Here is a 45,886-nt window from a genome sequence, read left to right on the forward strand (position 1 = left end):
CGTGTCGCCAGCCAGGCGACGCTTGCCGGCTTCCAGGAACTCCTTGGACCAACCGTAATACATCGAGGCGGCGATGCCTTCGCGGCGGCAGAGCTCGGAGATGTTCTCCTCGCCCCGCAGCCCCTCCAGCACAATACGGATCTTCTCTTCCGCAGAGTAATGCCGACGGGTCTGGCGCCGGATGTCCTTCAACACTTGTTCAGCCGCCGGCTTACGCGGCCCGGATTTCTGCTTCATCTTCGCTCCTGGTGGCTACGATGAACCAGAAATCCTCCTTCCGGAAAACCCTTCAATCTGTCTCAAGAGTGCTGACGGCGAACACTGGCTGGGCGACCCTCGTCATGGCCGCGACAAACCCTGACTTGACAGGCCCTATTACCATCAATGGATCACCGGTGTCAGCTGTGTCGGGGAACATCGGCGACAACACCTTCCGCTACATTGCCGGCATATTCGGCGGAGTCTGGATTCCAATGTTTCTGTGCGACCTCGGCAAGGGAATGTTCGACGGCGCCAATCTCATACACAATTTCGAATTGCTCAATCCCGAGCGGCTATTCCTAAAGTACGCCAACCTTTTTCGCGACGTGGATACAGCGCGCGAAAGCTTCCTTGCAACAGAGACGTGGTGGGCCAGCTTCTGTCTGCTGCACGAGAACGAGATCTGCTGGAAAACCTGTTCATCGGCAACCGACTTGCCAAAAACAAAGCCTATCTAGCATCAGAACGTCAGCACGTGGATCTCAAGCAGATCAGGGCACCGATCATCGTGTTTGCCAGCCATGGCGACAACGTTACGCCACCCCAGCAGGCTCTGAATTGGATTACAGATGCTTACGAGAACGAAGAGGAAATCCGCGCCTGCGGCCAACACATTATCTATATGGTGCATAATGACGTCGGGCACCTCGGCATCTTCGTCTCGTCTAAAGTTGTCAATCGGGAGTTTAGGCAAGTCGCAACCACTCTTGAGGCGATCGAAGCGTTGATGCCCGGGCTCTACGAAATGTGCGTCACGGATATTCAGGAACATGATGGACGAAAAGACTACAGCGTTGAGCTAGTCCAACGCAGCTTCAAGGACATCCTGGCATTTAACGACAATTATCGCGACGAGCGTCCTTTCGGCGCGGTGGACCGCGCATCGCAACTTCAGGCACAGGTCTATCACCTGTTGCCCGCCCATTCGTCAGAGCTGCAGTCACGAAACTGACGGCCGAAGCCGGTCGAGCTGTTCATCCGCAGCGTTTGTCGCGAGCGCTACTCTCTTCGCAAAACCCGATGCTCGTCGGCCTCAAGTCCCGAGCTGAGCAGGTTCTTAGGTCTCGAGCAAAGGCCAGAGCGGATAATCCATTCTTGGTTGCGGAAGCGCTGTATGTGCAACATATCGAACGGACGATCATCTTCTGGCGCGACCTGCGCGACACGATCTATGAGCTGGTGTTCCACAGCATGTGGAATACTCCTTTGCAGGACTACTTTGGTAGTCGCTACGAGGTGAATACGAGGCAAACGACACTCGAAGAATTGCGGTCGCGCCCTGACGTTTGCTTTGCACTCAAGGCGATCGCGACCGGAGGCTTCATCGAAGCGGTCGTTCGTATGATGACGCTGCTTGTCAACGATCGCGGTGGTATTCGCCGCGATCGTCTGGACCGCTGGTCACGCGTTCTAACGCAGGACGAACCGTTCCGCTCTCTCGCGTCTGACCGCCTGAATGCAATCACTCGCCGGCAGACCATCATCGCGATCTTGGAGCCGGAACGAGCAATCGAGACGTTGCCATTGCTACTGGATGACTCTGAGGCACGACGCCGGGCCTATCTCGTCTCATGCTATATACCCGGCCCGGTTGCGGAAATGTCGCCAAGCACGACCGCCCTCTTACGGCGGTTCGCTCAAGTCCTTGACCAGCCTCCCGTCGCCGGCGATGTAACGGAAGATCCGTTGGCGGAAATGGGGCGCGAGTAACGCGCCGGTGGCTGGCGAGGGAAAGTATCCTCATTTTAATATCAGTTCTCGCCTTACACTCCCCTCTGATCGACGCCTGGCAGATATTTCGGAGGCCAGAACACAAGGTTACCAACTTACGTCGGCGCACATTACGCAAACGTATTTTCGGATCGAAGAACCCTAGATGGGATCATCATACCGTCATAATGGCGGACCCAATCTGGTCAGGGCCAACGACGACAGCTTAGAAGGCCGTGAAGTGGACCCCGGATTTTGGACCAGCGGCTTAGGTGGTGCGGATGCCGTTCCGTTTTGATAAACGGAGCGGACCATGAAGAAGACGAGACGGAAAATCGATGCGGCGCTGAAGGCGAAGATCGCCTTGGAGGCGCTGCGAGAACAATCAACGGTGACGGATCTGGCACAGCGCTACCAGGTGCATGTGAACCAGATTTATGCGTGGAAGAAGCAGCTTCAGGATCAAGCGGTTCGGGCGTTCGACGCGGGCGCTGGTCGGGATGGCGAGGCGGCTCACGAACTGGAGGTCGAGAAGCTCCACGCCAAGATCGGACAATTGACGGTCGAGCGAGATTTCTTAGCCAGGAGGTCCGGAAGATGAGCGCGCCGGATCGCCGAGGATTGCTTCAGCGCGATCATGAGAGTCTATCGATCCGCCGGCAATGCCAACTGCTGAGCGTTGCGCGATCGAGCATATATCGGCCGCCACGGCCGGCCAATGACAACGACGTTGAGCTGATGCGGCGGATCGACCAGCTGTTCACGGCCTGGCCGTTCCTGGGCTCGCGGCGAATGATGGCGATGCTCAATGGCGAAGGGTGTCGCATCAATCGCAAGCGCGTGCAGCGGTTGATGCGCCAGATGGGCATCGCGGCGCTTATGTGCCGATCGGCCAGGGCTTTCTATATCTGGTGGCGATCATCGATTGGGCGAGCCGTGCGGTGCTGGCCTGGCGCCTGTCGAACACGATGGACACATCGTTCTGCGTGTCTGCGCTCGAAGAGGCCTTGGCACGCTTCGGCCGGCCTGAGATCTTCAATACCGACCAGGGCAGCCAGTTCACCAGCGCCGCCTTCACCGGCACGCTGGCCGCCACTGGCGTCAGGATCTCGATGGACGGTCGCGGGCGCTGGATGGACAACGTGTTCATCGAGCGGCTGTGGCGCTCTCTCAAATACGAGGACATCTATCTCAAGGGTTATTCGGATGGCCACGAGGCCAAAGCCGGAATCGCCCGATGGATCGAGTTTTACAATTTCCAGCGCCCTCATCAGGCGCTGGAAAACCGCGCGCCGATGGCCGTCTGGCGGGCCGGCGTCACCGGCGCATTCGGCGAAGAGGCTGTGGATATGACGCTTCTCGCAAGCGAGAAGCTTGGACAACGCTGCGCGTTGCCCACATCCCCACAGCCACAACAGCAGCAAGCAAGAGTAGCGTAATGTTATTGGGAAGAACGAACGGCAGCAGTTCCACTTAAGAAGCCGGCCCCAGTGGTCCTCAGCATAGGGTCCACTTCAGCAGAGAGGTTTGTCGTCGGCGCCCGCTAGAGAGTCGTCCGTTAAGAAGGCGAATTGAGCGGGGCGGGACGGCCGAACGTGCGCCATAGCTGGAGCAGGATGAGGCACAAGAGTTCTCTGAGCCAGGCGAGGATGCGGCGGAAGTTGTGGCCGACGGCTGAGAGGATGACGTTAGCCGCATCGCCGGCGCGGCCTTTGAGGTAGCAGCGGCCGAGGTGACCATCGGCCTTCAGGTGTCCGATGATGGGTTCGATGGCGGAGCGGCGGCGCGGTTCGCGCTTGATGACACCGAAGACGCCGCGCGGTAAGCCCCCGGCGAGGGCCGTCTTCCCGGATTGCGTTCGAGCTGAGATGGTTCGCTCATTGATTTGCAAACAAATGAGCAAACGTTACGACGGTTACGGTTCTGTCCGGTCCAGAGCGGCGACGGCGGTGGACCACTGCCGAGAAGCTTCGGATTGTGGAGGAGAGTCTGGCGCACTGGGGCCAGTGTTGTCGAGGTTGCTCGACGACATGATGTTCACCGCAATCTGGTCACGGCCTGGCGGCGGCAGGCACGCACAGGTGTCCTCGCTTTCGAGCCTGGGCCGATGCAGCGGCAGGATGACGAGGTCCGTTTTGCGGCAGTCTCCATTGCGCCAGAACGGCAACCGTTGACGGCGCCCTCCGGGACCTGCGGTGCGATCGAGATCGAGTTCGCGGCCGGGGCTCGGATGCGGATCACGGGCGCGGTTGACGCGGCGGCGCTGAGCGCAGTCGTGGCGGCGCTGACCGATGGACGGCCACGATGATTCCGTTGCCTGCCGGCGTGCGGGTATGGCTCGCAACCGGCTATACCGACATGCGGAAGGGCTTTCCGTCGCTGGCATTGCAGGTCCAAGAGATCTTGCATCGCAACCCGCTGGGCGGCCACCTGTTTTGCTTCCGCGGTCGTCGCGGCAATCTCTTGAAGGTGATCTGGCATGATGGCCAGGGCGCCTGCCTGTTCACAAAACGCCTGGAGCGGGGTCGCTTCATCTGGCCGAGCCCGGCTGAGGGAGTGGTGACGATCTCGTCGGCGCAGCTCGGTTATCTCTTGTCCGGGATCGACTGGAGGCACCCACAAGAGACGTGGCGGCCGACATCGGTCGGATGAGGCTTTGCGCTTCCCGGATCGTGATGGATGTGATTCCATCATCGTCGTGACCACATCTGAATCGCTTCCCACCGATCTTGCCGCCGCGCATGCGATGATCATCGCGGAGCGCGCCGCGCGCCTTCAAGCGGAGGCGGTTGCTGCGAGCGCCAAAGCGGAAGCTGCCAATGCGAAGGCGGCCGAGGCACTGATCAGTTACCTCAAGCTCGAGATCGAGAAGCTGCGTCGCCAGATTTACGGCAGCCGCTCGGAACGCAAGGCGCGGCTCTTGGAGCAGATGGAGCTTCAGCTCGAAGAACTGGAAGCGGCGGCTATCGAAGACGGATTGGCGGCCGAGAGGGCGGCAGCCAAGGCGCAGACCGTGCAATCGTTCAAGCGCACGCGGCCGTCGCGCAAACCGCTCCCCGAGCATCTGCCGCGCGAACGCGTGGTGATCGCGGCGCCGGAGAGCTGTCCCTGCTGCGGGTCATTGAGGCTCTCGAAGCTGGGCGAGGACATCACCGAGACGCTGGAGGTCATTCCCCGGCAGTGGAAGGTGATCCAGACGGTACGCGAGAAGTTCTCGTGCCGGGACTGCGAGACGATCACCCAACCGCCGGCCCCCTTCCACGTGACGCCGCGCGGCTTTGCCGGGCCCAACCTCCTGGCCATGATCCTGTTTGAGAAGTTCGGCCAGCATCAGCCCTTGAACCGGCAGAGCGAGCGCTATGCCCGGGAGGGCATCGATCTGAGCCTGTCGACACTGGCCGACCAGGTCGGCGCCTGTGCGGCGGTCCTGCAGCCGCTCTATGGGCTAATCGAGCGCCACGCCCTGGCCGCCGAGCGGCTGCACGGCGACGACAGTGTGCTGCAGAAGCACACAGAAAGGATGATCGGAATGATCTGAAAATCTGTGTGCGCAAGCTGTGGCAGCGATGAGGGTTGGCCCCTCGGGATCGACTTTCAGGAGTAGGTCTCAAATCACTTCAAGCGGCTTCGCTTAAGAGGCGCGGTCGTGAGCGTTGAAGCTAACGATCGGGGATATTCACCGCAGTCTGACCGAACGCGGCATCGAGCGGGGGACCGCAAGCTACGTGCTATCAGGCGAAAGCCTCGATGTCCCCGTCATCGGACGTCTCGTCGATCGCGGTCTCGACGACGAGCTCAAGGGGACCGCTTATGCCGTCGTCGACGGCGTCGATGGCCGTACCCACTACATCAGGCTCCCCGATCTCGACGCCGCCGACAACAGCGCGCCGGGCTCAATCGTCGAGCTCCGCAAGTTCGACGACGCGAGAGGGCAGCGCCGCGCGGCGCTGGCCGTCCGCTCCGATCTGTCGATCGAAGCACAGGTGACGGCAAGTGGCGCGACATGGCTCGACCGGCAGGCGGTCGCGCGCGATCCAGTCGCACTTGGCCAGGCTGGCTTCGGCGCCGAGGTCCGCCCAAGCTATGGAACGACGGGCCGAGCAACTCATCGAGCACGGTCTCGCCGAGCGCCAGGCGCGTGGATTGGTGTTCGCGAAGAACCTTATTGGCACGCTGCGTCGCCGGGAGGTTGAAGCTTTGGGTGAGCAGCTCGCAGCGGAGACTGGCCGGCCGTTCAATCCGTCGGCCGCCGGCGAATATGTTGCTGGGACCTATAGACAGCGCTTCGCGCTCGCCTCCGGCCGCTTCGCGATGATCCGCGCGCAGCATGGCCGCGTCCTTCTGTTCGATCCGACCAATGCGAAATCGTCAGCCTACAACCCGTTGCTGGAAGTACGGCATGGCGAGTGGGAGGTGCGCGACGTCCAAAACATCGCCGACATCCTCGTCGACCCCGAGGGCAGCCTCGAGAAGCGGAACCACTGGGAGAAGACCAGTCACGCGCTGCTGGTCGGCGCCATTCTCCACGTCCTCTACGCCGAGACGGACAAGACGCTCGCCGGAGTCGCGGCCTTCCTGTCCGATCCCAAGCGGCCGATCGAATCGACGCTTGCCGCGATGATGCGGACGACGCATCTCGGCGAGGCCGGAGTCCATCCCGTCGTCGCGTCTGCGGCACGCGAGCTGTTGAACAAGTCCGGCAACGAGCGCTCTGGTGTCCTGAGCACCGCGATGTCGTTCCTCCGTCTCTACCGCGACCCCGTCGTCGCCGAGGTGACCAGGCGCTGCGACTGGCGGATCACCGACATCGTCGGGACAGAGCGAGCGACCACGCTTTACCTCGTGGTGCCGCCATCGGACATCAACCGCACCAAGCCGCTGATCCGGTTGATCCTCAACCAGATCGGCCGCCGATTGACCGAGGATATCCAGGCCAGGGCCCGCCGGCGCCGGCTCCTGCTGATGCTCGACGAATTCCCTGCACTCGGCCGGCTCGACTTCTTTGAGTCCGCGCTCGCCTTCATGGCCGGTTATGGCATCAAGAGCTTCCTGATCGCTCAGTCGCTGAACCAGATCGAGAAGGCCTATGGCCCAAACAACTCGATCCTCGACAATTGTCACATCCGGGTCAGCTTCGCGACCAACGACGAAAGGACCGCGAAGCGGGTGTCCGACGCATTGGGCATGGCGACCGCGCTGCCCTGATCGACGCGGATCGTCGCCGGATATCCCACTTCCTTGCAGGCCCTTTCGAGCATCGCCACGACGTCGCTGCCGCGGAAGGTGAACCGCGGCACCAGCGCCGGCGAGAAGCGGGAGAAGATATCGACGATCGTGAGCACGCGCAGTTTATGCCCGGTCGCCAGCTGATCATGAACAAAGTCCATCGCCCAGGTCTCGTTCGACCGCGTCGCTGGCCTGCGATCCTCGCGCAGCTTGGCCTTGACCCGCCGCTTCGGCGTTTTGTTGCGCAATTGCAGGCCCAATTCGCGATAGATGCGCCGCGTCTGGTTCTGGCCGTGGCGCCATCCCTCGCGGCGGAGCAGAACGTGGACACGGCGATAGCCGTAGCGAACGCGTGCATGACAGCATCTCCTTGTCGAGCGATAGATCCGCCACCAGCTTCTTCAGCTTGCCATTCTCCTCCTCGAGCTGCTTCAGCCGTCGCATCTCGGTCGGCAGCAGTCCGTCATACTTTTTCTTCCAATTGAAGTAGGTCGCCTGGCTAATCCCGGCCTTGCGGCAAATGTCCGCGACCGGGACCCCATCATGGCCCTGCTTGAGAATAAACGCCTTCTGGGCGTCCGAAAATCTTGAGGCTTTCATCGTTCTTCGCTCCTCCCCAGCCGGGGACTCGATGCGAAAAACTCTAGCGAAAAATGGTCCAGTTTGCCGGCCTCAGATCATTTGTACGCCAAGTGGCGCGGGTGGAGCAACGGACGATCGGCGGAGCTGGTCGGGGTTGCGCAGCCGATCGTCCGTTGCGGTGAGGTGGGCGGCGTAGGCCGCGGGAGTCAGGTATTTCAGCGACGAGTGTGGGCGCTGGAGATTGTAGTCGGCGACCCAATTGGCGATCTTGGCACGGGCGTCATCGAGATCGAAGAATAGGGTCTCGTTGAGCAACTCATCGCGCATCCGGCCGTTGAAACTCTCGATGAAGCCGTTCTGCATCGGCTTTCCCGGTGCGATGAAGTGCCAATCGATGACGACGGTGTCCTTGCACCAGGCGAGCATGGCGTTACAGGTGAACTCGGTGCCATGGTCGGACACGATCATTCCTGGCTTGCCGCGTCGCTCGACGATTGTCGTCAGTTCGCGGGCCACGCGCCGCCCCGAGATCGATGTATCCGGAACGGCGCCCAGGCATTCCTTGGTGACGTCATCGACGATGTTGAGAATGCGGAAGCGCCGAAGTCTGCACAGGGGCAACAGCGTCGCTTTTACAAATCTGCGCTCTCTTCCGATCTACCCGAACAGCAGACGTTTCAGCCGAAGTGCCGATTAGGGCGGAGGTTGCGCAGCCTCAGCCTGGAGACGCAACCTATTGCGAAAATTTGTGTGGGTTCGATCAGCACCCTTTCGATACAGCAAGTATTTTTTCTCTGCTCTACGCTGCGCTCCTACGACGGCTGAATACTTGTTGAACTGACCCTTTTCCTGCCTTTTCTATTCATCCCCGTCGCCGATCGCATTGCTGCGATTGACGCTCGACGGGGGAACGATCGTGGCGGGCACTTCACTCCATTCGGAAGCCTTCTCGCGTGGCGCGCGCATGCTGCGCACCGCGCTTGGCCCGGCAATTGCGACGTTCCTTGAAGACCCCTCGATCGTCGAGGTGATGCTCAACCCCGATGGTCGGCTCTGGATCGACAGGCTTTCGGGCGGCCTGGAGGATAGCGGACAGATGATGTCCGCGGCCGACGGCGAGCGGATCGTGCGCCTGGTCGCGCACCACGTCGGCGCGGAGGTCCATGCCGGTAGCCCTCGCGTCTCGGCCGAGCTTCCCGAGACGGGAGAGAGGTTCGAGGGGCTTCTCCCGCCTGTCGTTGCAGCGCCGGCTTTTGCGATCCGCAAGCCGGCCGTTGCGGTGTTCACACTCGATGACTACGTCGGCGCCGGCATTATGACCGGCGGTCAAGCGGCGGCGCTGCGGGCCGCCGTCGCCTCGCGCAAGAACATCCTGGTCGCGGGCGGCACTTCGACGGGTAAGACTACCCTCACGAACGCACTGCTCGCCGAAATCGCCGGCACCACCGATCGCGTGGTCCTGATCGAGGACACGCGCGAGCTGCAGTGTCGCGCTCCGAATCTTGTCGCGTTGCGCACCAAGGACGGTGTCGCGTCGCTGTCCGATCTGGTCCGGTCCTCCTTACGTTTACGTCCCGACCGCATTCCGATCGGGGAGGTGCGGGGCGGCGAAGCCTTGGAGCTCCTCAAAGCCTGGGGCACCGGTCACCCCGGTGGAATCGGAACGATTCACGCCGGCACGGCGCTCGGCGGGCTTCGCCGCCTCGAACAGCTGATCCAGGAAGCCGTCCTCACTGTTCCCAAGGCGTTGATCGCCGAGACCATCGATCTCGTCGCAGTGCTGCGCGGCCGCGGCAGCGAACGCCGCCTCGCTGAACTTGCTCTCGTCGCCGGCCTCGATCCCGTCACCGGCGATTACCGCGTCCAACCCGCCGGGGCGGGCGGCGAACCCTCGCTTTCCGGAGACCCGTCATGATCCAGTTTGCTTGCGCGACCGGTCGCGTTCGCCGTCTCGTCAACGACCTCGCGGCGATTGCTATCATCTCCGTCGCTTTCGCGCCCGCGGCCTACGCCTCTGGCTCCTCGATGCCGTGGGAGACGCCGCTCAATCAGATCCTGGAATCGGTGCAAGGTCCGGTCGCGAAAATCATCTCCGTCATCATCATCACCGTGACCGGCCTGACGCTTGCGTTCGGCGACACCGCCGGCGGCTTCCGCCGGCTGATCCAGATTGTCTTCGGACTGTCGATCGCCTTCGCCGCATCGAGCTTCTTCCTGTCCTTCTTCAGCTTCTCGGGTGGGGCGCTGGTCTGATGGCTGCACTTGTCGATCCAGAGGTGCCGGGTTTCTTCGCGCCGGTCCATCGCGCGCTCACGGACCCGATCCTGATGGGTGGCGCGCCGCGTACCGTCGCGATCGCCAACGGCACGTTGGCGGCCGCCATCGCGCTCGGCCTGCGCCTCTGGATCCCCGGCGCGCTGATCTGGGCCGTGGGCCACGCCGCGGCCGTCTGGGCAGCCAAGCGCGACCCGCAGTTCGTGGACGTCGTTCGACGCCACCTCCGCTATCCACCCTACCTCGGTGCATGAGGCTTCCATGCTGAACCTCGCCGAATATCGCAATCGGCCCGCCAGCCTTCCCGACTTCCTGCCCTGGGCCGCGTTGGTCGAACGCGGTGTGGTCCTCAACAAGGACGGATCGTTCCAACGGACGGCGCGCTTCCGTGGTCCGGATCTCGACAGCGCAACCTCTGCGGAGTTGGTCGGCGTGACGGCCCGGCTCAACAACGCATTGCGCCGCCTCGGCTCAGGCTGGGCGATCTTCGTCGAGGCCCAGCGCAGCGCCGCCCAGACCTATCCCTACAACGCCTTTCCCGATGCGGCATCCGCGCTGGTCGATCTGGAGCGGCGGGATGCTTTCGAGGAGGCCGGTGCCCATTTCGAGAGCCGCTATTTCCTGACCTTCGTCTGGCTCCCGCCGGCCGAGGACGCCTCGCGGATCGAGGGCTGGCTCTATGAGGGCCGCGCGCAGAACGGCGTCGATCCCTACGAACTGCTGCGCGGCTTCGTCGATCGGACTAACCGCGTCCTGCAACTGGTGGAAGGCTTCATGCCCGAGGTGGCGTGGCTGGATGACGGCGACACGCTCACCTACCTGCACTCGACCGTCTCAACGCGGCAACAGCGCGTCCGCGTCCCAGAGACGCCGATGCATCTCGACGCGCTGCTCGCGGACGAGCCGCTCGCCGGCGGCCTCGAGCCGCGCCTCGGCAGCCACCACCTTCGCACGCTCACCGTGGTCGGTTTTCCGACCGCGACCCATCCCGGAATCCTCGACGAGTTGAACCGGCTTGCGTTCCCTTACCGCTGGTCGACGCGCGCGATCCTCCTCGACAAGACCGAGGCGGTGAAGCTGCTGACCAGGATCCGTCGACAGTGGTTTGCCAAGCGAAAGTCGATCGCCGCCATCGTCAGGGAGGTGATGACGAATGAGACGTCGACACTGGTCGATAGTGATGCAGCCAACAAGGCCGTCGATGCCGATCTCGCCTTACAGGAACTGGGCACCGATGACGTCGGGCAGGCCTACGTCACCGCGACCGTCACTGTCTGGGATGAGGACCCCAGCCGCGCCACTGAGAAGCTTCGCCTCGTCGAGAAAGTCATCCAGGGACGCGACTTCACCTGCATGCCCGAAGGGGTGAATGCGCTCGAAGCCTGGCTCGGCTCACTGCCGGGGCACGCCTACGCCAACGTCCGCCAGCCACCGCTCTCAACATTGAACCTGGCCCACATGATTCCGCTTTCGGCGGTCTGGGCCGGGCCGGCGCGCGATGAGCATTTCCGCAGCGCACCGCTCTTCTTCGGCAAGACCGAAGGTTCGACGCCGTTCCGCTTCTCGCTGCATGTCGGCGACGTCGGCCATACCCTGATCGTCGGCCCGACCGGCGCCGGCAAGTCCGTGCTGCTGGCGCTGATGGCGATCCAGTTCCGCCGCTACCGCAAGAGCCAGATCTTTGCCTTCGATTTCGGTGGCTCGATCCGCACCGCGGCGCTTGCCATGGGCGGCGATTGGCACGACCTCGGTGGCAGTCTGTCGAACAATGCCGAGGACTCCGTCTCTCTTCAGCCGCTCGCACGCATCGGCGATGCGGCGGAGCGTGCCTGGGCTGCCGATTGGGTGACCGCGATCCTCGCCAAGGAAGGCGTTACCATCGATCCGACCGCGAAGGAGCATGTCTGGTCGGCTTTGACCTCACTGGCTTCCTCTCCTGTCGAGGAACGGACGATCACCGGACTGACAGTCCTGTTGCAGTCGACCGCGCTCAAACAGGCGCTGCAACCCTATTGCGTCGGCGGTCCCTCCGGCCGGCTGCTCGACGCCGAGGCCGAGCACCTCGGCTTCACGTCAGTCCAGGCTTTCGAAACCGAGGGCCTGATCGGTGCTGATGCTGCGCCCGCCGTCCTCACCTACCTCTTTCATCGTATCGAGGGCCGGCTCGACGGCCGGCCGACGCTCCTCATCATCGACGAGGGCTGGCTTGTGCTCGACGATCCGGCCTTCGCCCAGCAGCTGCGCGAATGGCTGAAGACGCTCCGGAAGAAGAACGCCTCTGTCGTCTTCGCCACGCAATCGCTCTCCGACATCGACGGCAGCAATATCGCGCCCGCGATCGTCGAAAGCTGCCCGACGCGGATCTTCCTGCCGAACGAGCGCGCCATTGAGCCGCAGCTTACGGCGATCTATCGGCGCTTCGGTCTCAACGATCGCCAGATCGAGATCATCGCGCGAGCGACGCCGAAGCGGGACTACTACTGCCAATCGCGGCGCGGCAATCGACTGTTTGAGCTCGGCCTCGGACCGATTGCGCTGGCCTTCTGCGCGGCATCCTCGAAGGCCGATCATGCCGCCATCGAACGGCTGCTCGCCGAGCACGGCCGCGAGAATTTTACGCCGGCCTTTCTCGCCGATCACGAGCTGCTGTGGGCCGCCGATCTCATCCCTGACCTGACAAACCTGGAGGTGTAATCATGACCGTCCGCAAGACCCGGCGCGCCAGCCTGATGGTCGCGACCGCCCTCTCACTCGCCCTGTCGCTTCAGCCGCTTGTGACGACACCGACCTCTGCGCAGTGGATCGTCTACGACCCCATGAACTTCAGCCAGAACGTGCTGACGGCGGCGCGCGAGCTGCAGCAGATCAACAATCAAATCCAAATGCTGACCAACCAGTCCCAGAGCCTGGTGAATCAGGCGAAGAATCTTGCGAGCCTGCCGATGTCGACGCTGGCCCAGCTCCAGTCGACGATCGCGCGGACCCAATCGCTTCTCACGCAAGCGCAGAACATTTCTTTCAACGTTCAGCAGATTCAAACCGCGTACTCCAGCAGCTACGGCGCGGCACCGACCACCGGGTCCAACGCGACGCTGTTCGCCGCCGCCCAAACCCGTTGGCAGAACTCGGTGGGCGCATTCGAGGACTCGCTGAAGGTCCAGGCAGGCGTCGTCGGCAATATCTCGACCAACTCCAGCGCGATGACGTCGCTGGTCACAGCCAGCCAGTCCGCAACTGGCGCGCTGCAGGCGGCTCAAGCCGGCAACCAGCTCCTCGCCCTGCAATCCCAGCAGCTTTCTGACCTTGTCGCGGTTCTCGTCGCCAAGGGACGCGCGGACGCGCTGGAGCAGGCGCGTGTGACGGCAACGGAGTCGCAGGGCCAGCAGCAATACAAGATCTTCTCGACGCGCAGTGGCTACCAGCCCGGCAACGTCACCATGTTTAGCAGCAACTAAAGGCGAGGATATGGAGCGCTCGGATATGTTGCGTGCAGCCGCGATGGTCATTCTGTTGGCCGTCTTCATGGCTACGCTGTCCTTCATCCATCGGCGTCCCGCGTCACAGCCCATATCCGAGACGCCTGCCGTCTCCGCACCCGACGATTTCTCGGCCGAGCTGCGCCGCTGCCGCGCGCTTGGACCAGAGGATGCCGAAGATCCGCACTGCAGAGCGGTCTGGGAGGAGAACCGCGCGCGCTTCTTCGGCAGGCCGGCGCGGCCACTTCTGCCGCAGGCCGCGCCGGCCCCATCGTCGACGACGAACGCTGCGGAAGGAGGGAGGTAGGCCATGAACAATGTCGGCGTCATTGACACCTTCCTCAATATCTTCACCACCTATGTCGATTCAGGCTTTGGCCTGGTCACAGGCGAGGTCACCTATCTCGCCTCGACGCTGATCGTCATCGACATCACCTTGGCCGGCGTATTCTGGGCGTGGAGCGGAGACGAAGACATTCTCCAGCGGCTGGTGAAGAAGACGCTCTATATCGGTTTCTTCGCCTTCATCATCACCAACTTCAACAGTCTCTCGGGCGTCATCTTCAACAGCTTCGCCGGCCTTGGCCTGAAGGCCGGCGGCTCCTCGATCTCGACAGCGGATTTCCTGCGGCCCGGCCGGCTCGCGCAGGTCGGCCTCGACGCGGGGCAGCCGCTGCTCGACGCCGCAAGCCAGATGATGGGCTTCACCAGCTTCTTTGCAAACTTCGTCCAGATCGCGGTGCTGATGGTGTCCTGGCTCCTGGTGCTGATCGCGTTCTTCATACTGTCGGTGCAACTGTTCGTCACGTTGATCGAGTTCAAGCTGACGACGCTTGCCGGCTTCATCCTCATTCCCTTCGCCCTTTTCAACAAGACCGCCTTCCTTGCGGAGAAGGTGTTGGGCAACGTCGTCGCCTCCGGCGTCAAGGTGATGGTGCTCGCCGTCATCGTCGGCATCGGGACGGGACTCTTCTCCCAGTTCACCACTGCCTACGGCGGCGGCCAGCCAACCATCGAGCAGGCGCTCTCGGTCGTGCTCGCGGCGCTCGCCATGCTCGGCCTCGGCATCTTCGGACCCGGCATCGCAACGGGTTTGGTTTCGGGGGCGCCGCAGCTCGGTGCAGGCGCTGCCGTCGGTACTGGCCTTGCCGTCGCCGGCACGGCGATGGCCGGCGGCGCGGCGCTTGGGCTTGCCGGAAGGGGAGCGATGGCAGCAGCCTCCGGCGCCGCGGCCGCCGCACGTGGTGGTGCGGCGATGGCGGGTGGTATGTCCTCGGCCTACAGCCTTGCCTCAGCCGGCCGGTCCGGCGCTGGCGACGTCGCCTCTGGTCTTGGCGGCGCGGGCAGCGCGGCTGCCAGCGCGGCGGCAACTCCCGCCAGACGTGCCGTTGCGCAAGCAGCGGGGGCAATGAGCGAGAGCTTTACCGCAGGCGCCCGGTCCGGCGTCGCCAACACGGGTGGCTCGTCGACCATGGGGACCGTTGAGCGTGGCGGGGCCGCAAATGATGGAGCCGCCTCTCAAGCGTCGGCTGAGAGAAGTCCACCCGCCTGGGCGCAGCGCATCAAGCGCAATCAGGCGGTCGTTCACGGCGCGCAGACCGCCGCGCAAGCTCTCAAATCCGGCGACAGCCATGGCGGCGGCCACTCCGTCGAGCTATCAGGGGGAGAATAATCAATGTCAGTTTTTCGGCGATCGTCGATCCGCTACAGCCGCACGCCCGAACCCGAAACCCCGTATCAGCGCGCCGCGCAAGTGTGGGACGATCGCATCGGCTCGGCGCGCGTGCAGGCGAAGAACTGGCGGCTGATGGCCTTCGGTTCGCTGATCCTTAGTTGCGGCCTCGCCGGCGGGCTCGTCTGGCAATCCACGCACGGCAGCGTCGTTCCCTGGGTCGTGCAGGTCGACAAGCTCGGCGAGGCACAAGCCGTGGCGCCCGCTGTGGCTGACTACAGGCCGAGCGACCCGCAGATTGCCTGGTACCTCGCCCATTTCATCGTGATGGTGCGCTCGCTGCCGGCTGACCCGATCATCGTGCGGGCGAACTGGCTGAAAGCGTACGATTTCACGACCACGGCGGGCGCAATGGCGCTGAACGATTACGCCCGCGCCAATGATCCATTCGCCAGTCTCGGCAAGCAGCAGGTCGCAATCGACGTCTCCAGCGTCATCCGCGCCTCGCCCGACAGTTTTCGCGTGGCCTGGGTCGAACACCGCTATCAGGACGGCGCGCTCGCCGGCACCACACGTTGGACCGCCATTCTTACCATCGCGATTCAGCCGCCAACCGATGCCGACCGGCTGCGCAAGAATCCGCTCGGCATCTACGTCAACGCCATCAACTGGTCAAAGGAGCTGGGACAATGAACCCGCCGATTTCCTCAACAGCCGGCGGTCCGGCTTCGCGTCTCTCCGTCATTCAGCAAACCCGGAAACACGACGACGCGTGCTTCAGTAAATCCGCTTTGGCGGCTTTGCTGATGTCCGTCTCGGCCCTTGGCGGCTGCGCGCACAGTTTCATTCCGCCCGATATCAACTACGATAGCGCGGAGCCGGCGACGCTCACCTCTGATCCGCCGCCGCCCGTCAAGATCGTGGAATTGCCAAAACCCCTGCCGCTTCCCGGGCAGTTGAAACCGCTTGCCGCCGGCAAACGCGTCCCCGAAGCCGCGGACCCAAAGGTTCGCGTCAAACAGGCTAACGCCGCGGCACGCGTGCAACCGGTTCGGGGCGGCTTCATCAACGCGGTGCAAGTCTATCCGTTCTCCGGCGGGGCCCTCTATCAGGTCTACACGGCGCCTGGGCAGATCACCGATGTTGCCCTTCAGGAGGGCGAGCAACTCACAGGTTCCGGTCCGGTCGCCGCCGGCGACACCGTGCGCTGGATCATCGGCGATACCGAGAGCGGGGCGGGCGCGACCAAGAAGATCCACATCCTGGTCAAGCCGACGCGGCCGGAGCTGATCACCAATCTCGTCATCAATACCGACCGCCGGACCTATCTCCTCGAGCTGCGCTCGACGGAGAAGACCTACATGGCCTCGGTCTCCTGGCAATATCCCGAGGACCAGCTCATTGCGCTTCGCCAGCAGAATGCGACGGCGGAGGCCGCAGCGCCGATCGCCGCCGGCGTCGATCTCGGCTCGATCAACTTCCGCTACGCGATCGAGGGCGATGATCCGGCCTGGCGTCCGTTGCGCGCTTTCGACGACGGCAACAAGGTCTACATCGAATTTCCCAGCGGCATCGTTCAGGGCGAAATGCCGCCGCTGTTCGTCATCGGTCCGGCCGGCGGGTCCGAGTTGGTCAACTATCGAGCGAACCGCAACTACTACATCGTCGATCGCCTGTTCGCCGCCGCCGAATTACGTCTTGGCGACAAGGACAGCGAGCGGCGTGTGCGCATTGTCCGCACCGATGGAAGGCCGCGCTCATGGCGATAGGCAGCGAAGACGAACATCAAGGCGATGTCCCACTGCTCGCGCCGCCGGATCTTCGGCTCCGCGGCGAGCGGCCAGCGGTCACTCGCCTCTCACGCAAGATGTTGATCGGTCTCGGCGCGGTGTCTGCGCTTGCGGTCGCGGGAGCGCTCGGCTACGCCCTGCAAACCCGCAACAAGCAGCAAGCCGGCCAGGAGTTGCTCACCACCCAGAACAGGCCTTCGGCCGAGGGCCTCGCTGCCTTGCCGAAGGACTATACCGGGCTGCCGCGGCAGGCGCCGCCGCTCGGACAGCCGCTGCCCGGCGATCTCGGCAAGCCGATCCTGAATGCAGGCGCTGCACCCAACACCGTGGTCCCGGGAATGACATCCGATCCGGAGGCGCAGCACAGATCGCAGGAGATCGAGGCGGCGCGGGTCAGCCGCCTCTTCGCCCAGACTGTGCAGCAGCCGCAGAGCGTGGGCCAAATCATCCCGAATAACTCGACCGCAACCGCGACGACCCCGGCCGCGCCACCACCCGTTGATGCCGGGTCTGCGCAGAACATGCAGGATCGCAAGACGGCCTTCCTTACCGCGTCGACGGACAAGCGCACGGTCAGTCCGGACCGGCTCGAGGCCAAGGTCTCGCCCTATGTTGTGCAGGCGGGCACCGTGATCCCGGCTGCGCTCATCACCGGCATCAGGTCCGATCTTCCCGGCCAGATCACCGCTCAGGTCACCGAGGCGGTGTATGATAGTCCGTCCGGCAAGTATCTTCTGATCCGTCAGGGCGCAAAACTGATCGGCCAGTACGACAGCTCCGTTGCGTTCGGCCAGAGCCGCATCCTCCTGGTCTGGACCCGCATCATCATGCCGGACGGCAATTCGATCGTGCTAGAGCGCCAGCCTGGCGCCGACACCGGTGGTTATGCCGGGCTCGAGGACGAGGTCGACAATCACTGGGGCATGCTGTTCAAGGCCGCCGTCCTCTCGACCATGCTGAGCGTCGGAGCAGAGGCGGGCACGAGCCAGAATGAGAACAATCTCGTTCAGGCAATCCGCAGCGGCGCCTCCAATAGCATCAGCCAGACCGGCCAGCAGATCGTGCAGCGCCAGCTCAACATCCAACCGACGCTGACGATCAGGCCAGGTTTCCCGGTCCGCGTGATCGTTACGCGAGACCTGGTGCTGGCTCCCTACGGACAAAAAGGTGCGCGATGACGAAGCTCAAGCTTGCACCCCTCGAAGACGACAAACCGGTCAAGCTCACAATCGAACTGCCGGCGGCGGTCTTCAGGGATCTCAAAAGCTACGCTGAGATTCTGACGCGCAGCGGAAGCGCGGCGACGCCGACCGAACCTGCCAAATTGATCGCGCCGATGATCGAGCGTTTTATGGCAACCGATCGGGCCTTTGCGAAGGCACGGCGAAATGTCGCTCAGGCCTCACCGGGGGCAGCGGAAAGATCCGGATAGCGCTCGCGAAGCAGGTCGAGAAACGGACGCAGTGATGGATTGCTGTTCGTCTGCCGCCAGTACGCGCGGAAGCTCATTCGTGTCGGCCCCTCGGAGTCGTGGACCTCTCGGAAGGTGACGCCTGGATAGCTAGCGCCGGTCGCACCTTCCAATGCTAACAGAATACCCCCGTCCACGCCGACCAAGGGGAGCAGTTGCTCGATCGCCATTTCATGGCGAGGCAGCGTGAAAGCATCAAGAGCTCCCAATTTGCTGATGAGGAGCTTTAGAAATTCCGGTCCTGGGCCACGCTGCGAGATTAATAGCTGTTCGCCTTTTAGTTCGCCCCAGCGAATTAGGTGACGACTTGTGAGAGGATGCTCCGCTGGGAGGGCGGCGACGACACGCTCGCTCCAGAGCAACAATGACCTGTCGCTCCAGCTCGGATAGGACTCTGTCACCACGGCAATGTCAACGGCGGAGCTGGTGAGATCCGAGATCAAATGATCGCTCGCGCCGTCGACAAATTGTCGATCGACATCGGGAAACCGCCGCCGGTGATCGAGGAGAGTGGCCCGGAGATTGCCCGCTGAGAGGGAGGTGTGTACGCCAATGATCAAGCGACCACTCTCCCCACGCGAGCGGATCTTGAGGCGAGCGGTCATTGCCTCGGTCGAGGCTACGATGCGCCGGGCATCTTCAAGAAATTCGCGAGCTTCCATGGTCGGTCGCGTCCCACCGTTACTGCGGTCGAAGAGCTTGCTACCGACCGCGTGCTCGAGACTTCGAAGACAGCGACTGAGCGTTGGCTGCTTGATCCTGAGCGCCTCTGCTGCTTGGCGAAGGCTTCGGTGCTGGGACGCGACGATTGCCCAGCGTAGGTCGCGAAATTCCACTGGCACGGTCGAAGCATAACCCCTCTAGCTCGTATCGCTCGGTCAAGTGCTAGGATTCCAAACCACAGTTGGTATCAATCGATATATCAACCGGTAGTAGAATTCCCTTCCAAGTTAATCGGAAGCAAAGTTTCTGTCGAAATGGGTAGAACCGGGAACTTCATGGTGGTGGCACAATCCAGCGCGAGACTGCCCCAGGCCATACGCTTGCCGAGTTGCTATCCAGCGACAGCGTGCGAATAAAGGCCGAGGGCGGTGAGTCTCTGACATTTTATGAGACGAAGCGAACGAAGGTATTGAATTGTCGGGACTCTTCGTTGCTCAAAAATTCAACCCTGGTGGGCTGTGCCTTTGCGCCCATCGGCAGCTCTCTTGCAAGAGGCCAATCCGTTGCTCAACTTTACTCAACTCTTAGATTCACTGAGACATTGGTGGCTATTATAAGTCCTCGCGGCGGGTCGGTTCGCGTCGGGATCGCTGTGCAGGAGAGTTGCGCAACCTCACGGGACTTGGTGCCCTCCGCATCGGTATCCAGACGCAGATAAGTTAAGGCGTGTTCAGGAAAGGCAAAGATGCCCTTCGGCAGCTCATCAGTGACGCCCTGAGCTCTAAGCGGTTGTTCGATGCGATCCTGGTCCTCGACCCCGCGGCCACTTTCCGCCTGTTGTCAGTTCTCAGCAATCGAATCTAATAGCGGGTTATAGCCAGTGATTTGCCGCCCGCGCTCATGGCATGCTTTGCACATGAAAGCTCGTACACTTGTGGCTTGGAATGTGCGTCGGATTCGGCTTAGCCGCGGTATTTCGCAAGACAAATTGGCTTATGAGGCCGGCATTGACCGCTCCTACTTGGCCAGTCTTGAACGGCAATCAAAAAATCCGACAATCGATCTGCTCGGGCGCATCGCCGAGACCCTGGACGTACATCTGTCCGAGTTCTTCGTTAGGCCTTCCAAAAGTGTGGCCGCCAAGAGCTTTGCTAAAGGTCGCAAGCCGGCGGCGCTGCGTCCTGGTAAGGGATAGCTGTCATACGTCATTGACGGCCTATGGTTTTGACCACCCGACTTTGCGCGAGCATTCGGTCTCTACGCAACGCAGCCGCACATGTCGCGGGAGAGGACTGACCCTGGAGGAGGCAGCGAGCATGATTTTAGCAAGGTCTCGAGGGTCGAGAAGTATTGCTCGCCTGCACCACTCCTTGCTGTGTGCACATCGGAAGAACGGGTGCTAGACTTGTTTTGGAACTCGGACATTGATGGGGAGATCGCATCAATCAACGTCCCAGAAGCAATTATTGTTGCAGGCCCAAATGACATATCTGGGGCAGCTTGTTCAACTGCTTACAAGGCGCGGTGTTGTTTTACAGAACTTCCGATCCGCTTCGGATTTCACACGAGAGGGATCAATCCAGCCTTCAGCTCAAATTGCCGCCCAGCGTGCACGCACTTCATCGGACTCGCGCGCGCCGCACAGAGTGACAACCACATCGTCCTCGACAAGGGATTTGATCTTCGATGGGAGAATAGGCAAGTATAGCGACCGGCGGGAAAGCGCGGGATGCAGGCCGGAACCATGATCCTATATACCTACTCACGTGAGGCTGAACCGAACGAAGACCGCTGGAAAGACACAGGAATCCCGAGTTTCTTTTTTGCAGAGCTGGAGGAGGTACGACAGGTCGTTCTCGAGCTCCGCGAGGAAGTCGCCTCGGAAGAGGAGAAAGAGCCTTCATGGAGCCCGGTTCGCATCGAGCGGATTGAGCTCCTCGCTCCGACAGCGCAGAACGTCTTGACCCTGCTCAACGAGGGGATTGGACCGCTGATCCAGCGCTATGAAATCGTGGAAATCATTGCTTGACCGGCCAGTCCGTACCCGCGCAGTTTGCAGCCTTCTTTTTTTTGCCAGTCGCATTGCAACGACTTTTTCCCGGAGACACGCCAGATCGGTGAAGTGGAACTCCAGGATAAGATCTTCCTCAACGCCTCCGCCAACCTCGTCATCGTGAGCATGTCCCGGCAAATCGTCCAAGCAACCAAACATCACAGGCATGAAATAGCCCGATAGAGTCCGGACAACGCGGAGATTCTGACGCGGAACGGCAGCGCGACGCCAACCGAGCCCGCCAAATTGATCCCTCCGATGATCAAGCGCTTCATGGCGACCGACCGCGTCTTTGCGAAGTCACGGCGAAATGGCGCTCATTCCGTCCCTGGAGCGGCCGAGAGATCCGGATAGCGCTCGCGAAGCAGGCCGAGTAATCTAGGTGGATTATATTTCAGATCAACAGCTTAGAAGGTTTTTGGACGCAAAGGCGCCAGTTCTGATCAGTCATGCAGCGAGCCTGGGAATTTCCTGTTCTACCAATCGCAACAATCGGGTGTTGCGTGTCCCCGCAACCAAACTAACTATTTGATTTTGAACCGAAAAAGCCCGCCTTTGGCGGGCTTTTTCATGTCTTGCAAGCACTTCCTAGACGCTACAGTCTGTTACGATCAAAAGCCTTTTATTATCATGCCATTAAGCCGAACCTCTCCGATCGATTGCCGCGCGTTACAATTTTCTACATGGCACATGATTGGCACATGAAAGTTCGAGGTCGGATCGCTATCCAAACGGCAAATCCTTGGAAGCCACGGCCCACACGCGGCACCACCGCTACTGTTGGGCGATCTGGAGACCCGGCCATGTCGGCAGGCCGACCTTCTGGTGGCTTGCCATGTCAGAATTCGCATGGGCTGGTCATTGCGTTTGCCAAGCATAGGATATTTGGACACACCGAAGGGGCTTGAAGCTTACGCAGCGTCAGGTTGTATATTGGCCAACCTTCGTGATGTCTAAGGGAGCAAAACGGCCGGGAATGGTAACCAGCGCTGGTGATGGACGACGAGACGCACCGCATATGATGCTCAGCTGCGCCACCGAGTTCGGTCCGCTGATCGTCTTCCATGCTGTGAATGCGAAATTCCAGTTGATGGCGGAGGCTCAATTCTCAGGGTGGGAGCAAGGGGTATCGCGGAGAAAGACTGCACCGCACCTACCTGGATTGGTGGCCGCCGAATCCAACCGTTGGTCTATGCTGGTCCTTCAGGACTTGCAGATTTAGGAGAGATTAGGAGAGACGAGAATGGCCGCCTCAAGGAGGTAACCAGAAAGCTGGGAGCTTGAAGACAGATCATATCCTTTCGGTCAACGATCGGAGTGAGCATCACCCTCGTAGACAACATCACACCTTAGGCAATCTCCAGGAGGAGACAAGATGTCGATCACGATAACTCATAGCGCCAAGTCTGCCGCTGAGGACCGTACTCAGCCGTTGGGGAATTTCAAACTTGCAGCAGGAGTCACTCTGGCGGTGCTAGCGCTGATGGTGTTCTGGCGCATCTTTCAGCAGGTCTATGCTTGGAGTGCCGGCCTGGATTCGACTGAGCCCGCGTTCGATGCCGCCTGGATGACGTTGCTGAAGGTTGAGCTTAGCGTCATCCCTTTGCTCTGGGTGGTGACCTGGGCGTATCTATGGTTCACGCGAGACCGCAATCTTGGCGCGCTCAAACCGCGGGAAGAGCTCCGGCGCTACTTCAATCTGGTCCTGTTCAACTTCGTCTATGCCTTTTGCGTCTGGTTCGCTACCAGCTTCTTTGCCGAGCAGGACGCCTCATGGCATCAGGTTGTGGTCCGGGATACAAGCTTCACGCCAAGTCACATCGTGCTGTTCTACGGCACCATGCCACTCTACGTGCTGTTTGGCGTGGGATCATTTCTGTACGCGATGACGAGGCTGCCGAAGTTCGCAACGCAGATCTCAATTCCATTCGTGCTCGCGGTTGTAGGTCCGTTTCTAATATTGCCGAACTTGGGCTACAACGAGTGGGGTCATGCCTTCTTCCTGATGGAAGAGGTGTTCTCCTATCCCTTGCACTGGGGTTTTGTCGTGATGGGCTGGAGTGTGCTGGCCTTGGGTGGGCTCCTGATCCAGATCGCGATGCACATGCTTGAAGTGATCGGGCGGCTTTCTCAAGAGGACCAAGCTTCGGTCGCCACCCAGCGCTGAAACCGCTTATGAACCATTAATCGCGGACAGCCCGGCATGCAAAGCTGCCGTCTTGTAATCAGTCGGGCGTCGGCTTCCAGGAAGGTCGATCTCAACTCGGTAAAGAATTAGGAGGAAGCCATGCAAGGAGGAACGTCTGTGAGACTGTATGGCCTCGAATGGCCTAAAGAGTCAGCAAGAATCTCAAGAGTGTTTGACCTTCTCGTCGCCGCTATCCTTTTTCTGGCCGTCTCCGGCGCATTCCACCTGCATTACATGCTGACCGCAGGGGACTGGGATATGTGGATCGATTGGAAAGACAGACAGTGGTGGGTCACCCTGACTCCAATTATGGCCATAACATTCCCTGCAGCTTTGCAGTATGTGTTTTGGACGAAATTTAGACTTCCAATCGCCGCTACATTTGCGGTCGTTTGTCTTCTGTTCGGTCAGTGGATAAATCGATATTTCGGTTTCCACCTGTGGTCGTACTTTCCGATGAGCGAGGTCATTCCAGCGCTGCTGATACCTGGCGCACTAGTCCTCGATGTCGCTCTTTTGCTGACCGGGAATTTTCTGTTCACGGCGATGTCCGGCGCCTTTGCATTCGCACTGCTTTTCTACCCGACTAACTGGTTTTGGCTGGCGCCATATCGGCTACCCGTAGAAGTGATGGGGCAGCTTGTTTCCGTGGGCGATTACATCAGCTATGCATTCACCCGCACCGCGCTGCCTGAGTATATCCGGCTGATAGAGCGGGGCACGCTTCGAACTTTTGGTGGCCACTCAGCCATTATCGCGTCCTTTTTCTCGGCGTTCGTATCCATACTGATGTATTTGGCGTGGTGGCATATCGGAATGCTCCTCGCTCGTGTGGTAACGACGCCAAACGCCCTGAAGCATTTCATGGGGCTCACCGATAAGGATGAGCCAGCTGAGGCAGCCCAAAAAGCGATAGACGGTACCAGCCTGCAAGGGCGCTCCGTCGCAGCCGAATGATTCTGCTGGGACTGTGGAGGACTCCAAATGAGAACATTCTGTTTCCACGAAAGCTCATGCGTGCGTGTAGTCTTATCGGCAGCGGCGGCGATCATGCAGATCGGAATACTGATCTTCGTCCCAGATGCTGCTCTGGCGCATGGTGAGCGTAATCAGGAGCCGTTTCTGCGGATGCGAACGGCTCATTTTTACGATGTGAAGTGGAGCACGAACGAAACTCCCGTGAACGGTGAAATCGTTGTCACCGGCAAGTTCCGACTCTTCCCGATCTGGCCAGTCAACCTACCCCTTCCCGAAGCGGCCTTTCTGGGAAACGGGACGCCGGGCCCGGTGCTAGCCCGAACCGAGAGCTACATTAATGGCGTCCCTGCAATTCAGTCCACCAAACTGGAGTTGAACCGGGACTATGAATTCAAAACAGTGCTCAAAGGACGAGTGCCAGGCCACCATCACGTCCATCCGATGATCAACGTGATGGGAGCCGGGCCGCTGCTCGGACCGGGAAACTGGCTGACGGTGACGGGGAACGAAAGCGACTTCAAGCTTTCAATCAAAACTCTCAGTGGCGAGACTATCGACAATCTCGAAACCTGGGGCCTTGGCAGGGTGTTCTTCTGGCATGGCTTGTGGGTTGCGATCGCCATCGTGTGGCTTGTCTGGTGGTTGCGCCGGCCGCTCCTGCTGCCTCGTTTTCGCGCGTTGACGGAAAAAGGCGGCGATCGATCTCAGCTCGTTACCAGCACCGATCGCCTATTCGGGGCCGGTTTGCTCGTGGCGACGATTCTCATCGTATTCTTCGGCTTTCAGGCGACCGACACCGCTTATCCAAGGACGGTGCCGCTGCAAGGGTCCCGCGCAACCGTCGAGCCCCTACCGGAAGTGCCTGAGCAGGTCAAAGTTGCGGTCAACAAGTCAAACTATGACGTCCCTGGCCGCTCGCTTCGTATGAACGTGACACTGACGAACAATGGGAGCTCGTCAGCACAGCTTGGCGAGCTCTTAACTTCCAATCAGCGCTTCATCAACCATGAGGTTAGCCAGGCAATGGCGACGGTGGATCCGAATTACCCCAAGGAATTGCTTCCTCCGAATGGGCTAAAGGTGAGCGACAGCCGACCGCTCAAGCCGGGTGAAACGAAGACAGTCGATATCGAAGCGGCCGACGCGGCATGGGAGACGGAGCGCTTGAGTAGCCTGATCAACGATCCGGACAACACGTTGGGAGGACTGTTGTTCTTCTATGACGAGCACGGCAAGCGGACAATCTCAAACGTCAGCGGCCCCATGGTCCCTGTATTCACCGATCCCGACAACCGCACGGCTGAGAATCCGACAGGAGGTGCGGGTTGAACACCGTAAAAGCCGCAGTGCTTGGAATTCCATCTTTGCTCCTCATCCTAGACTGCGGTGGGGCGCGGCCAGCGATTGCACACGGGGGAGTATCGATGGAGAAAGACGTGTGCAAGCTTCGCGCAGGGCCCTATATGATGCATTTTACCGGATACCAGCCGGTCAAGCAGGGGAATCAGGAGTTTTGCGAGGACATTCCGGAAATCGGCCGCACCGTCATCGTCTTGGATACCATCGGCGATGTGCTACGTGATCTGCCCATCGAGGTGCGGTTGTTGCGAGACGCCGGCAACGACGTAGACAGCGAGGCCGTCCTTCGAATCCCGCCAAAAAAATATCCGACAGGCTCACTATCGTTTCAGTACACGTTCCCCGAATCCGGGCGCTTTGTGGGCCTCGTGACAGTCGGCGACGGACCGAAATACGTATCGAGATTTCCGTTTTCGGTTGGTTACGGCAACGGGATTTGGGTCCGATATAGGGACAGTTTCGCAATCGTTCTAGGAACGCTGGCAGCCGGGGCCGCCATGTTTTGGTACTCCACGTTGCGGAAGGAAACCTAGGCTATCACTTTGTCGACCGCTGACTTGCAATAAGGGGCACACGCATGTCTCACGAAAAACACGGAAACAAGAGCGATTGCATCCGAGTAGCGACGGGGCCATCACTTGATCATGCTGGCACGCCAAACTTGACCGCCGGCACCGGCAGGGCGCGAACTAGGCTGATTCAAGGGACGGTAAAAGAACTCTCGTCCGCAAGCAGGCGTCCGGTATCAGCGCTTGGCATCACGTTGCTGTGCGTTGGCCTCGTGTGCCTGCCGACAGCTGTCTCTGCACATGCCGCTCTCGTGAAGTCCGATCCCGCGAGCCGGGCAGTGTTAGCTCATTCGCCGCAGCAGATCGAACTGTGCTTCAACGAACGCATAGAGCTCAAGTTTTCGAAAGTGGAGCTCAAGAACGCCAACGGTCAGTCGCTAACGCTCGGCGATTTGAAAGCAGGCAATGATCCGAAGTGTATGGTAACGGCAGTATCTGACATTAGACCAGGCAGCTATTCGGTTCATTACCGCGTGCTCTCGCAAGACGGGCATGTGGTGGACTACGGCTATCAGTTCACCGTCGAGGAACGTTAGGCATGCGGAATGACGGTATTGTTTCCAGCTCTGTGCAAGGCCATCGCTGACATTGCGCTTGCATGGGTCATAGGCGGAGTACTCTTTCTGTTGCTGGCAGGGCCGTCTTCCGATCCGTTCCTTGCCGCTTGGCAAAGACGAGTGAAGGTGAGCTTTCTCTGGGCAGCCAGCATTCACCTCTTCGCTACCGCTGGGTTATTTATCGCTCAAGTCGTGGTTGCGACAGATATGGCACTACCGGAGATAGTAGCGTCTGGCCAGACGCTGGAAAACTTCGGATTTGACACACATTACGGTCGGATCACGCTTGCAAGGTTAGCGCTCTCTCTTGTTTTGCTGCTGCCGACAGCGATCCTAATTCGCGGCAGGTCGAGGGAGCAGCAACGTTCAGCTTCAATCGTGACAGCCGGGACAGCAGCACTGATCGCGCTGATTGGTCCACTTGCTGGACACGCCGCCGGGGAAGACGACAGCCGTTGGCTCGTTCCGACCTATCAACTTCACGTGCTCGCGGTTTCTGCTTGGCTTGGGGCCTTACCGGCTTGGATCTGGCTGGTGGCTTCGGTCGCTGTCACCCCCACGGAGACTCGGCGCGTTTATGTCGCAGCGACGCTGCGACGTTTCTCCCAACTAGCAATCGGTTTCGTGGTCGTCGTCGTCACATCAGGTTTGGTGCTCGCGTTTAGCTCAGCTAGTTCGGCTGGCGAGTGGCTTGGCACGACCTACGGTCAACTAATTATAACGAAGCTTGCTCTACTTGCATGCATCCTGTTGGTGGCCAATCGGATTCGCACGCGCTTCCTACCCGTCATGGAAACCGTAGGAGCAAAACCCGCGGCTTTTCTTGCAGGAGCTGGATGGGCAGCAACTGAATTATTTTGCGGTGTTCTGATCGTCGGCTGCGCAGCCGCGCTCTCTTCAGTCATACCAGCACGACATGATCAGCCCATCTGGTGGCTGCCGTTTCGCTTTTCGATCGAGGCCACGTGGCCGGCGTGGCCGACGCCCGTTATCGCGGCGGGCGCCTTCTCACTAGCACTATTGTCACTCTTCTGGGGCCTGCTCGTTTGTTTGAGAAAGCCGCAAAAGGTAAAAGCAGTTGCAGCAAGCGCCGCCGCCGTTATTTCGGTCGTAGGCGGTCTGTCGCAGATATCCGTGCAAGCCTATCCCGATACTTACCGCCGCCCGTCGGTTGCCTATTCGACGATATCAATAACCAATGGAAAGCGTCTATTTGCCCAGAATTGTGCGGATTGCCACGGCAGCGGAGGGCTTGGCGATGGTCCGGCGGCATCGACCCTTCCCAAGCCGCCCGCGAATTTGAGCGAACCGCATACTGCGCTGCACACGGCCGGCGACATGTTTTGGTGGCTTAGCCATGGAATTCCAAAAAGCGGCATGCCCGGATTTGCTGATGTATTGGACGAACAGGCCCGCTGGGATGTGATCAACTTCCTGCGGACGTTTTCAGAGGGATTTCAGGCGCGCCTCCTGTCGCCTGAAATCGTACCCGATCATCCGTGGCTGGGGGCTCCCAATTTTTTCTTAGAGGACGAAAATGGGGCGGAGAGGGAGCTGAAGGACTTCCGTGAGCAAAGCAATGTGCTGCTCGTGTTTCCCGAAAAGTCCGATGCAATGCGCGTTGAACAGCTACGCCTTGAGCAGAATAGATTCCGGAAAGAACGATTGTGGGCGATTATCGTGTCGCCGGACGCAAAGCTGGCGGCGGGCGTCCCGAATGTCCGGCGTGGAGCACAAGAGGTTAGAGAAAGTTACGATCTGCTCTCCCGGAGCACTACAAATCGTGGAGATCCCAAGCGTTTGGAAATGGGAAGACATTCCATGGAATTCCTAATCGACAGGTTCGGATACATCCGTGCGCGCTGGTTGCGGGAGGAGGACGAATGTGGTTGGGAAAATTCCGACGAGCTGATCTCGCGGGTCCGAGTTCTCAATAGAGAGCCCAAAATTCTCCCGCCAGCCGCTCAACATGTGCACTGAACTAGTGGAAATCTTTCGGGGCTCGCAAACAAAGGAGGAAAGCATGCAAATATCATCGCGTCCCAGCCGGGTTGGCGATCGATTCGAACAGTTCATTCGGTGCATGATTCTTGTAGCTGGCGCTCTGGTCGCGGCTCCAGCCCACGCACAACACCATGAGCCGGGCACACACCATATGCACGGGTCTGACGGTGCGCCTGTTGCGAGATCGGGAAATACCGGCGGGCTGCCTGCATTGAAGATCCTCCTGCCGCAATCGGGTAATACCATCGGCGAGCGTGTTGCTTTCGTTTTCCAAGCCGACGATAACATCGCAGAAATGACCATGAGCTCTGCCAATCCGAGCGTTCATCTGCATGTTGCAATGGACGAAACCGAGCTAATGCCAATGGCAGACCAACTGATCCAGCTTGGTGATGGCCGCTATCTCTATGTTTTCGATCTACCTGCCAAGCCTGGTCGGCACATAATAAGACTCTATTGGGCGGATCCGCAGCACCACACAATCTCCGAGACGGTACAGACCCTCAACGTGGTTGTGAAGGAATCAAAATGAGCAAGCCGTCAATCATTGGGGGCTTAGGTGTGAGCGTTATCAGGAAAGTCATGCGAGTGCGCTAGCTGATCCGGAAGGATTTTGGGGGAAGCTGCACTCAACTCCTCGCGCATTCGCTCGCGCCCCGCTGACGTGGCAAAGTTATGCTCCGCTCTCGCCAATAATGGTGCGTCAGGAAATCCCGCCGCTTCTTCGCGTCAGAGATCCTGTCCTTCAGCGCTCCCTCGAAGCCGCTAAATTTTTCGACGCGCCTCATCAGGTTTCCCATCGTCTGGGTGAATTGGTCATCCATGAGGGCGTCGAAATCGCGCTCGTATTGCTTCCGGTCGAACCCCTTACCTTTCGTCGCGATGTAATCGTCGCGCGCCTTCTTCATGAATTGCGCAAACAAAAGCACGTGTGCCAGCGCGACCTCAACGACCGAGGGCGTGTAAACCGTGCGGCCGTAATAGGCGACTGTCTCTCCCTGATTTCCCAAGCGTGGCGCGTTGCCGTTCGCCGCGATGCCGAACACCGAGTTGGCTATCTGCCAGCGGAAATCGATTTCGCCGCCGGGCGGCTCTGTTGTCGCACCAGGACACCTCAGGGCAGGAGGCGGCGCACGGACCACATCGCCAGCGTTGACGAATTCCCAGCATCGACGGCCACTGCCACGATTGAAACCGATGTCAGAGCCGCTTCGCTCGCAGAGCCGCGCGGCCAGACCACCGACAGCTGCGGCCAGTAATATGAGGACTATTGTGCCCTGGAGCAGCCTTTTTCATCCTTCTCGACCAAAATCCCAGGTCAACGTTCTTGACGGTCTTCACGCAACGCGGATGCATGCCATGCGTTTGTCTGCTTGATCAATTGATAGGGTTGGTAGGTGCCTGGAGAGATTGTGTCCGCCTCTGGGAATGAATGGCTCGTCTTCGTCTGTGCGGATCAGACGTCAAGGGGGCTTCAGCGCTCTTGGCGGCAGCCGGCACCAGATGCACGATCCGATACCCGTTCTGATGCAGGTAGCGCAGGAACGCAGGCAGCATGGCCGCCGTCCGCGTCTGCGCATCATACAGCAGAATGATGCCCCTACGAGCGGCCTCGAGCCGCTCGATCAGGATTGTGAGCTCCTGCTCTGGAGTTATGTTCTCCCAATCGCTCGCCCAAAGGTCAGCTCCGAATACGACAATTCCGCGCGCCTGCAAGAGATCGAGCGTCGCAGGTGTCGCGTCGAAGTAGGGGAACCGGAAGAACGGTGTCGAGGGCATTTTGGTGGACAAACCGTTGAGCCCCATTTCGACCGCGGCGATACCGCGCTCGATGTCCTCTTTCGCCTGCTCGAACGAGATTTTCGACATCATCGGATGCGACCAGCTGTGGTGCGCTACGGTGTGCCCCTGGGCGGCCATACGCCGCACGAGTTCGGGAAATTCCGCCGAGGATCGGCCGACCAGAAAGAACGTGGCTCGCGCGCATTCCTGTGCGAGCGCAGCCAGCACCTTATCCGTGTTCGGCGACCGCGGTCCGTCATCGAAGGTGAGGACGACTTCATAGTCCGCCAGAGGAAGCGTCTCTGGAAAGTTCTTCAGCCCGACGCGCGGGAAGAGTGCGGCATTGACAGCGAGCACCCACGCCGTGCCGAGCGCATCCCGCCGATTGCAGCTAGAGGCGTCTGGCACGGCAGTACCGGCGAGCAACGCCAGCCCGGCGCAGCCGATGCGAAAAGCTAATCTAGGCAGGCGCAACTCTATCATTGCGCGTTAGTGCGACCTCGATCGGTTGGTGAGCCCCGTGGTGCTCAGCAGACTATCTGATCGGCATCGCGGGATTTCGGCGCATCGAGGCTGTGTCGTGCGCAAAAAGGTCGTCGAACGTCCGTTATCCGCTCGAACCGCTCCCGCTGCCTGACTTGCTTGAGCGGCGCGTAGGCCGCTTAGCTTTGACAATCGCTGCTGTTCGTCTGCCGCAAGATCAGTGCACCCCGCGTCTGCAGCACGCGCGGCGCGTGTCAGCGGGTATGACGGCGTACCCCTTGGCAGTTCCGGGTATTCGAACTCTGATGATCTTCACTGCCGCGACGTATATTTCCAGATCGGCTTGTGAGAGGCCGGGACGGCCTGGATAAACACCCGAGCTGACGAGTGAACGGCAGATGTCTCACGAGGCTCGTCGAGCAACGCAGCAGTTGAGCAGCTTCGCTTTCCGTCCACATCTGCGAGTTCGGTTTGATTCTGCGCTTCATCGCGCGATTCAAACACGGTGCACCTTTTGTGTGTCGATATAACTAATTACTCAATACGTGTTATACAAAATAATACAACTTAAACGGTGACATGGCCGAATGGCATTTCCTATTGTCGCGATGAGGTCCAGAAAACCTCGTACGGCAGGCGGAATAGTTTTTCCCCAAACTCCGGAGTCCTCGGGCGTATGTCCAGTGGCGCAAGCCTAAAGGCGCGAGGGAGCGCCTGTCGTTGCTTATTTCTGGCTCCGGACGACTATCTCGATCTCAGGAAGATCGACGGAGAATACGACAGTGAAAGCGGTAACAAAACAGAAGGCAGACAGAGCTTGCGCCAAAGAGTTGAAGATTTTGGCGCGGGTCGAAAAGGATCTCGAAAATGCACGCGACTCCGGAGCGGTTGAAGACGTCTTCCTTGGGCTTGAGGAAATCTACTCGATGCACATGCACACCGAGCATCAAAGCGTCCGAGCAAGATGCGAAGCCATCTTGCGCGCCGGCAGTTTGCCGAAGGCGTAACTGACGATCGTAGAGCGCTCTACGCATTTGAGCAACGAGGCGGGCAAAGCCGGCATCTGATGGCCCCGGCACGCTCCTAAAAGGTGATAATAACCCGTGCGAGACCTGATCATCGAAGCCTTTGACAGCGTCATCCGCCGCGAGATCGCGGAAGCGGACGACGTTCGCAAGGAAATCGCCCAGCGCGGCGCCTATTGGGCCGGCGACCAGCTATGGAAGCTGCGCCGCCAAGTCGCCGCGCTGCGCAAGCGTATCGCCGAGGTTGAAGAAACCGACGCGTGATCTCAGCAGACCGCGAGTATCGCCAAGCAGCGCGAGAGGTCAAAGAGCGCGACTACCTTAGACAAGCCGAATTGGATTATCGACCTAGTCCGGCCGCAGATCGGTCATCTTCAGACCGGCGCCATCACGTCATCAGACGTGCTGGCGGCGCTTCGCAACGTGGAGGCAACTGGCCGGCATTGAAAGCGAGCCGGTACGAAACGACAAAGCGATGCCGGGCGCCCCTTAGCCGCGTATTCTCATACGCAGTCGCGAAGGACCTGCGCTAATTCGACCCGGCTGCGGCGTTTGCGAAGTCGGGCCACCTGACGCCGCCGAAACGGAGAACTAGCGAAGGCTGGGGATAGTCAAAATGGTGCCGCTGAGGGGATTGAAAGCTAAATACAAGGGCTTGATAACTGATATCAATTTCTAAAATAACTCGGCGACATACCAACGTCGCTACGAACACGCCCCGAACGCTTGCGGAGATTTGCCGGGGATAACGCCAGCGGGAGCATGCCCGGCCAATGACGGCGCGTGTAATGTGCACTTGCACAACCGGGGGCGGAGCATGGTACCTGACTACGCGTTCACCGCAGGCACAATTGCTTTTGCAGGGGTCGGAATAGGAGCTCTCGCCCGCCGCGCTACTGAAACGGGTGCACGGCCACGGCGAGGATGAATAACGCCAGCGCCGCTTCAATGAACTACCGCTTCTTTATCGAGGCCGGCCAGCTGCTGATCGAAGATCGCGGGTCGCCGCTTTCAGGCGGCTAGGGCTTTCTTCGCATGATATCTTTTTTGACGATTGGGTGTCTCGCGCACAGGGTGAGAGCGATCGTCGACGCTATTTGATTGCGGCTAAGATTGATGAAGTCAGCCGTGAGACGCGCGCCGAGGAAGCAGCGCGGAAGCGCGGGTGGATAGCGTCAGCCCGAATGGCCTTCCAACCTAGGCGACGCGAAGCCTGCTTCGTTTGCGGCAAATTCCAGTCCATCTCTCAGGCTCATCATGTTGTGCCATTGGGCGAGCAGTTCGACCGAGGGTTTTCGGTCGCCAACCACGAGCACGAGTTCCTGTGCCCCAACCATCACGCAATCCTCAACCTCTGGATTGATGACGACATCTCCCACCAGCGGCGCGGCCGGCGCGCCGCTCCCACGTTTGAGGATCTAACGAATGAAGAGGTGGAGCGAATGTTTCAACTGTCAGGTCGCGCTGGGCCAGTGAACGCAACAGCGAAGGGAACGGAATGAACCGACTGCAGAAATTCGTTGAACGAGGCGCCTTCGGAGAAGGTCCCGGTCGCACCGCCTACGTGCTCAATCCGATGAAGCTGCCCGATCCGAGCCGCGGCTTCGAATGGCACATCGTGGGCGACTTCTTGCCTGGCGAGGCCATCCTCGCGGACCCTGGGCTAAAGCAAGTATACGAGGTGGCACTGAAACGCGGCTGCGCGGCGGTGGCCTGATGAAGAGCGACCGCTTTCCCTATGAAGCCTCGCGTTGGTCCCCGGCGCAGCCAGATCAAGCCAAACGATGGTTCGAAGAACTGGAAACGCAAAGTCCGCTGAACGTCCGCAACAGACTGACGCAAACCGACGCCGGCCCAGCCGGCGCGGTTACGATCGGAACGACGGAAATGACGATCGGCTTCGCCGAAGACTGGTTAGCGTGGCACGATCGCAAGCGAGAGGCATCCGAAGACAAACGACACAGGAAGCACTGGCTCGATTGGGCCGGGTGGGTGGTTGCGGTGATATCAATGTGCATTGCCGCGTTCACGACCTATCGCACGGTTCTTATCCAACGCGACGACATCCGTGTCGTTGTCGACGGTGTCCTGCGCGGCGCCGACGAGAGTGCTACCTATCTTTACGGCGAAGGGCAGGATTCTAGTGCTCTGATCGATGGCTACGTAGGTGTTCCCTTTAGTCAGCTGACGGACCACATCCCCGGTGTCACTGGCGCCTCGCAAGTCGATTTTGATTTATCAATGAAATTTCTCGATGACGCCGAGTTGGTAAAAATAGGGCCTATGGAAATGTACGACAATCCACCGGGCAGCCGCGTAATCGTTCTGGGTTTCTACAGCAAGCGTGAGTACGCGTACCTCACAGAGACGGGGTATCGAGTACCGACTGATGGCCGCAGGCGCGCCATCATCGCGAGCCAGAGCCGCGCAAATCCACATTTCCGGGGTCACATTTCACCAATCACAAATAGCTCTTGGTGAGCGCGTGGCCCAGCAACAGCGCATTGAGGATGTGAATGATGCCGAAGTTGTTGAGCGTCTCGCGCAGCTTCTTTCAGCTTTGCGACTGCACTACGGCCATCACGACGGCGGTCGGCTTCCCGCGTGTAGCGTTCCGCTTCGGCGAGCGTCACTTCCTGGGCGGTCGCGCCAGCGTCAGCGAGCAGACGACCGAGGGTCTTGTGCAAACCGTGCGACTTACAGTCGAGCGGGAACCCGGCCGCCGTCATGGCGTCCCGCATCCATCCTGAGAACCCGTCGACCGTGAACGGCTTGCCATACTCGGTGTTGATAATCGTGACGTGTTGCCGCGACCACTTCGGTCCTAGGCACGGCGGTTACTCCTATGAGCACAGCCAGCTCGAACAGTTGCAGGCCGAGGTTTAATATGACAGGCACGCCGGGATGCGGCAACCCACTGGTGCAGGTAGGTGCCCTCCGGTACTTTTCGACGACTTGTTTGGTAGCCCCCTTGGGAATTTAAGCCTCTCGGGAGCGAGCGCGGTCGGCTTTGCTACCAGACGGAACGCTGGCCGTGTTGAAGTTAACGGTGCGTGGCAGAGACAGCGCTTATCGGTCCACTTTCAAGCGCCAGTCACTTCGCCGCTAACTTCACTGGCAGCGCGGGCGTGGCAGCGACAGCGTCTGATGACCGGTGTCGAGTCGCGCCCGCGCTGCCTACGGTCACTGAGATTGAGATCATTCGGGGCACTCGGGTAGGAGCGGGAGAACATTGTCTGGTTGAATGTCGTCGGCCGTTGTCTTGACGTACTTGTGCCCGTTGTGCGTGGCCCCAACCACACCAACCCTGCGTCCATTTTCTTCGACATAGAACTCCCATTCGGCGCTCTCGATATCTTTGACAACTTGGTCGATGGATCGCTTCCACGGCTTTCCATCGGGGTTTACTCCGCCGACATGTGTTATTCTTTCGTGAGGATTCTTTCTGCCCGTCTTGTTGGCGTAACGAATGCGTGCGCGTTTGGCCACTTGAGTCTCTCCCAAATCTGCAAGCCTGAGGCACTAGCTTAGACCGGAGCAGTCAATTCGACCGGCTGCCAATTCAGGTAGGTGCTTCCAGTCCTTCTCAGCGATACTCCTTGATCGCACCCCTTGGGAATTTGAGCCTTTCGGGAGCAAAGGTGGCCAGCCTCGGTCTTCGAGGACGGGCTGGCCACCGAAGTTAGCGGCTCAAATCCATGGGCCCAGTACGGGCCAACGGATGCACATATTCGAGCGGCACATCACGTCCCTGCAGTCGCAAGCGCTTGCGGTGCTTGCAGCCAATCAGGCCGGCGCGGTCGATCCGTCTCTGAGCTCATCAGCTCGCCAACTCGCGACATTTAATGCCGCTGAGGCTCAGGCAATGGTGGAGATACTCGATTGCGTGAAACCCAATCTCGGGCCGAAGGAGGCACGGAAGATCGCTGCACGCATACGCACTCTTCTAGGAGCGCCGCGTGAGTGCCAACCGGTTCGGGTGAGGTGCCTGTGAGACTTTCGCCAGCGCGCCGCGCCCGCACTGCTCCCGGTGTGCGGGTTAGTCATAAAAGCACTGGGTGCGCTCGCGATAGCTGACGAAAGGCTGGCGGACTGTCTTGCTTCAATCACGACCGACAGGCTGCCAGGACTCCAAGTCGGTCCCCGAATGAGGTGCCCCAGCGCGGGTAGCATGCCGGGGCGAGACGTTGTCTTTGGGACCCAACGGCCTCATTGGTGATTCATTCGTCTGGAGCCGATCTTTCGCCTCATAAGCGGTGTAGCCGGATCCGGTATTCTCGCTATGCTCTTCTATGTTTCCGCGCAGCTCCCCGATTGCGCCGAACAACTGGCCGGCCGTATCGGGCGCAAACCCTGCCTCTACCGCTGCTTTCTTGCCTCGCATGGCAAACTCAGTCCAGTCGCTATGCTGCGCCAGGATTTCCGGCATTGTAACGAAGCCCTGATTGCCGGGTGCGGAAAACCATTTTTTGCCCGCGGCCATGGCCCGCATAAGTTCGGCATGTCTTCCGACGTTGAGCCAGGTGTGCTTATTGAGCGGGATTCCGGCATGATGGAGTTCGGCCAAAGGACCGAGGTCGCTGGCCTTAACCTGCAAATCTCCAGCGAAATCCACCCCTCCGGCCACGGCCAGAGCGACATCGTTAGCAAGATCGAATGAAAGTTCGTGAACCACGCGCCCTCATCCCGCCTCGCTGGCATAGTGAAGCGCGCGCAGGAGCGTTACCCGTTCCCGCAGGTTATGAAGGAAAAGACCGTCGAGCGGATCGCCCGGCCTGGTCGGGCTTGGCAGCCAGCGCAGCGCGTCGTTGCCGTCGCGCTCGGCGCGCTGGCGTTTCAGCGTCTTCATGAAGGCGCTGGTTTCGAGATAAATCACCTTGCGGAAATGTCTGCGCAGAAAAGCGATCACTTCGGGATCGCCCCGCACAACGATATCGAGTTCCCGGCCTGCCGCAGCCGCAAGACCGGCAAGCTGTTCAAGGTGCCAGCTGCGGCGCGCACGGCGTCCCGGGCCGGTCGTAAATTCATATGATAATGTCTCGACTTCAGTGCGAGCCGCGATCTCGGCGGCCCAGCGTTCGAAGTCTCGCTCGGTCCTGCCATGGGCATGAAGGGCGCAGGGAATGCCGCCCCGGGCGAACTCTTCGAAGACGATGAGAATGCGTTTCAGCGCATGCATATCATCGGTGCGGGGCTGGTCCAGCACCACGCTGAAGTTCGGCGTCGTGACCATGTCGATGCCGATGCCGCGCATCTGCTCGATTATACGAGCACGGTCTTCGCCCAGAGTCCACCACGGCTCGATGCGGTGATCCTGATGCACGCCGCTGAGGATAATCCGGGCATTTTCCGGGATGTGGTATGCAGCGCAGAGCGAAGCGCGGTCTTTGAATTTGAGCGCCCTTCCGCGGAAGCTGACAATGTCCGGCAGGCGCAGGGCGAACGTCGAGCCTGCCAGCTGCCCGACGCGGCCGCTTCCATGGTACACGAGCGGCACAATATCGTCGCTGATCTGGTGCCTCACGAGCGGCGCGCGGTACGTTGTCGAAGTCGAAGCCGCCGATCTCGCGCAACTGCTCGGCAAAGCGAACGCTGGGCGCGTTTCTGCAAACCCGGGTGAATTTGTCAGGATTGTTGCAGCAAAGGCCAAGGCAATCGAAAAGGGAGTCCTTCACGCACAACCCGCCGCAGGCTGCGAAGTGATGGCAGTCGTGACAGCCAAGCGAAAGCGAATATGCCGTCGGGTCGTGGGTCAAGCATTGATGATGGTCTCATCGCTGCGTGTGTCGAAATGAGCCGAAATCATTTAATTTCCACCTCAACCGTGTTCGAAAGCGGGTTGACGCGGATGATCTCGCCAACCGCAATGCCAGCGCCCACAGAGAGGGCCTTCAGGATGTCAGACGGTGCAGAGAACTGCACCGAGTTTCCCACACAGCCCAGAAGCTTGCCCTTGTCCGCCTGTAGGATGTGGTCGCTGCCGACAGATGGGGCAACGCCCTTTTCCATCACAGCGATGAACGAGCGGGGATGGTCTTCGGGGGAGCGGGTAAAGAGATCGAGCGTGGCGAGCGCAACGCGCTGGCGATCAATGTACTTGTCGTGCGAACGGCGGCGCTTTTTGAGTTCTTCGGCCCCCATCAATTGGCCTCCGTGAACAAAGGTTGATAAAACTTCGCGCGGCCTTGGGTAAATTCAAGGATCAGGCCCGCTGCCGCCAGCGATGCAAGGCGGTTATTCCAGACCGTAGGAGCGGTTACGCCGTCCGCTTCGCCGAACATGCGATTCAAGTCGCCGGCAGTTGTGCGGCCAAGGCTGGTGACGCGCTCAAACGTGGATGCCTGCTTCTCCTCTCGAACGCGGTTAGTTTGCTTCGCGAGCCGAAATCCTGCGACTCAAGCTGACCGCGCAGTTTCATGACGTGAGCGTTTTTCATGGAAATTATGTTGAGAGATTATTTTTCATGGAGTACGATTGATTTTCGACATTTCGCAGCGGGGTGAAGGAAATTCAGGACTTGAGATTGTTTTTCAGGGACATCGGGATATAGCGTGCAATTTTCAGGACCAGTGAGTGTTTTTCATGATCGGCGGCTTCCAGAGACAGCCGCCCCGGCTGGCTATGCCGCCCTGATCCACGCCTGCGAGCTGTCCGTTCCGGTCCCCCGACTCTTGTCAGCCATCGGGTCCAGGCACCGCATCATCGAGCAGGATGGCTGGCGCGTCTACACGCCACGCCACGCGCCCGAAGCTTCTCTTGAGGGGCATCTGACTTTCGCCCTCAAGTATGAGGGGCTGGACCTTGCCGTTCTGAAGCGGATCTTCCTCGCCGTGAAGGAAGGGGATATCGCCGAACTCGTGCGCCAAAAGCCGACCGGCCTTTACACGCGCCGTATCTGGTTCTTGTACGAGTGGCTGCTTGGCCGGGAGTTGCAGCTGCCGTCCGCGGATAAGGTATCGTATGTGGATGCTGTCGATACCGATCTTCAATTCGGCGGGACGGGACAGAACTCGACCCGGCACCGCGTTCGCAACAATCTGCCGGGTACGCCGGAATTCTGTCCGCTCGTGTTCAGGACCTCCGCGTTGAACGAATTCATTGCGCAGGACTGGAAGGAGCGCGCGCGCGCCGTCGTCAGCGAAGTCCCGAAGGATTTGCTCGCGCGGACGGCGGCATTTCTTCTGCTGAAGGATTCGAAGTCCAGTTACGTGATCGAGGGAGAGAGGCCGCCGCAGGACCGCATTCAGCGGTGGGGTCGCGCCATCGGCGAGGCAGGCCGCGCGCCGCTCGACGCGCAGGAATTCCTGCGGCTCCAGGGCATCGTCATTGGCGACGAACGCTTCGTGAAGATGGGCTTCCGCCAGGAAGGCGGCTTTGTCGGCGAGCATGACCGCGATACGCAACGGGCCATTCCCGATCATATCAGTGCGCGGCACGAAGATATCGCCTCGCTTATGGCGGGCCTGATCGCGTTCGATCATAGCGCGGAGAACGATCTCGATCCCGTTGTCGCCGCAGCGGTGCTGGCGTTCGGCTTTGTCTATATTCATCCATTCGAGGACGGTAACGGGCGCATCCATCGTTACCTGATGCACCATGTCCTTGCCCGCCGTGGCTTCAATCCACCGGGACTGCATTTCCCAGTCTCTTCGGCCATCCTCGACAGGATCACAGAATACAAGAGTGTGCTCGAAAGCTATTCCAGCAGATTGCTTCCATGCGTTCAGTGGGAAGCGACTCAGAAGGGCAACGTGAAGGTCCTGAACGATACCGCCGATTTCTACCGGTTCTTCGACGCGACGCCGCACGCGGAATTTTTGTACGAATGCGTGCGACAGACGATTGAGCAGGACCTTCCCAACGAAACTAACTTCCTCCGAAGCTTCGACGCCTTCCGGGCAGGCATCGAGAACATGATCGATATGCCCGAGCGTACCCTCAACAATCTCTTTGGTTTCCTTCGGCAGAACGATGGGAAGCTATCGAAGCGTGCACAGGAAAACGAATTTACCCAACTGACTCGAGACGAAGTTCAGCAAATCGAGGCGCTCTATGCCGAATCCTTCGGCGAAGGAGGCGGCGGTGCGTAAAAGAAACTACACGGCCCTGCTCGGATTAGCTCGGCGCTGTGGATCACCCCAATAACGATTGCCTGCTTGGGTGGGGTTCTCTTATATGGAATCCAGGAGATTTGCCGCTGCAAGACTGACGGCCCCGCTATTCCGGTGGAATGCGCACGGCAATCCAACAACGGGCGGATTACACTTGTAGTGACGCCAGATTCCCCTGACGTGACCGTCCTTTGGGCGTGCCTAGAAGCTGCGAACATCGACGCCGCAATACGAGAGCTTGCGCTCAGGGAAGAGGTCAAGCCACGCCATACCGATTCCAATATCGGATTTTGGACACGGGGAAGAACGTCGCCTCATCGAGAAGCTCACGAAATCGGCGTTTGGGCAAAGAAATACAACCTCGACGGCGTCGTATGGACCGCTTTGCGCCCGAAATTCGGAACCGCGTACCGAACACCGACTGAACGCGAGGTTGTTGATTATCTTGCCGGACTTAAAGGAGAGGTTCGCACACGGGCGGAAGCCTATTGCCGCCTGGCCCCAACTCAAATTCGAACGCCATATCGCGCTGCTATCGAAGCGACCTTGGGGTGGAGTACAACGGAGCAGGAATGACGCAGGAATTAGCACGACACGGGACGGCGATAAGCCTGTCGAATATTCGTTTCAAGAACCGCGTGAACTGAGAAGTCGACCATCGAAAATGCTCAGGTTTTGAAACGGACTATATAGTGCGAGAAGTCGGTCGGCAGAGCAACCTGCCGTTGGGTGGCATCCACAGGGGCAAAATGCTGCACCGCCTCCCGAAATGCATCAAAAACTAAGGCCGGCGTTCCCGGACGCGCACACGGCCTCCGTAAGGCTGGCGCGACGATGGCCGCGGAGAACCTCGCGACGCCTCACCAGCTCAAGGCGATATTCGGTTGACGTACCCTCTCTCAGGCGGAGCTCTACACCGAGAAAGTCCGACAGCAAGTACTGGCAGGTGGCGCGATGAACCTCATCGCGTTCGTTCCCGCTGGTCAGAACCGGAGCTGAAGCCGATAGTGTGAATCCACAAGCTGCGGAACTGCCGCGCCGAAAATGCAGATCAACCTATGCTGAAATAGACGACGTCAGCCGTCGCGTCCTGATGTGCGCAGAGGCTCTTGTGCGCTCCAAGGGGAGTTTGACTATCGCTGGCGACACTCGCGGCAAGTTTTTTACGAGAGTGCCTTTGGCCTGGTCGCTGGAGCCAGCGCTTCAAGGGCCAGTTTCACAAATGAAGGCGGAAGAGCTCCTTGCTTTGCCTTAGTGCTAAGATAGGTCGGCATTTTGTCCTTCAAGTAAACGTCACGCATCCAACGCCGAAACTCTCCCAAGCAGCTGTCCGGGTAGCAGTACGCCGGCTGGGGGTTTGAAGCGGCCTGCGGGAAATAGCTCGGGTAGTTATGCTCGTATTGAATACGTTCACCGTGAGCCGCCTCTAGCCCGGTATCGCGCCAGTGATTTGCCCAATGTTGACCGACACTGATATCCGGGATGAATTTATCGTCTACCTGCGCTCCTTGTCGGATCAACGTGACAATGATGTCCGACATTTCCTTGAACACGCTAAAGTAGCCATGGGGCACGGTGTGGAAAACTAGCGACACTCGGTCGTGAAACAGGCTCCAGCTATCTGGTACCCGCGCTGCGGGGCTGTAGCCTAGTTGCGTGTATATGAACTCCCGAAGCGCCATGCCGGCCAACTGACGGAAATTCTGCACTGCTTCTGGCTTGACGTTCGCGCCAGCTTCGAAAGCGTAGTATTCAAGGATGGCGAGGCAAACATAGTCCGGATAAGCGTACACCTGCCGCTTTTCATCAGACACGTCGAAGTAGGGAGCCGTCGGCGTTTGTCCTCGTGCGGACAAGAGATTCTTGATCGTCGTGATCCGAGGTTTTTGAATTTCCTCGTCCCATTCAGCGCCGATTGTGCCGATGTGAGCGTTCTGCACGCCGCATAGACGGGCGAGTCCCCGCTGAGTGAGAAAGGGAGTTCCGTCGCTCAAAACTCCCATTTCGATACCTTGAATCTCCGTCTGCTTATCGACGTAAACATCCAAAGTACCCTGCGCCGGGTTGATTTTCTTTGGACCAGTTTTTGATGGTAAGTGTTTGATTTCTTTCGCCATAGTAGCGATTTCCTCGAAGGTCATCAGACCGCAAATCGGTTTCGCGCACTTTATCGCGCAACTGCCCGAACGCGTCGTCGTATTTTTCTTCATCGAGCAGAAAGACGGCGCGCGAGGAGCCATCAACGCTGCTTATCGTCACTGTTATTGCTAGTTGCCCTCGCCAGTTAGCCAATGTTCGCCGTTTCCTCGAGAGGCCGTGATGTCAGGTACCAGCTGGATCTACGCTCCCAAAGGCAAGATCGCGATCTATCGGGAGCGTGACTACATCTATTCGATGACCGGAAAAGCCAAGTATTTTTTGAGCGACGGCTGGTGGTACGAGATTGACGGCGGCGCCGGGAAATATTGTACGCAGGACAACTGGGTCTACACGACGAGCGGCAAAGCGGCCTTTCCTTTTGGTACGGCTAATCCGGAATTGCGGCTCAAGGCAACAGCGCCGCGAAATCCGCTGAAATCCTTGAAGCGAGCAAGTTACCCACTTGTCCGCACCCCGTTGATAAGACGAGAGTCTGAGGTCCCTGCCGGGAAGGTCGTGCGACTGGCGTTGAGTCCCGGCGAGGCGCACGACGTACGACTTGCCGGACGACTGCTCTCTCGCTTGAAGCCCGGGGTCAATGCTGCTTGCCGACCGGGGCTATGACGCCGACAGGATCAAGGAGCTTGCCATGAGGAAGGGAGCGTGAGCCAACCCGCAGAAAGGCAAGCGCAGCGATCCGATCTGCTTTAGCCCGCACCTCTACCGCGCTCGCAACCACGTCGAACGGTTCTTCAACGGGATCAAGCAATGCCGTCTGGTGGCGACGCGCTACGACAGCTTGCAGGAAGCTACCTTGCCTTCGTCCAACTCGCATCTATCCGCCGCGCGTTATGAACGCGCGCCCTAGTTCGGCTTGTGCGGTCTGCTCACGTATTTCCAGGCGCCATTGAGGTGCCCTCAGGCAGTCCGCCGGTACTAGGTGTGATTGCGACCTTAGTGGGCTGGGGGAGACTTGAGACGTTTGGGCTTAGGCTGAGATTTTTTGTGCGCCAGCCAACGCGCAAGCTGGTGGCAGGTTTAGTGGGGCAGTGCCAGCGCTCGCATGAAAGGTGGCCGATGTCACGAGGCCTAAATGCCGCAGCGGGATCTCTCCTGGGCGATCGTGACCGGGTCAAGGCCCAACATCACGTCGCGATTGATACCGAAATGGAGGCGATAGAGCCACCAGATTGCGCAGCAGCGGTCAAAATCGGAGAGTGCCCGAACGCGCTTTATTGCGGCTGCGACGCGCGCTATTGGGTTCATGACACGTCTCATCTGGAAACCCGTCCGTCTCGGGACCAGTGCTCTAAATTTTGTGAGTTCTTGTCGGTGACGGTCCGCTGTCGCGCGCCTGCGTCGGCAAAGGATTGGGAGCTGAGGTTCATGTTTGCCATGGACTCGACTCTTGATGAAAACACATATGTGTCCGACCTGTCCGTAACCTTACGATGCAAGTACTGCTTCCCCAAACACCCAGATTTGGTAGTGCCAATTGACAGCACTCTTATGCGATAGTTACGCGGTGGCGCGCGTTAGTTCGCAGACCCGATGCTTGTGCCTCGAACCGATCGGAGTCGATGGCGTTGGCTGCACCTCGGGAAACGGGGCAGCGCGGGTCCGGAGCCATGTGATATCGCCTCGACTTGTCGATGGCCGGTGGCCCATCCTGAGCTTTATTTGCGCCTGATGAACCCGCTCCTCGCGACTGGCCGTTAATTGGAGACGGTGCTCCACTGCGACTTCCTGCCGCTGTGGGGATGCGGTCAACGAATGTGTATTCGTCGATTGAACGACTCGCCGGCCGACCACCTAGCCGATTGGACACGCGATATAGCCAGGGCAGCAAAGCGGCCCGCCCACAACACGGGCCCGGGACGGTCGACAGCGCGTTGCGCAGCCTGTTGCGGCCTTCACGAATATTGAGACCAAACGAATACGAATTTGGCGCGCACCGCCCACTCTCTGGGGAGCATCCTTCAACTGAGCAGACAATGCATTATCATGCTGTGCACGCACGCATGCTCTAAGCCCAATTTCCTGGTCGCGATGACCGGGTTCGAGGAAGTCTGTACTTGCCACGCCTATACCGCAGAGAAGATCCTTTGTGCCAGCCTTGGGAGTGATCGGTTTCATTTTGGGTGCGCGCGCTGTTCGGGCGGTCAGCGGCCGCCAGTGAGCATGGTCCGCAATCGGCAACGACAGCTGCTGTTCTTTTGTGAATTGCCGCACAGGTTTCGTCAGCTTTTGGAAAGCTAGCGTGAGTACAGAGCCGCTAGGGTTAGCGAGGCGTGGTAGAGACAGCGCTATTACCAGAATGGGACAGCGCCGAGTCACGTTCCTGCTAACCTCAATCTGCAGCGCAGGCGCGGCAGGGACAGCCCCCGATCCCGTCCCAACGGACCGGCGCCGAGTCGCGCCCGCGCTGCTTCCGGTGTCGGAGAAACGAGCCGCACTGTCGTGCTTTTTCAGGCGCGGACACCCGTCGCTTGTGCCGAGGAAGATCGACGACGTTAAATTTAGCGGCGCGCGTGGACTTTCAAGCGATCGCTTCCACACCTCCCGTCTTATCCCGCCAACATTTCCCGGGCTCTGACATGAGCGGCAGCGTGTAAGCCTTTTTCACGCAGCGGAGCGCTTTAGTATGCTGGGCATCTCCAATCTCTCCGTGAGGTGGCGGATCAGCGTAGAAAATAGCGGACGATCCAACCAATTCAGGTAGGTGATTGGCAGTCGTTCTCAGTCTACAACTTGGCAGCACCCTACAGGGCGGCAAAGTGTCAGGCTGGATACCGAAACGGGCAGGGCCGGCACTAAAGTTAGCGGCGCGTGGCAGGGACAGCGCTTTGCAGGGATTGAGCGCCGAGTCACGTCGCCGTTAACCTTTTTCGTCCCTGGCACCCTAGGGACAGCGTCGTCTTCGCAGGGTTGCCCACTAGTCCAGCTAGGCGCCCTGCGGTACTTCTCAAAAATACCACTTGGTAGCGCCGTAAGGGGCCTGCCCCTCACGGGAGCAAAGGTGGCCAGCTTTGGCTGACCACCGAGGCTTGCGGCATCTGTCAGGCACAGCGCTTTCACCGTTTCACTACCCGATGGCCGAGCCACCGGCTAGTTCTCGCTAGCATGCCGGCTATCAAGAGCTAGCATCGGATTTTTTATGGCGCCAGTCGCATCTGCGCTGCTCTCTCTGCAACAACTCTTTCCTGACACCCTCGTCGCTCTTGGCACCGCTCGGCAAATCGAAGTCTCTCAGCTGAGTGACCTTGTGGGATATGCCGGCCCGCGGCGTTCGAATGGTCCGGACAACGCCCAAGCCGAAACCTGTCAGCTAGCCTCAACCGCGCGCCGACTCCCAATTGGTTCGGGCTCAGACATCATGGGCAATGTGAGCTGGTCCCGCAAATCTGAACAGCGCGATAAGTGGAGTTTCTGCCTGACGGCGGGCAAGATTGACCCGCGAATCAGGAGAGACGATGAGCAGACGAGCACGGCGGAACCACACTCCGGCTTTCA

41 protein-coding genes and 9 pseudogenes are annotated in these 45,886 nt (G+C 59.6%); 36 read left to right on the forward strand and 14 right to left on the reverse strand.

The window, feature by feature from the left end; genetic code table 11:
- On the reverse strand, nt 1-237 hold a 237-nt coding region (locus tag AC066S_RS35165; protein ID WP_478271802.1), incomplete at its 3' end, for a transposase.
- Between the two features lie 104 nt (nt 238-341).
- On the opposite strand from AC066S_RS35165, the pseudogene AC066S_RS35170 reads away from it, so the two are divergent.
- A pseudogene (locus AC066S_RS35170) lies at nt 342-1,971 on the forward strand (DUF3141 domain-containing protein).
- A gap of 313 nt (nt 1,972-2,284) precedes the next feature.
- Nucleotides 2,285-3,266: pseudogene (locus AC066S_RS35175) on the forward strand (IS3 family transposase); the annotation flags it as partial.
- 263 nt (nt 3,267-3,529) lie between these two features.
- On the opposite strand, the pseudogene AC066S_RS35180 reads toward AC066S_RS35175, so the two are convergent.
- Nucleotides 3,530-3,799 (reverse strand): annotated as a pseudogene (locus AC066S_RS35180) (transposase); the annotation flags it as partial.
- Nucleotides 3,800-3,946: 147 nt separating this feature from the next.
- Here AC066S_RS35180 and AC066S_RS35185 point away from each other — a divergent pair.
- The 5 genes and pseudogenes from AC066S_RS35185 to AC066S_RS35205 form a co-directional block, all read left to right on the forward strand.
- Nucleotides 3,947-4,021 (forward strand): annotated as a pseudogene (locus AC066S_RS35185) (hypothetical protein); the annotation flags it as partial.
- Nucleotides 4,022-4,078: 57 nt separating this feature from the next.
- On the forward strand, nt 4,079-4,279 hold the full coding sequence (locus AC066S_RS35190; RefSeq protein ID WP_235885257.1) for a hypothetical protein: 201 nt from the start codon (nt 4,079-4,081) through the stop codon (nt 4,277-4,279).
- Entirely contained in the window at nt 4,276-4,623 is a 348-nt protein-coding gene (gene tnpB / locus AC066S_RS35195) for an IS66 family insertion sequence element accessory protein TnpB (RefSeq protein ID WP_126261886.1), read from the forward strand. The genes AC066S_RS35190 and tnpB overlap by 4 nt, the downstream gene beginning before the upstream one ends.
- 94 nt (nt 4,624-4,717) lie before the next feature.
- Nucleotides 4,718-5,473, forward strand: a pseudogene (gene tnpC, locus AC066S_RS35200) (IS66 family transposase); the annotation flags it as partial.
- Between the two features lie 172 nt (nt 5,474-5,645).
- A pseudogene (locus AC066S_RS35205) lies at nt 5,646-7,170 on the forward strand (type IV secretory system conjugative DNA transfer family protein); the annotation flags it as partial.
- Here AC066S_RS35205 and AC066S_RS35210 read toward each other — a convergent pair.
- Together AC066S_RS35210 and AC066S_RS35215 are read right to left on the reverse strand one after the other, a co-directional pair.
- A pseudogene (locus AC066S_RS35210) lies at nt 7,167-7,797 on the reverse strand (transposase); the annotation flags it as partial. The pseudogenes AC066S_RS35205 and AC066S_RS35210 sit on opposite strands and share 4 nt — an antisense overlap.
- Nucleotides 7,798-7,869: 72 nt before the next feature.
- A pseudogene (locus AC066S_RS35215) lies at nt 7,870-8,382 on the reverse strand (integrase core domain-containing protein); the annotation flags it as partial.
- Between the two features lie 313 nt (nt 8,383-8,695).
- Between AC066S_RS35215 and trbB the strand changes: the two are divergent.
- The 11 genes from trbB to AC066S_RS35270 are packed head-to-tail and all read left to right on the forward strand — an operon-like array spanning nt 8,696 to nt 18,423.
- Entirely contained in the window at nt 8,696-9,694 is a 999-nt protein-coding gene (gene trbB, locus AC066S_RS35220) for a P-type conjugative transfer ATPase TrbB (protein WP_126261890.1), read from the forward strand.
- On the forward strand, nt 9,691-10,032 hold the full coding sequence (locus AC066S_RS35225) for a TrbC/VirB2 family type IV secretion system protein (RefSeq protein WP_126261884.1): 342 nt from the start codon (nt 9,691-9,693) through the stop codon (nt 10,030-10,032). Before trbB ends, AC066S_RS35225 begins: the two co-directional genes overlap by 4 nt.
- Nucleotides 10,032-10,307 carry a VirB3 family type IV secretion system protein gene (locus tag AC066S_RS35230; RefSeq protein WP_164719113.1) on the forward strand — a complete coding sequence of 92 codons (276 nt, stop codon included), beginning with the start codon at nt 10,032-10,034 and terminating at the stop codon, nt 10,305-10,307. The genes AC066S_RS35225 and AC066S_RS35230 overlap by 1 nt, the downstream gene beginning before the upstream one ends.
- A 7-nt stretch (nt 10,308-10,314) precedes the next feature.
- Entirely contained in the window at nt 10,315-12,747 is a 2,433-nt protein-coding gene (trbE, locus tag AC066S_RS35235; protein ID WP_126261883.1) for a conjugal transfer protein TrbE, read from the forward strand.
- Between the two features lie 2 nt (nt 12,748-12,749).
- Nucleotides 12,750-13,508: a P-type conjugative transfer protein TrbJ gene (trbJ, locus tag AC066S_RS35240; protein ID WP_126261882.1), complete on the forward strand. Its 759-nt coding sequence runs from the start codon at nt 12,750-12,752 to the stop codon at nt 13,506-13,508.
- A 10-nt stretch (nt 13,509-13,518) separates the two neighbouring features.
- Entirely contained in the window at nt 13,519-13,836 is a 318-nt protein-coding gene (trbK-alt, locus tag AC066S_RS35245) for a putative entry exclusion protein TrbK-alt (RefSeq protein WP_126261881.1), read from the forward strand.
- A gap of 3 nt (nt 13,837-13,839) precedes the next feature.
- Nucleotides 13,840-15,201 carry a P-type conjugative transfer protein TrbL gene (gene trbL, locus AC066S_RS35250; protein WP_126261880.1) on the forward strand — a complete coding sequence of 454 codons (1,362 nt, stop codon included), beginning with the start codon at nt 13,840-13,842 and terminating at the stop codon, nt 15,199-15,201.
- A gap of 3 nt (nt 15,202-15,204) precedes the next feature.
- A complete protein-coding gene (gene trbF, locus AC066S_RS35255; RefSeq protein WP_126261879.1) occupies nt 15,205-15,894 on the forward strand; it encodes a conjugal transfer protein TrbF in 690 nt (229 codons plus the stop codon).
- A complete protein-coding gene (gene trbG, locus AC066S_RS35260) occupies nt 15,891-16,970 on the forward strand; it encodes a P-type conjugative transfer protein TrbG (protein ID WP_126261878.1) in 1,080 nt (359 codons plus the stop codon). Before trbF ends, trbG begins: the two co-directional genes overlap by 4 nt.
- On the forward strand, nt 16,961-18,169 hold the full coding sequence (locus tag AC066S_RS35265; protein WP_126261877.1) for a TraB/TrbI/VirB10 family type IV secretion system protein: 1,209 nt from the start codon (nt 16,961-16,963) through the stop codon (nt 18,167-18,169). Before trbG ends, AC066S_RS35265 begins: the two co-directional genes overlap by 10 nt.
- A complete protein-coding gene (locus AC066S_RS35270; RefSeq protein ID WP_164719112.1) occupies nt 18,166-18,423 on the forward strand; it encodes a DUF2274 domain-containing protein in 258 nt (85 codons plus the stop codon). Before AC066S_RS35265 ends, AC066S_RS35270 begins: the two co-directional genes overlap by 4 nt.
- Here the strand turns inward: AC066S_RS35270 and AC066S_RS35275 are convergent.
- Nucleotides 18,387-19,304 carry a LysR family transcriptional regulator gene (locus AC066S_RS35275; protein WP_126261876.1) on the reverse strand — a complete coding sequence of 306 codons (918 nt, stop codon included), beginning with the start codon at nt 19,302-19,304 and terminating at the stop codon, nt 18,387-18,389. The genes AC066S_RS35270 and AC066S_RS35275 overlap by 37 nt on opposite strands.
- A 737-nt stretch (nt 19,305-20,041) precedes the next feature.
- On the opposite strand from AC066S_RS35275, the gene AC066S_RS35280 reads away from it, so the two are divergent.
- The 10 genes from AC066S_RS35280 (at nt 20,042) to AC066S_RS35325 (ending at nt 29,365) form a co-directional block, all read left to right on the forward strand.
- Nucleotides 20,042-20,320 (forward strand): helix-turn-helix domain-containing protein, encoded by a 279-nt coding sequence (locus AC066S_RS35280; RefSeq protein WP_126261875.1) that lies wholly within the window; start codon nt 20,042-20,044, stop codon nt 20,318-20,320.
- A gap of 534 nt (nt 20,321-20,854) precedes the next feature.
- Nucleotides 20,855-21,154, forward strand: coding sequence for a hypothetical protein (locus AC066S_RS35285; RefSeq protein ID WP_126261874.1), 300 nt, complete (start codon nt 20,855-20,857; stop codon nt 21,152-21,154).
- A 228-nt stretch (nt 21,155-21,382) separates the two neighbouring features.
- On the forward strand, nt 21,383-21,532 hold the full coding sequence (locus AC066S_RS35290) for a DUF2274 domain-containing protein (RefSeq protein WP_478271804.1): 150 nt from the start codon (nt 21,383-21,385) through the stop codon (nt 21,530-21,532).
- 1,021 nt (nt 21,533-22,553) lie between these two features.
- Complete coding sequence (gene amoC, locus AC066S_RS35295) at nt 22,554-23,345, forward strand: bacterial ammonia monooxygenase, subunit AmoC (protein WP_126261873.1); 792 nt, start codon at nt 22,554-22,556, stop codon at nt 23,343-23,345.
- Between the two features lie 120 nt (nt 23,346-23,465).
- Nucleotides 23,466-24,323, forward strand: a complete 858-nt coding sequence (amoA, locus tag AC066S_RS35300) for a bacterial ammonia monooxygenase, subunit AmoA (protein WP_126261872.1) — start codon at nt 23,466-23,468, stop codon at nt 24,321-24,323.
- Nucleotides 24,324-24,350: 27 nt separating this feature from the next.
- The gene (amoB, locus tag AC066S_RS35305; protein WP_126261871.1) at nt 24,351-25,673 is read left to right on the forward strand and encodes a bacterial ammonia monooxygenase, subunit AmoB; all 1,323 of its coding nucleotides are present in this window, start codon (nt 24,351-24,353) and stop codon (nt 25,671-25,673) included.
- Nucleotides 25,674-25,768: 95 nt separating this feature from the next.
- Complete coding sequence (locus AC066S_RS35310; protein WP_126261870.1) at nt 25,769-26,236, forward strand: hypothetical protein; 468 nt, start codon at nt 25,769-25,771, stop codon at nt 26,234-26,236.
- Nucleotides 26,237-26,280: 44 nt separating this feature from the next.
- Nucleotides 26,281-26,808, forward strand: a complete 528-nt coding sequence (locus AC066S_RS35315; protein ID WP_126261869.1) for a copper resistance CopC family protein — start codon at nt 26,281-26,283, stop codon at nt 26,806-26,808.
- 9 nt (nt 26,809-26,817) lie between these two features.
- Complete coding sequence (locus AC066S_RS35320; RefSeq protein ID WP_126261868.1) at nt 26,818-28,809, forward strand: c-type cytochrome; 1,992 nt, start codon at nt 26,818-26,820, stop codon at nt 28,807-28,809.
- Between the two features lie 43 nt (nt 28,810-28,852).
- Nucleotides 28,853-29,365, forward strand: coding sequence for a hypothetical protein (locus AC066S_RS35325; protein ID WP_126261867.1), 513 nt, complete (start codon nt 28,853-28,855; stop codon nt 29,363-29,365).
- A gap of 97 nt (nt 29,366-29,462) precedes the next feature.
- Here AC066S_RS35325 and AC066S_RS35330 read toward each other — a convergent pair whose 3' ends face one another.
- Nucleotides 29,463-29,975 carry a hypothetical protein gene (locus AC066S_RS35330; RefSeq protein ID WP_126261866.1) on the reverse strand — a complete coding sequence of 171 codons (513 nt, stop codon included), beginning with the start codon at nt 29,973-29,975 and terminating at the stop codon, nt 29,463-29,465.
- A 235-nt stretch (nt 29,976-30,210) separates the two neighbouring features.
- Complete coding sequence (locus tag AC066S_RS35335; protein ID WP_126261865.1) at nt 30,211-31,098, reverse strand: polysaccharide deacetylase family protein; 888 nt, start codon at nt 31,096-31,098, stop codon at nt 30,211-30,213.
- Nucleotides 31,099-31,880: 782 nt separating this feature from the next.
- On the opposite strand from AC066S_RS35335, the gene AC066S_RS35340 reads away from it, so the two are divergent.
- The 3 genes from AC066S_RS35340 to AC066S_RS35350 all read left to right on the forward strand — a co-directional run bounded on the left by AC066S_RS35340 (nt 31,881) and on the right by AC066S_RS35350 (nt 32,570).
- The gene (locus AC066S_RS35340; protein ID WP_126261864.1) at nt 31,881-32,105 is read left to right on the forward strand and encodes a hypothetical protein; all 225 of its coding nucleotides are present in this window, start codon (nt 31,881-31,883) and stop codon (nt 32,103-32,105) included.
- A 96-nt stretch (nt 32,106-32,201) separates the two neighbouring features.
- Nucleotides 32,202-32,387, forward strand: a complete 186-nt coding sequence (locus AC066S_RS35345; protein ID WP_126261863.1) for a hypothetical protein — start codon at nt 32,202-32,204, stop codon at nt 32,385-32,387.
- Between the two features lie 18 nt (nt 32,388-32,405).
- Nucleotides 32,406-32,570 (forward strand): phage integrase central domain-containing protein, encoded by a 165-nt coding sequence (locus AC066S_RS35350; protein WP_430642568.1) that lies wholly within the window; start codon nt 32,406-32,408, stop codon nt 32,568-32,570.
- Nucleotides 32,571-33,298: 728 nt separating this feature from the next.
- Here the strand turns inward: AC066S_RS35350 and AC066S_RS35355 are convergent.
- Nucleotides 33,299-33,460: a hypothetical protein gene (locus AC066S_RS35355; protein ID WP_164719110.1), complete on the reverse strand. Its 162-nt coding sequence runs from the start codon at nt 33,458-33,460 to the stop codon at nt 33,299-33,301.
- Between the two features lie 161 nt (nt 33,461-33,621).
- On the opposite strand from AC066S_RS35355, the gene AC066S_RS35360 reads away from it, so the two are divergent.
- The 3 genes from AC066S_RS35360 to AC066S_RS35370 are packed head-to-tail and all read left to right on the forward strand — an operon-like array spanning nt 33,622 to nt 34,873.
- A complete protein-coding gene (locus tag AC066S_RS35360) occupies nt 33,622-33,840 on the forward strand; it encodes a hypothetical protein (protein ID WP_126261862.1) in 219 nt (72 codons plus the stop codon).
- Nucleotides 33,840-34,604, forward strand: a complete 765-nt coding sequence (locus AC066S_RS35365) for a hypothetical protein (protein WP_478271803.1) — start codon at nt 33,840-33,842, stop codon at nt 34,602-34,604. The genes AC066S_RS35360 and AC066S_RS35365 overlap by 1 nt, the downstream gene beginning before the upstream one ends.
- 35 nt (nt 34,605-34,639) lie before the next feature.
- Entirely contained in the window at nt 34,640-34,873 is a 234-nt protein-coding gene (locus AC066S_RS35370; RefSeq protein WP_167767808.1) for a hypothetical protein, read from the forward strand.
- Nucleotides 34,874-35,321: 448 nt separating this feature from the next.
- Here the strand turns inward: AC066S_RS35370 and AC066S_RS35375 are convergent, their stop codons facing one another.
- The 5 genes from AC066S_RS35375 to AC066S_RS35395 all read right to left on the reverse strand — a co-directional run bounded on the left by AC066S_RS35375 (nt 35,322) and on the right by AC066S_RS35395 (nt 38,404).
- Entirely contained in the window at nt 35,322-35,612 is a 291-nt protein-coding gene (locus AC066S_RS35375) for a DUF3892 domain-containing protein (protein ID WP_126261860.1), read from the reverse strand.
- 613 nt (nt 35,613-36,225) lie between these two features.
- Entirely contained in the window at nt 36,226-36,798 is a 573-nt protein-coding gene (locus AC066S_RS35380) for a hypothetical protein (RefSeq protein WP_126261858.1), read from the reverse strand.
- A 6-nt stretch (nt 36,799-36,804) separates the two neighbouring features.
- Nucleotides 36,805-37,647 carry a DUF4417 domain-containing protein gene (locus tag AC066S_RS35385; RefSeq protein ID WP_164719108.1) on the reverse strand — a complete coding sequence of 281 codons (843 nt, stop codon included), beginning with the start codon at nt 37,645-37,647 and terminating at the stop codon, nt 36,805-36,807.
- Between the two features lie 278 nt (nt 37,648-37,925).
- Nucleotides 37,926-38,264, reverse strand: coding sequence for a hypothetical protein (locus AC066S_RS35390; protein ID WP_126261856.1), 339 nt, complete (start codon nt 38,262-38,264; stop codon nt 37,926-37,928).
- The gene (locus AC066S_RS35395; RefSeq protein ID WP_164719107.1) at nt 38,264-38,404 is read right to left on the reverse strand and encodes a helix-turn-helix domain-containing protein; all 141 of its coding nucleotides are present in this window, start codon (nt 38,402-38,404) and stop codon (nt 38,264-38,266) included. Before AC066S_RS35395 ends, AC066S_RS35390 begins: the two co-directional genes overlap by 1 nt.
- Before the next feature lie 270 nt (nt 38,405-38,674).
- Between AC066S_RS35395 and AC066S_RS35400 the strand changes: the two genes are divergently transcribed.
- Nucleotides 38,675-40,213 carry a Fic family protein gene (locus tag AC066S_RS35400; RefSeq protein ID WP_126261855.1) on the forward strand — a complete coding sequence of 513 codons (1,539 nt, stop codon included), beginning with the start codon at nt 38,675-38,677 and terminating at the stop codon, nt 40,211-40,213.
- Nucleotides 40,214-41,397: 1,184 nt separating this feature from the next.
- Here the strand turns inward: AC066S_RS35400 and AC066S_RS35405 are convergent.
- Nucleotides 41,398-42,375: a BstA C-terminal domain-containing protein gene (locus tag AC066S_RS35405; protein ID WP_235884915.1), complete on the reverse strand. Its 978-nt coding sequence runs from the start codon at nt 42,373-42,375 to the stop codon at nt 41,398-41,400.
- Nucleotides 42,376-42,880: 505 nt separating this feature from the next.
- Here AC066S_RS35405 and AC066S_RS35410 point away from each other — a divergent pair.
- Nucleotides 42,881-43,228: pseudogene (locus AC066S_RS35410) on the forward strand (transposase); the annotation flags it as partial.
- Nucleotides 43,229-45,886: the final 2,658 nt, after the last annotated feature.

The organism is Bradyrhizobium sp. CFUWI (genome assembly GCF_056429085.1).

Excerpts from the sequence above, each read along its gene's own strand:
- AC066S_RS35355 (WP_164719110.1), bottom strand. The coding sequence starts at position 33,460 with ATGGTTGGGGCACAGGAACTCGTGCTCGTGGTTGGCGACCGAAAACCC.
- amoC (WP_126261873.1), top strand. The coding sequence starts at position 22,554 with ATGTCGATCACGATAACTCATAGCGCCAAGTCTGCCGCTGAGGACCGT.
- AC066S_RS35320 (WP_126261868.1), top strand. The coding sequence starts at position 26,818 with ATGACGGTATTGTTTCCAGCTCTGTGCAAGGCCATCGCTGACATTGCG.
- AC066S_RS35325 (WP_126261867.1), top strand. The coding sequence starts at position 28,853 with ATGCAAATATCATCGCGTCCCAGCCGGGTTGGCGATCGATTCGAACAG.
- AC066S_RS35395 (WP_164719107.1), bottom strand. The coding sequence starts at position 38,404 with ATGTTCGGCGAAGCGGACGGCGTAACCGCTCCTACGGTCTGGAATAAC.
- tnpB (WP_126261886.1), top strand. The coding sequence starts at position 4,276 with ATGATTCCGTTGCCTGCCGGCGTGCGGGTATGGCTCGCAACCGGCTAT.
- amoB (WP_126261871.1), top strand. The coding sequence starts at position 24,351 with ATGAGAACATTCTGTTTCCACGAAAGCTCATGCGTGCGTGTAGTCTTA.
- trbL (WP_126261880.1), top strand. The coding sequence starts at position 13,840 with ATGAACAATGTCGGCGTCATTGACACCTTCCTCAATATCTTCACCACC.
- AC066S_RS35365 (WP_478271803.1), top strand. The coding sequence starts at position 33,840 with ATGAAGAGCGACCGCTTTCCCTATGAAGCCTCGCGTTGGTCCCCGGCG.
- trbE (WP_126261883.1), top strand. The coding sequence starts at position 10,315 with ATGCTGAACCTCGCCGAATATCGCAATCGGCCCGCCAGCCTTCCCGAC.
- AC066S_RS35225 (WP_126261884.1), top strand. The coding sequence starts at position 9,691 with ATGATCCAGTTTGCTTGCGCGACCGGTCGCGTTCGCCGTCTCGTCAAC.
- AC066S_RS35390 (WP_126261856.1), bottom strand. The coding sequence starts at position 38,264 with ATGGGGGCCGAAGAACTCAAAAAGCGCCGCCGTTCGCACGACAAGTAC.
- trbJ (WP_126261882.1), top strand. The coding sequence starts at position 12,750 with ATGACCGTCCGCAAGACCCGGCGCGCCAGCCTGATGGTCGCGACCGCC.
- AC066S_RS35190 (WP_235885257.1), top strand. The coding sequence starts at position 4,079 with ATGCAGCGGCAGGATGACGAGGTCCGTTTTGCGGCAGTCTCCATTGCG.
- AC066S_RS35285 (WP_126261874.1), top strand. The coding sequence starts at position 20,855 with ATGCAGGCCGGAACCATGATCCTATATACCTACTCACGTGAGGCTGAA.
- trbF (WP_126261879.1), top strand. The coding sequence starts at position 15,205 with ATGTCAGTTTTTCGGCGATCGTCGATCCGCTACAGCCGCACGCCCGAA.
- trbG (WP_126261878.1), top strand. The coding sequence starts at position 15,891 with ATGAACCCGCCGATTTCCTCAACAGCCGGCGGTCCGGCTTCGCGTCTC.
- AC066S_RS35310 (WP_126261870.1), top strand. The coding sequence starts at position 25,769 with ATGGAGAAAGACGTGTGCAAGCTTCGCGCAGGGCCCTATATGATGCAT.
- AC066S_RS35265 (WP_126261877.1), top strand. The coding sequence starts at position 16,961 with ATGGCGATAGGCAGCGAAGACGAACATCAAGGCGATGTCCCACTGCTC.
- AC066S_RS35315 (WP_126261869.1), top strand. The coding sequence starts at position 26,281 with ATGTCTCACGAAAAACACGGAAACAAGAGCGATTGCATCCGAGTAGCG.
- AC066S_RS35405 (WP_235884915.1), bottom strand. The coding sequence starts at position 42,375 with ATGACCTTCGAGGAAATCGCTACTATGGCGAAAGAAATCAAACACTTA.
- trbK-alt (WP_126261881.1), top strand. The coding sequence starts at position 13,519 with ATGGAGCGCTCGGATATGTTGCGTGCAGCCGCGATGGTCATTCTGTTG.
- AC066S_RS35335 (WP_126261865.1), bottom strand. The coding sequence starts at position 31,098 with ATGATAGAGTTGCGCCTGCCTAGATTAGCTTTTCGCATCGGCTGCGCC.
- amoA (WP_126261872.1), top strand. The coding sequence starts at position 23,466 with ATGCAAGGAGGAACGTCTGTGAGACTGTATGGCCTCGAATGGCCTAAA.
- AC066S_RS35280 (WP_126261875.1), top strand. The coding sequence starts at position 20,042 with ATGAAAGCTCGTACACTTGTGGCTTGGAATGTGCGTCGGATTCGGCTT.
- AC066S_RS35360 (WP_126261862.1), top strand. The coding sequence starts at position 33,622 with ATGAACCGACTGCAGAAATTCGTTGAACGAGGCGCCTTCGGAGAAGGT.
- AC066S_RS35230 (WP_164719113.1), top strand. The coding sequence starts at position 10,032 with ATGGCTGCACTTGTCGATCCAGAGGTGCCGGGTTTCTTCGCGCCGGTC.
- AC066S_RS35370 (WP_167767808.1), top strand. The coding sequence starts at position 34,640 with ATGATGCCGAAGTTGTTGAGCGTCTCGCGCAGCTTCTTTCAGCTTTGC.
- AC066S_RS35270 (WP_164719112.1), top strand. The coding sequence starts at position 18,166 with ATGACGAAGCTCAAGCTTGCACCCCTCGAAGACGACAAACCGGTCAAG.